Origin of the sequence: Paenibacillus maysiensis, assembly GCF_000520815.1 — a bacterium.
Lineage (GTDB): Bacteria > Bacillota > Bacilli > Paenibacillales > Paenibacillaceae > Paenibacillus > Paenibacillus maysiensis.
On record NZ_ASRY01000078.1, the window covers coordinates 1 to 41,780 of the forward strand.

Annotated in this window: 37 protein-coding genes and 1 riboswitch; of the genes, 8 read left to right on the plus strand and 29 right to left on the minus strand. The window is 46.6% G+C overall.

Annotation, left to right across the window (positions count from 1 at the left end; all coding sequences use genetic code 11):
- The 5 genes from L696_RS0105110 to L696_RS0105130 form a co-directional block, all read right to left on the minus strand.
- On the minus strand, positions 1-749 hold a 749-nt coding region (locus L696_RS0105110), incomplete at its 3' end, for an ABC transporter permease (protein ID WP_025682682.1).
- A 1-nt stretch (position 750) separates the two neighbouring features.
- The gene (locus L696_RS0105115; protein WP_025682683.1) at positions 751-2,232 is read right to left on the minus strand and encodes a sugar ABC transporter ATP-binding protein; all 1,482 of its coding nucleotides are present in this window, start codon (positions 2,230-2,232) and stop codon (positions 751-753) included.
- A 61-nt stretch (positions 2,233-2,293) separates the two neighbouring features.
- Entirely contained in the window at positions 2,294-2,716 is a 423-nt protein-coding gene (gene rbsD, locus L696_RS0105120) for a D-ribose pyranase (RefSeq protein ID WP_025682684.1), read from the minus strand.
- A gap of 1 nt (position 2,717) precedes the next feature.
- On the minus strand, positions 2,718-3,596 hold the full coding sequence (gene rbsK, locus L696_RS0105125) for a ribokinase (protein WP_025682685.1): 879 nt from the start codon (positions 3,594-3,596) through the stop codon (positions 2,718-2,720).
- Positions 3,589-4,617, minus strand: a complete 1,029-nt coding sequence (locus L696_RS0105130; protein ID WP_025682686.1) for a LacI family DNA-binding transcriptional regulator — start codon at positions 4,615-4,617, stop codon at positions 3,589-3,591. The genes rbsK and L696_RS0105130 overlap by 8 nt, the downstream gene beginning before the upstream one ends.
- Before the next feature lie 212 nt (positions 4,618-4,829).
- On the opposite strand from L696_RS0105130, the gene L696_RS0105135 reads away from it, so the two are divergent.
- The gene (locus tag L696_RS0105135) at positions 4,830-5,561 is read left to right on the plus strand and encodes a DsbA family oxidoreductase (RefSeq protein ID WP_025682687.1); all 732 of its coding nucleotides are present in this window, start codon (positions 4,830-4,832) and stop codon (positions 5,559-5,561) included.
- A 94-nt stretch (positions 5,562-5,655) separates the two neighbouring features.
- Here the strand turns inward: L696_RS0105135 and L696_RS0105140 are convergent, their stop codons facing one another.
- Entirely contained in the window at positions 5,656-6,444 is a 789-nt protein-coding gene (locus L696_RS0105140) for an SDR family oxidoreductase (RefSeq protein WP_025682688.1), read from the minus strand.
- A 72-nt stretch (positions 6,445-6,516) separates the two neighbouring features.
- Entirely contained in the window at positions 6,517-7,521 is a 1,005-nt protein-coding gene (locus L696_RS0105145) for a copper amine oxidase N-terminal domain-containing protein (RefSeq protein ID WP_025682689.1), read from the minus strand.
- 251 nt (positions 7,522-7,772) lie between these two features.
- Here L696_RS0105145 and L696_RS0105150 point away from each other — a divergent pair, with 251 nt between their 5' ends.
- Positions 7,773-8,690: an AEC family transporter gene (locus L696_RS0105150; RefSeq protein ID WP_025682690.1), complete on the plus strand. Its 918-nt coding sequence runs from the start codon at positions 7,773-7,775 to the stop codon at positions 8,688-8,690.
- Between the two features lie 350 nt (positions 8,691-9,040).
- Here L696_RS0105150 and L696_RS0105155 read toward each other — a convergent pair whose 3' ends face one another.
- The 3 genes from L696_RS0105155 to L696_RS0105160 all read right to left on the minus strand — a co-directional run bounded on the left by L696_RS0105155 (position 9,041) and on the right by L696_RS0105160 (position 13,381).
- The gene (locus tag L696_RS0105155) at positions 9,041-12,112 is read right to left on the minus strand and encodes a X2-like carbohydrate binding domain-containing protein (RefSeq protein WP_025682691.1); all 3,072 of its coding nucleotides are present in this window, start codon (positions 12,110-12,112) and stop codon (positions 9,041-9,043) included.
- Between the two features lie 401 nt (positions 12,113-12,513).
- Complete coding sequence (locus tag L696_RS31390; RefSeq protein ID WP_209440938.1) at positions 12,514-12,660, minus strand: hypothetical protein; 147 nt, start codon at positions 12,658-12,660, stop codon at positions 12,514-12,516.
- 211 nt (positions 12,661-12,871) lie between these two features.
- Positions 12,872-13,381 (minus strand): GNAT family N-acetyltransferase, encoded by a 510-nt coding sequence (locus L696_RS0105160; protein WP_025682692.1) that lies wholly within the window; start codon positions 13,379-13,381, stop codon positions 12,872-12,874.
- A gap of 125 nt (positions 13,382-13,506) precedes the next feature.
- Between L696_RS0105160 and xerS the strand changes: the two genes are divergently transcribed.
- Positions 13,507-14,607 (plus strand): tyrosine recombinase XerS, encoded by a 1,101-nt coding sequence (gene xerS / locus L696_RS0105165; RefSeq protein WP_025682693.1) that lies wholly within the window; start codon positions 13,507-13,509, stop codon positions 14,605-14,607.
- A 10-nt stretch (positions 14,608-14,617) separates the two neighbouring features.
- Here the strand turns inward: xerS and mobB are convergent, their stop codons facing one another.
- The 7 genes from mobB to L696_RS0105200 all read right to left on the minus strand — a co-directional run bounded on the left by mobB (position 14,618) and on the right by L696_RS0105200 (position 20,267).
- Entirely contained in the window at positions 14,618-15,160 is a 543-nt protein-coding gene (mobB, locus tag L696_RS0105170; RefSeq protein ID WP_025682694.1) for a molybdopterin-guanine dinucleotide biosynthesis protein B, read from the minus strand.
- On the minus strand, positions 15,157-16,434 hold the full coding sequence (locus L696_RS0105175) for a molybdopterin molybdotransferase MoeA (protein ID WP_025682695.1): 1,278 nt from the start codon (positions 16,432-16,434) through the stop codon (positions 15,157-15,159). The genes mobB and L696_RS0105175 overlap by 4 nt, the downstream gene beginning before the upstream one ends.
- A gap of 194 nt (positions 16,435-16,628) precedes the next feature.
- Entirely contained in the window at positions 16,629-17,387 is a 759-nt protein-coding gene (locus tag L696_RS0105180) for a DUF4247 domain-containing protein (RefSeq protein ID WP_025682696.1), read from the minus strand.
- A 13-nt stretch (positions 17,388-17,400) separates the two neighbouring features.
- On the minus strand, positions 17,401-17,907 hold the full coding sequence (locus tag L696_RS0105185) for a DUF4178 domain-containing protein (protein WP_025682697.1): 507 nt from the start codon (positions 17,905-17,907) through the stop codon (positions 17,401-17,403).
- Positions 17,908-17,932: 25 nt separating this feature from the next.
- Positions 17,933-18,340 carry a DUF350 domain-containing protein gene (locus L696_RS0105190; protein ID WP_025682698.1) on the minus strand — a complete coding sequence of 136 codons (408 nt, stop codon included), beginning with the start codon at positions 18,338-18,340 and terminating at the stop codon, positions 17,933-17,935.
- A 130-nt stretch (positions 18,341-18,470) separates the two neighbouring features.
- Complete coding sequence (locus tag L696_RS0105195; RefSeq protein WP_025682699.1) at positions 18,471-19,139, minus strand: PspA/IM30 family protein; 669 nt, start codon at positions 19,137-19,139, stop codon at positions 18,471-18,473.
- A 105-nt stretch (positions 19,140-19,244) separates the two neighbouring features.
- Positions 19,245-20,267: an NADH:flavin oxidoreductase/NADH oxidase gene (locus L696_RS0105200; RefSeq protein ID WP_025682700.1), complete on the minus strand. Its 1,023-nt coding sequence runs from the start codon at positions 20,265-20,267 to the stop codon at positions 19,245-19,247.
- A 302-nt stretch (positions 20,268-20,569) separates the two neighbouring features.
- Here L696_RS0105200 and L696_RS0105205 point away from each other — a divergent pair, with 302 nt between their 5' ends.
- On the plus strand, positions 20,570-21,376 hold the full coding sequence (locus L696_RS0105205; RefSeq protein WP_025682701.1) for a polysaccharide deacetylase family protein: 807 nt from the start codon (positions 20,570-20,572) through the stop codon (positions 21,374-21,376).
- A gap of 151 nt (positions 21,377-21,527) precedes the next feature.
- Here L696_RS0105205 and L696_RS0105210 read toward each other — a convergent pair whose 3' ends face one another.
- The 3 genes from L696_RS0105210 to L696_RS0105220 all read right to left on the minus strand — a co-directional run bounded on the left by L696_RS0105210 (position 21,528) and on the right by L696_RS0105220 (position 24,793).
- Positions 21,528-22,196 carry a 3D domain-containing protein gene (locus L696_RS0105210; protein ID WP_025682702.1) on the minus strand — a complete coding sequence of 223 codons (669 nt, stop codon included), beginning with the start codon at positions 22,194-22,196 and terminating at the stop codon, positions 21,528-21,530.
- A 7-nt stretch (positions 22,197-22,203) separates the two neighbouring features.
- Positions 22,204-22,377: riboswitch (cyclic di-AMP (ydaO/yuaA leader) on the minus strand.
- A 243-nt stretch (positions 22,378-22,620) separates the two neighbouring features.
- The gene (locus L696_RS0105215; protein ID WP_025682703.1) at positions 22,621-23,343 is read right to left on the minus strand and encodes an amino acid ABC transporter ATP-binding protein; all 723 of its coding nucleotides are present in this window, start codon (positions 23,341-23,343) and stop codon (positions 22,621-22,623) included.
- Entirely contained in the window at positions 23,330-24,793 is a 1,464-nt protein-coding gene (locus L696_RS0105220) for an ABC transporter substrate-binding protein/permease (RefSeq protein WP_025682704.1), read from the minus strand. Before L696_RS0105220 ends, L696_RS0105215 begins: the two co-directional genes overlap by 14 nt.
- A gap of 146 nt (positions 24,794-24,939) precedes the next feature.
- Here L696_RS0105220 and L696_RS0105225 point away from each other — a divergent pair, with 146 nt between their 5' ends.
- Positions 24,940-26,016 carry a glycine-rich domain-containing protein gene (locus tag L696_RS0105225; RefSeq protein WP_025682705.1) on the plus strand — a complete coding sequence of 359 codons (1,077 nt, stop codon included), beginning with the start codon at positions 24,940-24,942 and terminating at the stop codon, positions 26,014-26,016.
- A gap of 114 nt (positions 26,017-26,130) precedes the next feature.
- On the opposite strand, the gene glgA is transcribed toward L696_RS0105225, so the two are convergent.
- Entirely contained in the window at positions 26,131-27,573 is a 1,443-nt protein-coding gene (gene glgA / locus L696_RS0105230) for a glycogen synthase GlgA (RefSeq protein ID WP_025682706.1), read from the minus strand.
- Positions 27,574-27,627: 54 nt separating this feature from the next.
- Positions 27,628-29,550, minus strand: a complete 1,923-nt coding sequence (gene glgB / locus L696_RS0105235) for a 1,4-alpha-glucan branching protein GlgB (protein ID WP_025682707.1) — start codon at positions 29,548-29,550, stop codon at positions 27,628-27,630.
- A gap of 237 nt (positions 29,551-29,787) precedes the next feature.
- On the opposite strand from glgB, the gene L696_RS0105240 reads away from it, so the two are divergent.
- Positions 29,788-31,014, plus strand: coding sequence for a glucose-1-phosphate adenylyltransferase (locus L696_RS0105240; RefSeq protein WP_025682708.1), 1,227 nt, complete (start codon positions 29,788-29,790; stop codon positions 31,012-31,014).
- A 62-nt stretch (positions 31,015-31,076) separates the two neighbouring features.
- Here the strand turns inward: L696_RS0105240 and L696_RS0105245 are convergent, their stop codons facing one another.
- The 5 genes from L696_RS0105245 to L696_RS0105265 all read right to left on the minus strand — a co-directional run bounded on the left by L696_RS0105245 (position 31,077) and on the right by L696_RS0105265 (position 36,494).
- Positions 31,077-32,501: a sensor histidine kinase gene (locus L696_RS0105245; protein WP_025682709.1), complete on the minus strand. Its 1,425-nt coding sequence runs from the start codon at positions 32,499-32,501 to the stop codon at positions 31,077-31,079.
- On the minus strand, positions 32,498-33,196 hold the full coding sequence (locus tag L696_RS0105250; RefSeq protein WP_025682710.1) for a response regulator transcription factor: 699 nt from the start codon (positions 33,194-33,196) through the stop codon (positions 32,498-32,500). The genes L696_RS0105245 and L696_RS0105250 overlap by 4 nt, the downstream gene beginning before the upstream one ends.
- A 1-nt stretch (position 33,197) precedes the next feature.
- Positions 33,198-34,532 (minus strand): hypothetical protein, encoded by a 1,335-nt coding sequence (locus L696_RS0105255; protein WP_025682711.1) that lies wholly within the window; start codon positions 34,530-34,532, stop codon positions 33,198-33,200.
- Entirely contained in the window at positions 34,529-35,254 is a 726-nt protein-coding gene (locus L696_RS0105260; RefSeq protein WP_025682712.1) for a phosphonate ABC transporter ATP-binding protein, read from the minus strand. The genes L696_RS0105255 and L696_RS0105260 overlap by 4 nt, the downstream gene beginning before the upstream one ends.
- An 82-nt stretch (positions 35,255-35,336) precedes the next feature.
- On the minus strand, positions 35,337-36,494 hold the full coding sequence (locus L696_RS0105265) for an MFS transporter (RefSeq protein ID WP_025682713.1): 1,158 nt from the start codon (positions 36,492-36,494) through the stop codon (positions 35,337-35,339).
- 440 nt (positions 36,495-36,934) lie between these two features.
- Between L696_RS0105265 and L696_RS0105270 the strand changes: the two genes are divergently transcribed.
- Both L696_RS0105270 and L696_RS0105275 read left to right on the plus strand, forming a co-directional pair.
- A complete protein-coding gene (locus L696_RS0105270) occupies positions 36,935-37,852 on the plus strand; it encodes a hypothetical protein (RefSeq protein WP_025682714.1) in 918 nt (305 codons plus the stop codon).
- Between the two features lie 65 nt (positions 37,853-37,917).
- Complete coding sequence (locus L696_RS0105275; RefSeq protein ID WP_025682715.1) at positions 37,918-38,682, plus strand: HAD family hydrolase; 765 nt, start codon at positions 37,918-37,920, stop codon at positions 38,680-38,682.
- 184 nt (positions 38,683-38,866) lie between these two features.
- Here the strand turns inward: L696_RS0105275 and L696_RS0105280 are convergent, their stop codons facing one another.
- Both L696_RS0105280 and L696_RS0105285 read right to left on the minus strand, forming a co-directional pair.
- Positions 38,867-40,165, minus strand: coding sequence for a hypothetical protein (locus tag L696_RS0105280; protein WP_025682716.1), 1,299 nt, complete (start codon positions 40,163-40,165; stop codon positions 38,867-38,869).
- 27 nt (positions 40,166-40,192) lie between these two features.
- Positions 40,193-41,780, minus strand: a 1,588-nt coding sequence (locus L696_RS0105285) for an SDR family oxidoreductase (RefSeq protein WP_025682717.1), incomplete at its 5' end; no start/stop codon positions are given.

Here is a 41,780-nt window from a genome sequence, read left to right on the forward strand (position 1 = left end):
CCTGCTGTCGGCTGCGCCGAGTTCAAACGTGAGGTCAAAATAGCACCTGCCAACGCGGATAGCATTCCAGCCAGAGAGTAAATCCAAATTTTCACGCGCGGTACTTTAATACCGGATACAATCGAAGCCTTCTCGTTACCACCAATGGCATACGTTTTGCGTCCAAACGGCGTTTTATGCAAAATGATCCACAATACTGCAAAGGTAATGAGCATCGTAATCGCCGGAACCGGAATGCCAAATTGATAACCACGGCCGAACAATTGAAATACCAGGCTGTCTCCGAGTCCCGTAATTGGATTACCGTTAGTATAGACCAGCGTCAATCCTCTAAAAATGGTCATCGTCGCCAATGTAGCAATAAACGGAGCCATTTTACCTTTGGTAATCATCAAGCCATTAATCATCCCCATGACGCCACCCAGCGCACAGCCAATGATAATCGCCAAAATCGGATCGAAGCCGGCCAGCATCATATTCGCGACAAATGCACTGGATAGAGCTAGGATCGAGCCAACAGACAAATCAATCCCGCCTGTGAGAATGACAAAGGTCATACCAAACGCTATCAACGCATTAATAGAAACCTGGCGCAACAGATTGAGAATATTAAGCGGTTCCAAAAAGCTGGGATTCAAGACCGATACGATGATAACCAAAATAATAAGTCCCAGCAACGGACCGAGCTTTTGTGTGATTTGCGACATTTGAAAGCCTTTACTACCTTTTGCTTCATTCATAGTTGTCATATTACTGTCCTCCTGTAGCTAGCGTCATAATGTGTTCTTGTGTGGCTTCTTCCCTGCTCAGTTCCCCGCTGATTTTCCCCTCATGCACCACAACAATACGATCGCTCATGCCGAGTACCTCGGGAAGTTCTGAGGATACCATAATAATCGCGACTCCACGTTCGGTCAGCTCGTTCATCAACTGGTAGATTTCCCGTTTGGCTCCCACATCCACGCCTCTTGTCGGTTCATCAAGAATGAGTACATTGGGACCAATACCTACCCATTTGGCGATAACGACTTTTTGCTGATTGCCACCTGACAGACTGCGTACCGGCGTTTCTCCTGATTGGGTTTTAATCTGTAAGCGCTTAATTAATGTATTAACAAATTCCAGCTCTTTTTTGCCTGAAATAAATCCCTTTGACGTAAAACTGAACAGATTGGGAAGCACCATGTTTTCCCGGATCGAAAAATCCAGCACCAAACCCTCATCCTTGCGGTCCTCTGTAATAAAGCCGATCCCCAGCTTAACCGCGTCATCCGGCTTGCGGATAGCTACCTTTTTTCCCCGCACATGAATTTCACCGCTGTCCAAAGCATCCAATCCAAAAAGCGCTCGCATAATTTCTGTCCGTCCCGAACCCATCAAGCCCGAAAAGCCTACAATTTCCCCGGATCGCACGGTAAAATTCACATTTTTAAATAAACCTTTGTGCGAGGCATTTTTAACCTCCAGCACCACTTCTCCCAAAGCAGGCGTTCTCGCCGGATAGCGCTCAGTTAACTCCCTGCCGACCATTTTCCGGACAACCTCATCAAAATCGGTATCAGGAATCGCTTGGGTATCCACTGTTTTTCCATCACGCATGACGGTAATCCGGTCGCAGATTGCGAATATTTCCTCCATACGGTGTGAAATATACACTATAGAAACGCCTTCTTTTTTCAAGGAAGTAATAACCTCAAACAGCTTTTGAATTTCCCGTTCAGTTAGCGCGGCTGTCGGCTCATCCATTACGATTACTTTGGCATCCGTCATCAATGCTTTGGCTATTTCAATCATCTGCTGTTGACCTACGGAACACTCGCCTGCTTCACCATTCAAAGGCAGATTCACTGCAAGCTTAGCGAATTGTTCATTTGCTAGCGCTTTCATTTTGGTGCTGTCGAGAAATCCCCACTTGGATGTCATTTCCTTCCCAATAAACAGATTTTCCAGCACGGTCATTTCCGGCCACACATTCAGCTCCTGATGGATAAAAGCAATTCCCTTTTGTTCCGCCTCTTTAGGGTTAGCAAAATAGGTTTCCTGACCGTCAATGATGATTGTTCCTTCATCACGGCGATGCAGCCCAATTAAAATATTCATCAGCGTTGATTTACCCGCACCATTTTCACCCATGAGTGCATGAACCTCTCCTTCACGGAGATCAAAATCTACACCACTCAGTACCTGATTGGTTCCAAAGGCTTTGTGAATTCCCTTCATTTGAATCTGCATGCTGCTCCCTCCTTTTTATACAAAATTGATTTAGCCAAAATTGACCTATCCAAAATAAGCTTTATCCAAAATAAACTCCGGCCTGCAAAATACAATTGGCAAACGGTTTATTTTCTCCTGTGCGAATGACCACCTTGGCATGACGGGTCAACTCCTTGAATTGCTCATGCGAACAAAACTCAATGGCGGCGGTCTGCGAATTTTCTGACTGTTCCCCTGCAAATGTACGGCTAATATACTGCAAAGCTTCCTCATTTCCCTGTTTAATTTCTTCAGCCAACGTTACCTTTTCGATCACCATGTCTGCTGCGATTACATCAACGACATCCTGAAAGGACGGTACGCCCAACTTGAGAGCCAAATCAATTTTGGTAACGCCTTCAGGAATGGGTAAGCCAGCATCGGCCACGACAATATAGTCCGTGTGACCGAGATCCGACAGTACCTTGGATATATGACTGTTCAGGATTCCATGCTTTTTCATATTATAATTGTTCCTCCACTTCACGCCGCGTTGGCATACCACCCTGTGCCCCAAATTTGGTAACGGACAGCGATGCAGCACGATTGGCGAATTTCACACTGTCTGCCATCGATTTCCCCTCAGCTAGCGCCACCGCAAATGCAGCGTTAAATGTATCCCCTGCACCTGTCGTATCCACAACTTCTACTTTATAAGTAGGGACAACGACCTCCTGTTCTCCGTCGAAAAACCGTACACCGTTGCTGCCTTCTGTGACAAACAGCTTGTTCGGATATTGACGCAGAGCCTCTTGAAGGCTTTGGCCCTTGAACATAATAGCGGCTTCATGCTCATTTGGCGTAATGTATGTCGCGTTCTCAATCACACTTGCTTCCACTTCACGAGCCGGAGCGGGATTCAGTAACAGCGGCACCTGATACTTCGCACAAATTTTGCTCACGTATACGACCGTTTCCTCCGGTATTTCCTGTTGAATGAGCACCATATCCGAATTTCGGATCACATTAAGTGCTTCCTCCACATAGGCTGGAGTTATTTCATTATTCGCAGCTTTTACAACAACAATACTGTTATCACCCTCAGCCAGTACAATATGTGCTGTGCCGCTTTCCATATGTGTAACCGGTTTCACATAGCCAACTTGAACATGATTTTCTTCAAAATTCCGTAAAATCTGTTGACCAAAATGATCATCCCCTACGCGTCCAATCATCGTGACGTCCGCTCCGAGACGAGCTGCGGCTACTGCCTGATTGGCACCTTTCCCTCCAGGCACGGTTGTAAAGCTTTCACCCAGCACCGTTTCTCCTGCGCCGGGGCGCTTGGATGAAGTCACTACAAGATCCATAGAGCTGCTTCCAATAATCGTGATTTTAGCCATGATAATCCACCTTTCTGGTCGTTTCCCGTTCAATGAATTTGACGGGCAATTGTATGCTTGAATGGGTAAGTATGCTCGAATGAAGATTAGGTACGCTAGACTTCGTTGCTTGTGACTGCTCAATCAATTGAATCAGCAAACCTGCTGCTTCCCAGCCCATTTCATAAGCGGGCTGCCGGATCGTTGACAATGGCGGGAATAACAAGCTACTTAACGGTATATCATCAAACCCGATAATCTGAACATCATCCGGGATTTTCTTTCCTAATCTATGTGCCTCATGCATCACCGCTGTAGCCACAATATCGTTACTCGCAATGACTCCGTCCGTATCCGGATGCTTGCTGAACAGCTCTTTGGCCCACAGCTCGGCTTCCTTGAACGAAAAGGACGTCGTCTTGACGACATGATAGGCAATATTCGATTGCTGAAGCTCTTCAACCGCCCCGCGAAAACGATCCTGTGCCGGCCGAATATGCGCCGGGCCCTGCATGACCGTAATTTGTTTGCTACCACGGGCCACGATTTCCTGCGCTGCAAGTTGACCGCCATGAGTACCATCCGCATATACGGAAGGACTGTCATTGGAAGTTCGATCAAGAAAAACGACAGGGATTTTCAACTTGGCGTAGCAATCAGCATTGGGATCATTTGTAGATGAAATGACGCCAACGACATTATTTTGAATAAAGGTATCCATGTAATCCAGTTCTTTTTGCCGATCCTCATCACTATTGCCAAAAATAATTCGAAAATCATTTTCTTGCATTCGATCCTCCACTCCACGAGCTAACAAAGGAAAGTAAGGATTCGTAATATCCGGTAGAAGCAGGCCGATCAATCTGGATTTCTTTTTGTACAAAGAACGAGCAACTTCGTTGGGTTTGTAATTTAGTTGCTTAACAGCGGCCTCAACCTTGCGACGTGTATCCTCATGCACATATCCGGTTTCATTAATAACTCTGGATACGGTTGCTACGGAAACGCCTGCATAGCTGGCGACCTGTTTAATTGTTGTCATTGTGTAGTTTCAACTCCAATGTGTAACCGGTTACACATATAAAATATCACAGCATTTATTTTTTGACAAGCATTAATTATTTGCATGTTGAATGCTTTAGCTTTATAATTATTTCTGTAACTAATATAGTTTCACCTTTGTGCACATTCTAAAGTGGGCAGGCCCACTCCCAGTAACTCAATAAAATACGTAAACATGGAGGCTTTTTCCTGATGAATATCGAAGTTTGGTCTGATTATATGTGTCCGTTCTGTTATATTGGCAAACGCCGTTTGGAGCAAGTATTACAGCAATTCCCACACCGCGATGAGGTGCAATTGACGTTCAAGAGTTTTGAATTGAACCCGGATGCTGTGAAAGATAGTGGTAAAACGATCAATGAAGAACTATCAACTAAATATGGCGTCAGTCTGCAAGAGGCTCAGGCTATGAATGATCGTATGAACGAAAACGCACGCTCTGCGGGTCTGAAGTACAATATTCATGCCATGGTACCGACAAACTCTCTCGATGCGCACCGCCTAACCCTTTGGGCTCAAACACAAGGCAAAATGCTGGAGCTGAGCGAGCGTTTATTCCAGGCTGTTTTCATCGAAGGAAAGCATACGGGTGATCATGAAGTGCTGGCAGCGTTGGCAGCTGAGGTTGGTTTGGATCAGAAGGAAGCCGCTGCTATATTAGCGAGTGACCGCTTTGCTGATGAAGTTAGAGCCGATGAAGCTGAAGGCGCTGAGTTGGGTGTTCGGGGTGTGCCATTCTTTGTATTTGATCGGAAATTTGCTGTTTCTGGTGCTCAGCCGGAGGACGTATTTTATGATGCGCTTCAAAAAGCATGGGACGAACGCTCACCTTTCACTATGATAAGCGCCAGCTCGTCCAAGCATGATGCAGGTGGTGGTGTATGTACCGACGACGGTTGCGAGATTCCAGGCCGCGAGAGCTGATCGACAATGAATGAAGATGTTTAACTCCCTAAATAATTTTAAAAAAAGCGTGCCAGCACCAATTAAACCTGATGCTGGCACGCTTCTTTATTTTTTATAACGATTTAATCATCCCGCCATCCACAAGAATGGTACTGCCTGTCAAATAGGATGAAGCTGAAGACGCCAGAAAAGCAACGACTTTACCGAACTCTTCAGGCTCTCCATACCGTCCCAATGGAATGCCCTCTTCTGCTTGTTTGCGAACCTGATCCGTCGTTTGGTGGGTTTTCTCAGCTCGATGCTCGTCCAAGCTGCGAACGCGATCGGTTGCTATTCTCCCCGGTGCTACAGTATGTACCAGGATATTATAAGGAGCTAATTCCAGAGACAATGTTTTCGCCAATCCAGCGACCCCAGTACGTAGTGTATTCGAAATGATTAGGCCCGGAATCGGCTGCTTAACTGAGGAGGAAGCAATATTTAAAATCCTGCCGCCTTGTTGTTTTTTCATATATGGTAACACCTCACGGATTAACCGGATATGACTAAGTAAATTTTGCTCAAAGGCCTGCATCCAAACTTCATCTGTAAAATCATCAAAGGTGCCCGCAGGAGGACCACCCGCATTGTTAACCAAAATATCGACGGTGCCAAACAAATCGACTGTACGACGGATGGCCAGGGAAATATGTTCAGGTTTTGTTACATCGCAAACTACATATTCAACGCGGCCACTCGCCGTTTCCTGTAATTCCGCCTGCGTCCGCTGAAGCTCTGCTTCATTCCGTCCGGAAATGACGACATTCGCACCTTCGCGTGCCAGTTCCCGTGCGCTTGCCTTTCCGAGTCCTTTACTGGAACCTGCAACAAAGGCAGATTTTCCTGTTAATCCTAAATCCATTTATGCCACTCCCTTTTCTCAGTGTTATCTATTTAATTGTACACATGACCAGCACGTTTTGTTTACAGCACATTATGTTGTTGATGCAGGTGTTGTTGTTGGCTGCTCGTATACAACAACAGACTGGCTCTCAGGCTCCCATTTAACATTTGTCCCCAAGGCCTCTCCGATTACCCTTACAGGTACCATTGTCGTCCCATCCACTATGGATGCTGGCTGCTCGATAGAATACGGCTGACCGTTAATATATGCTTTCGGACTGTTAACAAATAATTTGACGGACACGCCGTTACGGGTGACAGTAACAGCCTTTTCTTTCGGATCCCAAGAAACCTTTGCATCCAAAGCTTCGGAAGCTGTTCTAAACGGAACAAGTGTGGTCCCATTGCGGTTAATCGGTTTGGCATCGTATTCTTCACCATTCACGAACAGCTTCATACCCGACGGCCGTCCGGCCTTCTTCGAGAATTCACCCAGCTTTTTGTAGCTATCCAGATCGGACACATTAGCCAGTACCGCCTCCTCCTGCATGTAAACGGCATCTGTCACATTTCCGTTTTCAGCCAGTAGCTCAGCTGCCTCAGTCAGTGCTTTACCAGAATTCCGGATCAATTCAAGTTCAGCAACCTGCTCCGGAGTCAAACGGTCCGGGTATTTCGTAAGCAGCAGATTCGCAATAACCGCCCCTGCCGGCTTATCCTTCGTATTTTCTACCGCGTGAAGCAGACCCTTGTAACCGTTGCGTCCCTTGTGACCATTATGGTCTTTGGACTCCCCGTATGTATCATCCGTTACTGCAACAGGTTCAGTTTTTCTGATTTCTGCGTGTTTGTCTTTTTTACTGTTTTCATCCTTTTTATCGGATGCTTTGTCCTTTTGTTTTTTGGACTGATCATTGTCTGAGTCATGGGGATCGATTAGCTCTTCCCCGCTCTTTTCATTCCCGTCTTTTATAGACGTCTTTGCTTCCTGTTTGTTCTCCTGACCATTTCCGTGTCCCTGCTTGGCCTCAGCGGTTCCCGCTGCCAATCCCAAGACCAGTATACACGCTAGTAAAGCTGTCCAAGTGTTTCTCATGATGCGATTCCTCCTTATAGTAAAGACTGGGCTCAAATGTCCCTAGACGTATTAACGGCTTCTCTAAGCTGATTTTTTATCTTTTCTTTAACTAATGTGTGATACACCGCTATAGCTGCAGTCGAGATTGCCAAAACCACTATAAAATTTTATTATACGCCTAACCTATTTGCACAGTATAATGAGAATTACACATGCATTTTTAAGAATCAGTCTTTACATTCGCATAATAGAAAGAAGATGAAACAGACATGTTCGGCACCATTCTTTTGGACGTTGTTTTACCTATTTTTGTACTTATCGGTTTTGGTTGTATCATGCAATATTTTTTCCGACTGGACTTGTACACCTTAGCTAAAATCAATTTTTACTATATCACCCCCGCAGTTGTGTTTACGGGTCTTTATAACTCGGAAATATCCTTAATGCTCATGGGTGAGGTTTCACTTTTTTATGCCTTGTACATAGCTATTCTGTACGTAATCAGCACTACCGTCGCCAGATCTCTGAAATATAGCCCCGGAATGCGTGGAGCTTTTACAAACAGTGTAATGCTAGATAATTCAGGAAATTATGGTCTGCCAATCAATCAGTTGGTGTTCAAAGGTGATCCGCTGGCCATTTCCGTTCAAGCACTGATTATGACCTTTCAAAGCTTTGTCACATTTACATACGGTACTTTTGTTGTGCAAAATGGCAAGGCCAATACTCGAAAAATTTTAATTAATTTTCTGAAAATGCCTGTTCCCTACGCGCTTGCGCTAGGCTTGCTTCTAAATCTGCTGCATAGTCCATTGCCTAATTTACTGGCTGAGCCTTTGAATTATATTAGCCAGTCGATGGTTGCCGTTGCTTTGCTTACTTTGGGAGCACAAATAGTGCAATACCCCTTTCGTTTGCGCCGTACAGCCGTGTACATCAGTATGGTGCTACGTCTGATTGCTGGTCCGATAGTCGGTTTTATGCTAGTGTTGCTGCTAGGTCTTAAGGGGATTCCCGCTCAAGCGCTGCTCATTGCATCGGGTATGCCTACCGGCGTTAACACAAGTATTTTGGCGGAAGAATATAAAAATGAACCCGATTTTGCCGCACAAACAGTATTACTTTCTACGATTGTGAATGTCATTACGATGACACTGTTAATTTCAGCATCCCGGCATCTTGTTTGAGGTGTATGTAAATATAAAAATTGGATTAGAGACGCTTTTTGTCTGAGGGCAGGAACGTTTCTTTTTTGTAGACAAAAGAACGTACGTTCGCATTACTGTTCCTTTTTCTACTTAAAGTGGTGTGTTTGTTTTATGGAGACTGTATGCGAGAAAGAATCTTTTTTCTATTATGAATTTTTCATATAGTGAAATAATTATATAAAATTAATTTGAATCTCTGTTGGTTGTGTTTTCAACTTGTCGTTGCTTTGTTTCCGAAAAAAGATTGACGGGCAACAATGTCATCAAAAATAAAGCCAGCTCGCTCATTAGAGTGGCTGACTTTGACTTAGGATTATTCTTATTAAGGTTTAGGGCTCTATCCCCCATTGCTTGCTTCCAGACAGGTAAGCGGTTATTTTAGTGGAATCTTGTAAACTGTTTGCTGTGGGATTAAAGGAATAATCATCGGTTTGTGTGTAATTGCTCCAGTCCACTTTGGATATCCGGGTTTGCAACTCTACACTTTGACCAGGCTCTAAAGAACCCGCAGCCGACTTAAAACCGATCTCTGCATAAGAATCTGCCCTTGGCTTCGCATTGGATAGTGTTTTGAAGCTAGCAATCACATTCTCTGTACCGATGCTTGACCAATCCGCGAAGAAATTTTGCGCTTTCTCCCCGTTGATGGTGTAATAATAACGCAATGTAACGTCTGCTAGGGAAACGGATGAGGTTCCCGTATTGGTTATTTTAAATTTGGAACTGATTGTATTGCTTGTGGCGGATACATTCCCATTGAAGGTTTGCACCTTCAGAACGCTCTCGCCTGTTCCCGGCTCACTTGGCGTATCCCCTTTCACCGTAATCGTAAACAACGCATCATTGCCTGTACTAAAATGGAAGTTTAGTGCTGTCTCTCCTTTAGAAAGTTTAGACAAATACTTGTTGGTAAGAACGACTGTTTCTTCACTAAGCGTATAATCTTCACCTTTGTTCAGCACCACGTTCCCTTGTTGGATGGCTTCCAGCGTATTACCGTTAAGTGTAAGCTTGACAGTAATATCGGTATTGCTGTTATTCACTCCATAGGTTGCAGTCGTTGGTGTAATACTTGCTTGCCCGGTAGACGGCTGATCACCGCCCACACGATCCGCCACCAGAATACCGCGGCCATTTGTTCCCAAATAAGCACGCCCATAAACTCGGGGATCTCCAATAATTGTGGTCACTCGAGCATATTGATGCTTGTCGTCATTAATACGCGCCCAGTTTGCGCCAGCATCGTCCGAACGGTAAAATCCACGTGTGCCGTCAATTTTACCAACGATAAATACTGCTGCACTGGTGCGATTTGGTGCTGCTTTACCAAAGCCTACAAAATCCGCCTCCTGCACATTATCGAGCTTGGTGAATGTAACGCCGGAATCCTTGGAATGCCACAAGCCGTATGGCCCTCCATCCTCAGAGCCCCCAGCGAACCACACATCCCCTTCTGCTCCACGTACTGCATTAATATCGGCATTACCTTCCGTTGGTAAGCCTGATACCGCCGAAGCCGTGAACGATACGCCTCCATTGGTGCTCACATATATTTTTCCGGCGGCGAACGCATAGTATTTGTTAGGATTCATCCGGTCTGAGGCAATCTTCGCATTCGCTGGAATCCCTGTACTTGCGGTCCATGAGTTGCCGCCTGTTTTGGAGTAAAATACGCCTTTGTCCGAGGTACTCCAGAGTAAGCCATTACCATCGGCCGCAACGGCTATGCTTCCACCTCCTGCTGTGCCGGAAGGCTCGCTGTTCGCTTTATACCAGTTTGCTCCGCCATCATTGGAGAAGCCGATGGATTTGGCATTCGGATCTTTCTTATAATCTGCTTTGCCTACCCGAGCCATAAAAGCTGGATTCAGCTCGGCATAGTCGATACTTTCACTGCTTGTAAAAGTGGGATTATCCAGCATTTTAGCTGGAGCCTTGAACAGATCGTCATGTCTGAAACCGGAGACATCCCCTACTGCGCTCACCAAAGGTGCACCGATTGAGGGGCTTACCAGATCCAAAATCGCAGTTTCCTCTACCCCCTTAGCGGCTACCGAAATGTCCAGCTTACCGCCCTTGTCCCAGTTCGTCAAATTTTTGGAGCCGTAAATCGTAGCTCCTGTGCCGTATAACATATGGTCTGAATTAAATGGATCAATCTCCAGATCCCCGATCATCCAGCCCAGCTTGGGCGACACTTCCGGCGGAGCAGGGTTGGCATTGAAAGTCAGCCAAGGCGCACCTGATATATCCAAATTGTATTTCAGCTTGCGAGTTGGATAACCATCGAATTCCCAAATGGGACTCCAGGTTGCCCCGCTGTCGGTGCTGCGATAAATCGTTGCATCCGGCCACCAGGAATTCAGCGTGGCCACCATAAGAGTACCCGGCTTCTGCGCGTCTACTGTCAGTCCACCATATCCAAAATAATTGTCCGTGCTGCTATTGGCAACAGGACTTATGTTGGTCCATTGACCGCTAGCTGTATTCAATTTCCACACATCACCCTTTGTCCCGTCATATGGACCTGCTCCATCGCTATAAGAGATATACAGGTTGCCGTCCGATGACAACACGCCATGATGTGGCAAATAGCCCGTAGGTTGTCCTGCTACAGCAGACCAGGTTGTCCCGCCATCTGTACTGCAATAGACACTTTGCTTTTTATCTGCTACCCCCACATAAATCGTCTGTGTAGCTTTGCTGGAAGAGCCCGTCTTTTTGTCAAACGTAATCCAGGCCAAACCGACGATATCACTGGTGTACTCATTGGAAGGGTCCTGAACATACGTGCCCGGATTCGGGAAGCTGCTTACCTTGCTCCAGGTTGCCCCGTAATCCGAGCTTTTCCATAGTCCATTACCACTCCGTGCCCCGAAAAATAAAATATTGTTCTTATTGGGATCAATCGTCAGCCTCTCCCCCATCGAGCGGCCTGGCATATTGCCTCCCACCTTAAAAGGAAGCTTCGTTGTCTGCCACGTATTGCCCCGGTCGGTCGACCGCATAATCTGTCCGTTTTGCTTGTCCCATGAATTGGTATACGTACCTGTAGCTATATATACACGGTTCGGATCAACAGGATCGGTAGCCAACGCATCCACGCCATTTTTGTTCCAATCTTCCCAGCCCACAAAATCCGTCAACGGAATCCAGCTCTCGTCAGCGGGATTCCAGCGATAAGCACCTCCAATATCTGTACGGGCATAGATCAGATTTTTTTCCTTCTCGTTAAAAATGATACCGGGCACAAAACCGCCACCTCCACCCGTGACCACACTCTTCCAGGTATACTCATCACTTGGAGCGGCATGTGTCGGCGTTATCAATCCCGTCCAGGAAGCACCCGCTACCACTAACGCCAGACACGCGATCCTAAACCTGCTTTTTGCCCTCGTCATTGAATTCAACCTCCTTCTCCATTTTCATTTGAATATGTGAGTCATTTCTAGATGAAAGAAATCAGCCGATTCCGGATTCGTTCCTATCATTGTATTTCCAACCAACATAGTCTGATTCAATGCTTCTCTCGGCCTCACCTCCAGTCGTTATCAATGAAATGCAACAGGAATTACTTTTTATAAAACGCTTACATTTTGTCTTGCTCAATAGATTCGTCATCTTTTTCTCGGTTCCTTGTGTAAAAAATCAAGATTATGTTAATATCATCACTTGCTCCACGGTTTACAATGTGGGTTTGATCCTTCTCCTGGGCGTTGATACCTTTTATATATTACTATTATGAATTTTTCATATATTGAAATATTTATTGTGAAAATCGACCAATAAATGTTTGCGTAGGTCAGGTTTCTGCGGCTTGCCCGCCTCCCGCTGCATTTGCCCCCGTATTCGTAGAATGGGCTCCTCCATTATCTGAGCATGCCGACAATTCCAGCACCAGCGACAGGGTTAGAGCTAACATTTTTGCGTATCGACTTGTTCGTTTCACTTGTAAAACACTCTCCGTTCTCGTGGGCAATTTTATGAATACATTGCATATTTGAGGCTAATGTCACATTGTTTATAATTCCAATCAGATATATATGAATTGTGCAAATAATTGTATGGATGGATAGAAGACTTAAATTGACAACGCAAAAAAGAGCCGACAGGAGGCTCTCCCCGACTCATTTTTGTTGCTAATCACAGTTTTGAATTTTTCAGGTATTGAAAAACTGACTTACATTCCCTCGTACCGGATGAGTCTGCTCCCTGTACTCCCCATCCGTATAACTGCCAATCACCTTACGCCAAAAGGACTGCGCTGGCCTGTTCGTGCTCATCTGAGTCACCTTCCAACGCCCAGCAAAACGTTCAAACAGCTCATGAGCCGCCCACGTCCCGACCCCATTATGCCGATAAGGACGCAGCACAAAAAACTCAGCCATGTAGTAGTCAGCCTCCCGATTGCTGGACATTCGGTCAACCAGCGCAAAACCTACGGGAACGTCCTGTCTCCAGATCAGAAAAGGCAGCTTCTGTTCACCGCTTGTCCAGTATTGATACAAGTCCGGGTAAGCCGGGAATGTGCCGTTTTCAGTAACATCAATTCGAAGATAGGCTGTAAAATCATATAAATAAAATTGCATGAGCTGCACAATAATGTTCCTCTGGGACTCCGGAACACTTTTGATGGACAGCTTCAATTCCGACTGAATGTCATACCCCATATTTTCACCTCTCTTGATGGATCAGTTCGTTCTTTACTTCGATTCGCATTCCATCTTCCCTTCCATCCGGTGCTGTTCAAAATATGCTAAAATACATATATTATGACTGGACGAGGTGGAACCCAATGAATATACAAAAGATTATCGACCGGCGCAAACTGGACGAAAAAATGCCGGGATTACCATGGTACGTGCAGCAATTTATGGATTACAAGCTGCCCGATCTGTCCCCTTCCACATTGCTGGAATATGTGCGGGATTATGAAGCTTTTTTCACATGGCTTCGCTCGGAAGGCTTGTCTGCCGGAGAGAAGAACGCCCAAGTTACGCTGGGAGAATTGGAGACGCTCCATATGGATAGTATTACAGGCTATCGTTTGTTTCTATCGACTAAGCGTGAAGGCTCCAATTCCCGCATTACGATTTCACGTAAGCTTTCGTCCCTGCGTTCCCTCTTTCATTATTTGAGCCAGATCGCTGAGGATGAAAACTTTTATCCTTTGCTCAAGCGCAACATTATGGCCAAGGTCGAAATCAAGCGTATACATAAACCCAAGGACACGGCCGCCAAGCTCAAAGGAAAAATACTGGAGGAGGAAGAGCTGCTTGAATTCATCGGTTATATTTATGAAGGCTATGGTCAGGATTTGGCCGATAACAAACAGGCGTTATACTCCTATGAACTGAACAAGGAACGGGATGCCTGCATCGCCAGTCTCATTTTGAACTCGGGCCTGCGCGTATCCGAAATCGTCAATCTGAATCTGGATGATTTAGATATAAACAATAAATTACTATATGTGTACCGGAAAGGAAATAACGACGAAACCTTTAAAACGCCGGTGTATTTCCGCGAGCAATCCAAAGATGATCTCGCACTTTATTTGTCCCTGCGGCATACACGTTATCGCACACCCAAAAAGGAAAAGGCGCTCTTTGTCGCGCGTCCTAACGGCAGTACAGAAGGAAAACGGATGACCAAAAGAGCGATTCAGGCGATGATCATCAAGTACGCCAAACGGTTCGGCAAACCTTACCTGACCGTTCACAAGCTCCGTCATTCCTTTGCCACCGACTACTATTTGCAAAACGATATTTACAAAACGAAGGAGCAACTCGGCCATGCTTCCACGGAAACGACGGAAGTCTATGCCCATCTGACCGACAAGACCATGTCCCAAGCGATCGAACGACGAGTGGAGACTCAAACCGACTCAGCCGATTGATGTCTCAGCCCTACTCACCCGGGACTCCTTCTCTCTGCTTCTGAATCTGTCCAAGTAACCAGCGGCCTGCCGGGCCGTTGGCATCGGCGGGAAATATCTGTATCGTTTTATCCGAAAAATGGCTCTGTGCCCAACCCGTTTGATCCTCCCAAACCGCTGCTCCCTGTACATTTGTCAGCTCAGTGGTAAGCTGGGCATCCGATTGTTCCCGCACCATGACCAGCTTCGGATAATTCTCCTGCTTGAAGCCTTCTAGCAACACACAGTCGTATGCCTGAAAATGCCGGATTAGTCCGGTGACAGGCCGACTATGCTCCTCTACAATGGCTGTTCTTCCACCTGAAACAATGGCTATGCCTTCGGCTCCCGCTTGTCGGTGCTTGTACGTATCTGTTCCCTCATGATCCATCTCAAACTCATGTCCATCATGCTTGATCACAGCTACGCGTAGCCCGGACTCCCGCAAATAGCGAATCAACCCTCCGAGAAAGGTCGTTTTCCCCGTATTTTTGAATCCGACGACCTGACATACATACGGATTTATCCTATTCACGTCACATGACCGCCTAGAAGCACCAGCACACATACCTCTTCCCCTGCACGCAAGCCTTCTGTTGTCGGAGGAATCACGATCAGACAGTCGGTGTCCTTAATCGTCACCATGGCGCTGGATTCATCTACTCGCGCAGGAATCGCGTAAACTTGCCCATTGCGTATTTCCAGGGAGCTCCGTACAAAACGGGTAAAATTATTCACCTTCGTATAATCTGCCCCCAACCGCGCCGTCCAGGTTTGCAAATACGGCTGCTCTGAAGACAGCATCATTTGGATGGTGGGTCGCACAAACAACTCACAGCCTACAAAGCACGCGCCAGGATTGCCAGAAAGCGCAAATAACAGCTTACCGTCAATGACCGCGGCTGTAGTCACACTGCCCGGACGCATGGTGACCTTGTTAAACAGCATATCTACATCTTCCTGTCGTACCAGATCGCCCATAATATCAAAATCCCCCACCGATACACCGCCACTCGTGACGACGATATCGTAGGCAGCTATCGCTTCACGTACAGAAGCACGGGCGAGAGCCAAATCATCATGAATGGCTTGCAGGATGAACGGCTCCCCCCCTGCCTCCCTGATTTGTGAAGCCAGCATATATGTATTGCTGTTCCGAATTTTCCCCGGCTGCAACGGCTCATCCACGGCAAGCAATTCCGAACCTGTGGAAAAAACGGCCACCCGTGGCTTCCTGTAGACGGGTACCCGATGCACACCAAAGGTAGCCAGCACCGAGATGTGCCCTGCCCCCAGACAGGTTCCTTTGCTGAGTAGAAGCTGATCTTCCTGAATCTCATGGCCGATTGGTGTCACATTTTTGCCGATTTCCATGCGCTTCTTCAGGCCGACATATACCTGTCCATCTTCCTCACGTAGCTGTGTTGCTTCCAGCATAACAACTGTGTCTGCCCCTTCAGGCAACTGTGCTCCTGTCATGATGCGCGCCGCCAATCCCGTCTCCACCCGCTTGTCCGATACGGTGCCGCATGGAATTTCATCAATCACGCGTAGCCAGATTTCCTGACCGGACGAACAGACTTCAGTGTCCGAACCAAGGATGGCGTATCCATCCATGCCTGAACGACGGAAGCTGGGATATGGGTGTGGTGCGGTCAAATCCATCGCCAAATAACGTCCATGGGCCTGCTCCAGTCCTACATCCTCCCGCTCTCCCTGTTTAACATGAGCAGCTATTCTTCTTTGCGCTTCTTCCACTTGAACCGCTTTGCGCTGAAATTTATCCGAATTTAATTGTACCTGATTCATATCTTCACTCCGTTCTTCTGAAAAATACTCTCTTTCTGTTATAACGCTAAAACCGTTATCTGGCAAATGCGGATAGTATTTATTGGGTCGTGGCCAGTCTCTATGCGCAAAAAAACAGCCCGGAATCTCATACCCAGGCTGTTTTGGCAGGTGCTATTTTAGAATTTTGATCATCATTACACTTCTTGACCCCATCATCGTCGGCTTCGTCGACTGATTTTACCTGAGCCGCTGCGTGTTTTAGGCTTGCTGTAAGATCTCCGCGGCGAATCAAAAATGCTGGAACCGCCGCTGCTGCCCCGGTCACGTGAAATCGAGCCCCTGCTCGGTGAACTGCCGCTGGAGCCTCTGTCGAACAGACTTCCGCTGGAACCGACACTGGAATCAGACCCCTTACCCCTGCGGGTAACGGAACCCTTCCGCTCTACCGTAATCGGCGGGATCGCTTTCTTCTCCTGCACCGTAGGTGCACGATACTGGCCCTGAGAAGGTCGGTATACATCTCTGCTTGAATACCCCCGGTAAGAGCCAGATCCGCGTAACGAATCAAACAGAGCATCCAGTACGGTTGCCGTTAAGTATCCTTTTAGAAAGCTGGAACTGTAATTTTGCTCGACATACTTCTTGCTGTCAATTTCAATTAATGTATCTTCCTTCTTGGCTGGATCTTGCTGTAAATGGTACCATTCATCGCTGTACACCAGAAACATCCGTTCATTGCTCTGCGGCGACATTTGTTCCGGTTCACGCTGTTCTTTCAGTTCCTCCGCCACTACCGGAACCGTTTTGCCTGCGGCGCGATACACGTACGAGGTCGAATTGCCGCTGCCGCTGACCGATTCCAGCGGGTACGTATCTTTCACATTTGGCGCACCGCAGCCGCTTAACACGGATACGAACAAGCTCAGCGCCACAATGACCTTTAATGCATACTGCCAGGTGCGTTTGCCCATGTGTCACCCTCTCCTAGCTTGCCCGAATAACCTTGACGTCTCCGGTAATTACTTCTTCTCCTTCATATAGCATAAAGCGACCGTCCTGCCACTCTACACGCAGCAAATGGTAATCATCTGACTGATACTGCCAAACATGCTGCTCTCCACCCTGTCGAAAAGGAGCACGGCCCATAACCGTAACATGCCCAAAATACTGCTCTTCCAAATGATATGTTATATCATCCAGCTCCAGAATCGTTGGCACTTCCTCCGGGTTATCCAGTCTGCCGTCGATGGCCTGGTACAGTCCAAATTGCAGCGTTTCCCGTTCCTCAATGTGAAGATAGCTGACTTGATTACCATCCTGAAGCGTCAAAACAACAGCATTCCGAGCACGATTATGTACTCGGCCTACCACTTCATATGTGACAAGCGACACTTCACAGATATCGCCCGGATTTAAATGAAGCATACTTTTTTCCGCTTTCGGCGGCTCCGGCTTGGCAAACAGATTCGAAATTCGTTTCCATACACCCATGATGATTCCCCTGCCTTTCTTTAGCCTAGAAACATGCCGCAATGATCAAAGCACCGACCAGATGCAGCGTACCTGAAAACAGACCAAAGCCAATTTTGCCTTCCTGCGTACCTTTATCCAGATCAAGCTGTGCCCAGTACCGAAGCAACAGACGAACGATAACTTCCAAAACAAACAGAATGACAAAGGCGATCACAGAATACACAAGCGCCTCCAGCAAATTGTTAGCTGTAGCAATGGAGCTTGACAAAATATACCCCTGTGCAAACAGCTTCATAATTAACCGGACCGTTACGGCCATATTACCGGCTTTTACTTCTGCAAAATCCTTATACTTCGTAAATAAAGAATCAATGTACATCAATACGAACAACAAAACGGCACCCGCGCCAGTCCATACAAGCATCGCTTTCATCGTTTCTAAAAAATGCATTTCATACCATCCTCCACATCTTCTTGACCTTCATATATGTTGATTCACGCCTCCGGGCAGGGAAAAGCGAAGGAGAAAACGGTTCCCCTTCGCTTCCTTTGCAGCCACGCAGGCGGCCATGCTTATAACCTTATTTATTGTCGTATTGCTTCAACAAAGCAGCAAGCTCATCGTCCACGGCACTTTTCTTATCAAGCTCCTTAAATTCCTCATCCAGCGATTTTTCCTTAGAGGACATTTCGTTGCTTGCTTCAGCACGCGCTTCTGCTTGCAGCATTTTTTCTTCCATACGCTTCAGTCCGGCAGTTGCCGTATCGGAGCTAAAACCGTTCATCGCTTTGTTAATTTCTGTTTGCGCTTTGGCTGCATTATAACGGGCAACCAGTGTTTCACGCTTGTTCTTCATTTCCGTCAGCTGTCTGCGCATTTCATCCAGCTTACCACGCAGGTTATCGGCTGCCGCTTTATTCTGCTCGTAGCCTGTCTTGAACTCGGTCATTTTTTGCTCAGCAGATTTCTTTTCTTCCAACGCGCGGCGAGCCAGATCCACATTTTGCGCTTTTGCTGCCGTATGAGCCTGCTCTTCACGTTTTTTCACCAAAGCGGCCTGCTCTTCATATTGCTGTTTGAATCTCTTCTCAATGGCAATCTGAGCGGCTACGGCTTTCTCTGCATCCTCCAAGTCCTCTTGCATATCACGAATGTATTGATCCGTCATTTTAATTGGATCTTCGGCCTTGTCAATAATGGAGTTGATATTGGACATCGTAAGATCTCTTAAACGTTTGAAAATAGACATGTGAAGTTCCTCCTAGAGTTGAATGCTTAAATTTTAAGCTCTGTACACATGTTTACGCAAGCTTTGCAAATAGAGTTTCAAAAATATTATCTGATAAAGTGCATTTTAGAAACCACGCAAGTATGGCTCCGGGATATCCGCCTGTACTTTCAGATCCCGCGATGCATGCAACGCCCAATACGGATCGCGCAGCATAGCGCGTCCTATCGCTACCAGATCAGCTTCTTTTTGCTGAATCACCCGCCGGGCATCCTCATAATCATCCAGCAGACCGACAGCGATTACAGGAATATTCAGCTTTTCACGTATTTTATGTGCCAAATCCACCTGATATCCCGCTCGCGCAGATGGACCGCCGTTAGAACCAATCGGCCCCTCGCCACCAGAGGAGATGTGAAAAATATCCACACCTGCATCACGATATCGTTCCCCTATGCCCGCTATGTATTCCACATTATATCCGTTTTCGACATACTCTTTGGCGGATATCCGCATCAACACAGGCATATCAGACGGAAGTACCTCTTTAACAGCCTGAATCACTTCAACACCGAACAGCGATAGATCCTGTCCATACTCATCTTCTCTGGTGTTCGTTAAAGGTGAATGAAATTGATGGATCAGATAACCGTGTGCGCCATGAATTTCTACCGTATCAAACCCGGCTTCCACCGCGCGGCGCGCGCCTTCCCTATAAGCCTGAACCAGCTCCCTGGCTTCGACTGTCGTCAAAGCATGCGGCTCCTTGAAACGTTCGCTAAAAGCAATCGAGGACGGTGCAACAGGCAAGTCGGCATCTTCAGCCTTTCGTCCGGCATGACCTAATTGAATTCCGATTTTGGCACCGTACTTGTGGACTTCCTCCACTATTTTACGGTATGCAGGAATATGCTCGTCACTCCAAATGCCCAGATCATGATCTGTAATACGTCCATCCGGGTGGACCGCCGTCATTTCCACAATAATCAGCCCGGTACCACCTACTGCCCGGCTAACATAATGGACATGATGCCAATCATTTGGCTTTCCATCTTTGGCCTCCACACTATATTGGCACATAGGGGGCATTACAATCCGGTTTTTTAAAGAAAGTCCCTTTAATTGATAAGGAGTAAACAAGTCGGTCACTTTTATCCATCCTTCCCTTAATTCCAACTCTGTACAATATGAATTACAACCTCATTATACACCAGCTATCACTGGATACCGAATCCATTAAAAGGCTAAAACTTGCGAAAATGCTGTTGTTTTCGGTCAGGTTTAATGGAATATGTGCGTTTAGCTTCGTGATCTGCACTTACATCCGTTTCGCAGCGCATTTCAACTCAGCCACTCAATAGTCTAACCTGTTCAGCGGCATAATTTCAACATGTCAGGTGCATAATAAATGAAAGCGACAGAAGGTACCACTGCACGGAAAGGGGGATAATATGCCGTACAGGGGAATATGGCCAATCATGGCACTGTTACTAGCATTTTCAAGTTTTCCCGTTCACGCGGATGCGCCTCCCGATATTGGAACGAACCATCCCAAGGAAGCGACTGTTGCTTCTTTAGCACATAAGAGCAGAGAACGAGCCACTCCTACATTAGCCATGCTTCGAAAAAAACATGCGGATATTTTTAAAATGTGCGGCCCGCATACTCAGCAAATTGCCCTAACTTTTGATGACGTGCCCGATTCCCGGTATACGCCGCAGGTTCTGGACATTTTGCACGCGAATGGTATCAAAGCCACCTTCTTTATCGTCGGTCACCGTGCGGAAAAACACCCGGGCATGATTCGCCGTATCATACGTGAAGGCCATGCCATAGGCAACCATTCCTATACCCACCCGGATTTTAGGAAGGCCTCACCGGAGCGCTTTCGCAACCAGATTAAGAAAACAGAACATATTTTGGAGGCCACCGTCGGCTTTCGACCCAAGCTGATTCGCCCGCCCTATGGTGAAATAACGGAGCCTCAGATCCAGTGGGCGCGTCGTCACGGCTACATGATTGTAAATTGGAACGTAGACTCCCTCGACTGGAAGGGACTGAGTAAAACACAAATTCATCGTAATGTGATCCCGGCTACCGGACCAGGCTCCATCATTTTAATGCACGCAGGCGGTGGTCAAAGCTCCAACCTGAAAGGCACTGTTCAATCCCTGCCGGGTCTCATTCAGTCGCTGAAAGCCAAGGGCTACAAATTTGTCACGGTTCCACGGCTACTTCACACCTCGGAGCGGAAATAATAGTAAAAGGGCTGTCTTACCAGCAGATGCATTCTGCTCGTCAAGACAGCCCTTTTTTAATCGACAAAGCCCATATGAATCAGGACCCACGATTAAGTTATTGGTTTACATAATATATATTATGTAAATATAATTTATTAGTTTATACAGACTATTTATCAATGACGTACAGCTTCACATTTTGAAAACCAAAGTCACTCACAAAAGATGGGCTACCCGGAATGAAAATATCAATCCGTTTACCCGTAATGGCGCTGCCCTTATCGCGTGCTACCGCTACAAAAGATTGATCCGGCAGCCCTGGATGGGAATAGCCTGTAACCAGTACTTTCGTACCTAAAGGAATTACGCTTGGGTCTACGGCAATCGTACCGAGCTTAAGCGGATTTCCGAAATAGTCCACCGCTCCCCATTTTCCATTTTCACTGGCTGCTGCGGAATACGCTGTGGCCTTCACGTCAACTACTTTGCTGTAGCTAAATGTTTTGCCCCATGCTTCAACCTGTTGACCGTCACCTGCTGGCTCTTTCTCGGACAAAAGCTGAGGCTTCGAATCCGAAGCGACCTTTACCTTGTTCTCATCCGGAACCTTAATTTGTACTCCTGCATATATATTGCTGGCAGCAACATCCGGGTTCTCCTTTTGCAGATCCTCTACAGATACCCCGTAACGCTGAGCAAGCAAAAAGAAGGTATCACCTTCCCTGGCGGTATGAAGCGAAGCGGCGTCAGCTACCCCTGCTGTCTGTGCCAATCCTGCGAAAGCTGCGGCCAGCACCGCGAATTTCATTGTTTTTCCAATATGTTTCAGATGTTTCAAAAGATATGTACCTCCTCTAATATGCCTGCGAAGTTAGCTGTCGGATTCGGACTCAGGAGAAGCCCTATGCTTAATGCAATTCACCCCTAGGCACCTTCCATCCCTTCGTATGAAGACGGATCAGAAGTGACTGCCGTTGTTACGTCCCCCGCACTTCCCATGGTTTTGGGTCCCGCATTCAGCGTCTGTCTGGCTGTTTGCTGCCCCGGTAAGTTTTGGCTCATTGCATAGTATCACAATTTTGTAACCTAATCTGCATGAAAATGTTGGGAACCTTGAACATCATACTATATCCGTTACAATTTTGTCATCAAAAAATCGAAAAAGGTAACAAAAATCTAAAAGGAGATGACAAAAAAAGAAAAAGCCCTCCCGTCAACTTCCGTCGTGGAGGGCTTGCTTCATAGCTTTAAAAGCTCATTTCTTATAAAACCTTGGCAAGAAAATCCCGAGTACGATCATGGCTTGGAGTACCAAAAACCTGCTCCGGTGTACCTTGCTCCACAATTTGACCGTTATCCATAAAGATAATCCGGTCTCCTACCTCGCGGGCAAAGCCCATCTCATGCGTTACGATGACCATCGTCATGCCACCCTCAGCCAGCTTCTTCATCACGTCCAGCACCTCTCCGACCATTTCAGGGTCCAAGGCGGAGGTCGGCTCATCGAATAGCATCACATGCGGCTGCATCGCTAAGGCGCGTGCAATTGCAATCCGCTGTTTCTGTCCACCGGACAACTGGTTTGGAAAGGTGTCCTTTTTGTCTTCAAGTCCAACGGTGCGCAGCAGCCCTAACGCAATTTTCTCCGCTTCCTTCTCTGACTGGCCTCTAACCTGAGTCGGCGCAAGCGTCAGATTTTGCAGCACCGTTTTGTGCGGGAACAGATTGAAATGCTGGAACACCATCCCCATTTTCTCACGAGTCGCATTAATGTTGTGACCGCGTGCCGTAATCGGCTCACCCTCAAACAGAATCTCCCCGTCAGTCGGCTGCTCCAGCAGATTCATACAACGCAAAAATGTACTTTTTCCCGAGCCACTCGGTCCAATGACGACGACAACCTCGCCTTTGGCAATATCTACATTAATGCCCTTTAAAATTTCATTTTTGCCGAACGATTTACGCAGTTGTTTAACGGTGATCACTGGCTCTCAACTTCCTTTCCCATAAACCCAACAGCTTCGATAAGCTGAATGTCATTACAAAATAAATAGCGGCCGCGATTAAGAATGGACTTAGTCCTTCGTAGGTAATGTTCTTAATGACTTGGGCCTGATACATAATATCCACCATACCGATGGTAGAAATGATGGATGATTCTTTAATAATCGTAATAAATTCATTACCGATGGCAGGCAGTACAGACTTAAACGCTTGCGGTAAAATGACGTGACGCATAGCTTTGCCTCGTCCCATACCGAGTGAACGGGCTGCTTCCATCTGACCACGGTCTACTCCCTGAATACCTGCACGGAAAATTTCAGCCAGATATGCCGAGCTATTCAGTGACAATGTAAGTATACCGGACTGGAGTGGCGAAAAATTGACGCCCAGCGTCAAAGCAACGCCGTAGTGGATGATCATGAGCTGTACCAGCATAGGTGTGCCACGCAGTACCTCCACGTACGCTGTACTCAACCACTCAATGATGCGTACACCGCTCATCCGCAACAGAGAAATGATCAGACCAATGATAAATCCGAATAGTACCCCGAGGGCAGACAGCAACAACGTGTAGCCGATACCCGTAGCGTATAAACTGCGATATTCCCAGAAAATATCCACAATATTATGGGAAGAAGCCTGTCGATCCGCAGAGAGCGCACTCGCTTCTGTGGAAAACTTTTCAATAGACCCGTCTGCTTTCAGCCGAGCCAACGTTTTATTTACAGATGCCAGCAGTTCAGTATTTCCCTTACGAATACCTACAGCTGTATCTGCCCCTGCATCCTCAGGCACCGCCTTGGCAAGCGTTACAGTGCCATCCAATGTGTACCCTTTAGCGACAGTGTCTTCAATCACTACAGCATTCACACGTTGGGTCCGAAGCTGGAGCACCAGATCGGATATTTTGTCCAGTGAGGTTACTGAGGCATTGGGCACTTTCTGAGCAATTGCCTCTTGAATACTCCCCTTTTGTGCACCGATCTTCTCGCCCTTCAAAGCAGCCATCGTCAAATATTTGTCCTTATCCTCCGGGCGTACCATAATCACTTGCTTGGAGTGATAGTACACATCCGAAAAATCAATACTCTTTTTGCGTTCATCCGTCGGTGTCATATCTGACAGAACCAAGTCTACGCGGCCACTTTGCAGAGCAGGCAGCAACGAGTCAAAGCCCATGTCCTCAATAACCAGCTCCGCGCCAAGATCTTTGGCAATTTCCTTGGCGATATCAACATCAAAGCCAACAATGGTATCCTTCCCGTTAATTACTTTATGAAACTCATACGGCGCAAAGTCTGCGCTTGTGCCAAGTACAAGCTTCTGTTTAGTCTTTGCTTCCGTTCCGTATGCAGTAAGCATGGGAAGACCAGCCAACAGCAAGATAACCGCCGTCAAAACCAGGGCGGTAAAACGATATAGCTTTTTCAATCTTTTCTTCTCTCCTTAAATTCTTTATAATAAATAAGATTGTGTCATTATAAATGAATATGCATGAATATGCAATGAATGTTATAGCACTATTTTATGATTTTTCACAGCATGTAAATTACAGTTCCCACAAAGGAGCAGTCATTATGAATAATATGAGTAGCTTTTGGGCGTGGTTTATTGTGGTCCACATCATCATTTTTTGGTTTTTATTCCGCGCATTATACCGAAGGAACCGAGGAAATCGACGGACACGTCGCCGTAATGCATTTTTCCTAAGCTCCCCGTCTCCCTCTTCCCTTGAACAGGGACGACATAAGGAGATTATAGAGCTAATGCAGCTTCTGGAACGATCTATTCCAGCCTCCTACGCTCATAGTGTAAGGCGGCGTGTGGTGGAAGCCCATCCTCACCTGACGGAGCAGGAATACGATTGGCGCTGGAATGAGCTAAAACGGTATTTTATGCTATGCGCGATTATGAATCGGGTGCCGATGTTTAGTCCAGATGTGGATGAACTGTGGCATGAAATGCTGATGTTTACGCGGGAATACCAGCAATTCTCGGAAGCCTTCTTTGGTCGTATGCTGCACCACGCCCCTCATTCCGGATCACAGCCGATGCCGGATGAACGGGCATGGTTTGACTGGCTGTATGTGGAATGCTTTGGCTGGAACCGCTATAGCGCGAGCTTGTGGGGGGCTTTTTTTAATCATCCATTACCGAATAACGAGCTTGCACACTATTACAAGCTGGCAGCTTCCGGGCAGCCAGCAGGCGACCGTTGGAATACGCAAGAGGGCATGGGCATCTCTCAACAGGCACAGCAAGCGGTTCAGAGAATTGTGGACCATCTGCGTAATCGGGTGAATGAAGCAGTGGATGATCCAGATGGCAAGCGGCTGCCGAAGGTCAACTATTTGCAAATCGATTATCTGCTGCTGGCCGTTGTATGGTATTCCTGGTATCAACCTCATCAGTTTGCCTTGCACATGCACCCGTATGCTACGGGCAGTGCCGCATTAGCCAGCTCCTCAGGCTGTAGTTCTGCAAGCGGTTGCTCGAACTGGGATACGCATCACTCGCACCAGCACTCTTCCCACGGTAGCTCCCATGATGGAGGCTCATCTCACCACGATTCAGGTGATTCCGGCGGCAGCCATTCCTCGTGCAGCAGTAGCTCCTCATGCGGAAGCAGCTGTGGTGGAGGTGGAGGCGACTGATCACATCAAAAAAAGGGCATCCCCAGCCACTATTGGCTTCATGAGGAATGCCCTTTTTCCATTGTACATTGTCAATTCTGCATCATTTGAACACTTTTATCCAGTACACTCAGTTCATTCGTTCCCAATCAGTGAACGGTAAATATCCAGATACGCTCCCGCCGACACATCCCAGCTGTATTCTCCTGCAAAAGCGGTATTCGTAAGCTTGGACCAATGCTCAGGCTGGCGATAAAAATCAACCGCACGACGAATCGTATGCAGCATATCATGTGCATTGTAGTTTTTAAAGCTAAAACCGTTTCCTTCGCCTGTAGACTCGTTGTAAGCATGTACGGTATCGTTTAGACCGCCCGTTTCCCGTACAATGGGAATGCTACCATAGCGAAGCGCCAGCAACTGGCTGATCCCGCAAGGCTCAAACCTCGACGGCATAAGGTACATATCGCTTGCAGCATAAATTTTACGGGACAAAGGTTCACTGAATGCCAGCTGCGCCGACATTTTCAAGGGATAACGTCCGGCAGCTTCCCGGAACCAGTGCTCAAAGGCCGGATCTCCCGTGCCTAGCACGACAAACTGAATATCATCATAGTACATGATCTCATCAAGTATCCTTGTTACCAGATCCAGTCCCTTCATATCCACAAGTCGGGTTACCATCGCAATTAAAGGCACATCCGGTCGTACCGGCAAACCCAGTTCCTTTTGCAGACCGATCTTGTTTTCCTTTTTCTTGACCAGACTGGTGCGGTACTTCATATAAATACGATTGTCCGTAGCAGGATTGTAGCTTTTGGTATCAATTCCGTTCACTATACCCGATAAACGCTCCTGCTCTCCCAGCTTACGCAGCAGCCCTTCCAGCCCATACCCGTAAAATTCTGTCTGAATCTCCTCTGCATAGGTAGGACTTACTGTGGTGACATGATCCGAGTAGGTCAGCCCGCCCTTCATAAAATTCAGTCTGCCATGATACTCCACACCCTCAGGGGTAAAATAGCTACTGTCGAGATTCAGCAGTTCCGTTAAGACCTCATATGGAAAGTCCCCCTGATACAGCAGGTTATGTATCGTAAACACGGTGCGAATATCACTGTAAAAGGTCAAATGACGGTAATTAGCGTTCAATAGTAACGGTACCATCGCGGTATGCCAATCATGACAATGCAAAATATCCGGTTGGAAATTCAAATCAGGCAATACTTCCAAAATCGCCCGGTTGAAAAAGGAGAAGCGTTCGCCATCATCCATATAACCGTAAATCCCTTCACGACCGAAGTAATATTCATTATCTATAAAATAAACCTTAATTCCGTCCAGCGTCAGTTCCTCTACTCCACAATACTGATCACGCCAGCCTACAGCGACATGCTTGACCGTTACCGGACGCAGTAACTTCTTATAAGTATCAGGAATCCCCGCATATTTAGGCAAAATGATTCGGACGTCGCACCCTGTCTGAAGAAGGGCCTTCGGCAGTGCACCAATGACATCAGCCAACCCGCCTGTTTTAATAAATGGATGTGCTTCTGCTGCTGCAAATAGAATCTTCATATATGCTTCCTCCTTAATGACCTCAATCCTATTTTAAACCATTTGTAACATGGATTAATCCGCCTTTTTAGCCCTCCGGGATGCTTTCTTCAATATAACGACGCTCAGCGGCGGAATGGTCACCTCCAGGCTGTGCAGTTGTCCATGCCAAGGGATCTTGGTCGTGCGCAACACTTCGGTGTTCAACTGGCCACTACCACCGAAGTCCGAATGATCACTGTTCAGCAGCTCGATATATCTGCCTGATTTTTCCAGACCAATTCGGTAGTGCTCTCTTGCCACAGGCTGAAAATTGATGAGAATGACCAGTGTATCTCCCGGTTTTTTACCTTTACGTAGATACGTAATTACGCTCTGCCCACGGTCCTCTGCCTCAATCCACTGATAACCATCCCACGAATGATCCAGCTCCCATAATGCTTTTTCCTGTATATACAAATGATTCAGCGCTTTCGTAAAAGCGTGCAGCGTACGGTGGCTGCCATAATCCAGCAGAAACCAGTCAAGCTGCTCCTCATCTTTCCATTCGATAAATTGGCCGAATTCCCCTCCCATAAATAACAGCTTTTTACCCGGTGAGGTGATTTGGTAACCGAGAAGCGCTCGAAGCCCGGCAAATTTTTGTTCATAGCTACCCGGCATTTTATCAAGCAGCGACTTTTTACCATGAACGACCTCATCGTGCGACAACGGCAGTGTAAAATTCTCGCTGTATGCATAGGCTATGGGGAACGTCAGTAAATTATGGCGCTCGGATCTCTGATCGAAATCCGTTTCGATATAATCAAGCGTGTCGTTCATCCAGCCCATATTCCATTTGTAATTAAAGCCGAGTCCTCCATCGCTTACTGGGGAAGTCACCATCGGCCAGGCACTGGACTCCTCTGCCATCATCAGCGCATACGGATAATAGCGGAATACTGTTTCATTCAGTTGTTGAAGGAAGGCAATAGCCTCCTCATTTTCAATACCTCCCTTGGAGTTAAAACGATATTGACCATCCGGCTTTTCAAAATCCAGCCGCAGCATACTCGTCACAGCATCTACGCGCAGGCCGTCAATATGGTACACATCCATCCAGAACAGCGCATTGGATATCAGGAAAGAACGCACCTCCGGCTTGCTGTAATCAAACGTCAGCGTCCCCCAGCCGGGCTTTTCTGCAATTAGCGGGTCCGCGTATTCGAACAGCGGCGATCCATCAAACAGTCTCAAACCATGAGCATCCTTGGCGAAATGAGCCGGAACCCAATCCATAAGCACCCCAATGCCCGCCTGATGACAACGATCCACCAAGTACATAAAATCATGTGGTTCCCCATAACGGCTTGTCAGCGCAAAATATCCGGTAAGCTGGTATCCCCAGGAAAGATCATACGGATGCTCACTGAGCGGCATAAGCTCGATATGCGTATAACCCATTTCCGTTACATAGGGCACAAGAAGCTCAGCCATTTCCCTGTATGTATAAAACGTACCGTCTTCTTTTTGTCTCCAAGTGCCCAAATGCAGCTCGTATATATGAAGGGGTTTTCCATAAGGCTCTCTCCGTTTACGCCGCCAAGCCGCGTCGTTCCAAACATAGCCCTCCAGTGAAGCGACCAAGGAAGCCGTTGCCGGCCTCAATTCTGCGCGTACCGCGTAAGGGTCTGCTTTTAGAAAACGTTCACCATTTGCACCCGTAATATGATATTTGTAAAAAGTTCCTTGGGATATACCCGAAAAAAAACGACTCCAAAAGCCGGATTCGGGAACTCTATATAAGGAATCCTGTTCCCCATTCCAGTTGTTACGATCTGTAGCAAGCCCGACATGGAGAGCATGAGGAGCCCAGACCGTAAAACGGACGCCCTGTTCTCCGTTCTCCACAGTAAGGCGGGAACCCAAAGATCGGTAGCTGTGATAAAGCGTTCCTTCGTGAAACAAATAAATATCTTCCGGGGATACAGCCTGTTGCGGGAGAGTTTGGTCTGTCATCACGCCACCACCTTTATATGTTTGTTTCGTACAAAATGTATGATTCGGAAATACATTACTTTCCGGTCAAAGCTGACTTGAGTTATTACCCCATTCTAGCCACAATGAACAGAAAAATGACTATGAAAGAAATAAACCTTAAATTTTGGGGGATCTTACACACCTGATGGTTTCAAGAGCACCCCATACCGTTTATGTATGTACTACAACAGACAACTAAACCGGGAGGGAAACGAAATGTTTAATAAAGAATGCATTGCCATGCTGCTGGCAGGCGGAGAAGGACGCCGTCTTGCTCCCCTTACTTCAACGATTGCAAAACCCGCCGTACCCTTTGGCGGTCATTACCGAATTATCGATTTTCCTCTCAGCAACTGTGTTAATTCAGACATCGATACTGTAGGTGTGCTGACGCAATATGAGGCGGAATCCTTGCACGAGCATATTGGGGATGGAACTCCTTGGGGTCTTACCAAAACAAACGACAAGGGAGTTACCTTACTTCCATCTTATAATACAGACAACGCTGAATATTTGGGAACGGCAGACGCCATTCATAAAAATATCGAATATATTGACAGCCAAAACCCGGAGCACGTGCTTATTTTATCCGGTGATCATATTTACTATATGAATTATCGTGAAATGCTGAACTATCATAAAGAAAAAGGTACAGTGGCTACGATTTCCGTTATGGAAGTGCCTTGGGATGAAGCGCATCGTTTTGGCGTCATGAGTGCCGATGAGGAACTGCGTATCACCGAATTTGCCGAGAAGCCAGAAAAACCGGAAAGTAACCTGGCGTCTATGGGGATTTACCTGTTTAAGTGGGATTATTTGAGAAAGTATCTGGTGGAGGACGCCGAGGATGAGCAATCCAGTCATGATTTTGGTAAAGACATCATTCCTAAAATGCTGGCGGATCAAGAGTCCTTGTATGTTTACGAATTTCAAGGCTACTGGAAGGATGTAGGTACCGTTAAAAGCCTGTGGGATTCACATATGGATCTGTTGCAAGAGGATTGCGCTATTGACCTGCAACGGACAGACTGGCCTATGTATACGCGTGAACGCCGTACAAGGTTGAGCGCACACAAGCTATCTAACCGCAAAACGGATTCATTAGACAGCCTCCTGCATGATTCTTGCCAAGTAGAAGGTCAAATCGAACGTTCCGTCGTATTTAGCGGCGTCGAGGTAGGTAAAGGATCAGCTATTAAGGAAAGTATCGTTATGCCTAACACTCGTATCGGACGTAATGTGCATATTGAGCACGCGATTATCGGGGAAGGTGCTGTAATTCGTGACGGTGCAGTCATCAAGGGTAACCCGAGTGAGATTATGGTTATCGGACCGAATGAAACAGTGTTCGGGAAAATGGCGGTACGCCCACAAACGGCCCGCATGCTGAAAGAAGCTTATGAGCGCAACACACGCTTGCGCGCTGAAGGTTTTACTTCATAATGGAACGAAAAACGTCAAACAGCCAGCACCCCGCTATAGTGAGGTGCTGGCTGTTTACATAACTAGCCTTGAGTGAGTTGCGGTGACTCTACGGGTTGCTCAGCTTGTAATGCAGGCAATGAAACTGTAATGGTGGTGCCTGCTCCCAATTCACTCTTGATGAGCATTTGCCCTTGATGGCGCTCCACAAACTGCTGTGAGATTGCCAATCCCAATCCCGTACCACCATTCTGATGGTCTACCTGGAAAAAGCGGTCTCTTACTCTGGCAAGATTCTCCGCGCTAATCCCGATTCCTGTGTCTTGCACAGATACCTCGATGTTGTCTGCGATCCGTTGCAGACACAGAAAAATAATAGAGCTTTCATGGGAAAACTTGATGGCATTGTCCACAATGTTTAAAAACACCTGTTTCAGACGGTTGCCGTCGCCATGAACCAGATATGCTGCTTTCTCCGAGTCCAGTTGGAGTTTAATATGCTTCATTTCCGCTTTTGCCCATACGTTCAGCATAACTTCCTGTAGAAGCTCCCGTAGATCCACTGTTCCCATGACAAGCTTCATTGCGTTTTGCTCCAGCTTGGAAAAATCGAGAATTTCCTCCACCAGACCGATCAACCTGTCTGTTTCTTTGGAAATAATTTGCATCCCAATCTTCGTCTCCTCTGGGTCAAAGGTGCCGGAATCTAACGTTTCACTCCAGCCTTTAATGGAAGTCAACGGTGTGCGCAGTTCATGAGATATGGATGAAATAAAATCATCTTTGATTTGATTCGTTCTGACAATTTCTTGCGCCATGTAGTTTAGTGTCGAAGCCAGCTCACCCAACTCATAACGATAATCGCCTTTAATACGTGTATCGAATCGTCCTTGCGCCATTTGAGCTGATACATCGCGAATATTGTTAATTGGCCTAACGATGGAATTAGCGAGACCTGTACTGACCACAAATACAATAACTAGTACAACTGCCATGATGCCAAGGGAAAACAGCGTAATCGTAAACAGCTTGTCGTTGACCTTTTCCAGAGAGGTGGTAAACCGTACAATGTAGACCTGATCTCCGACAATATTGTCCAGTTTTTTGGATACCGCCATCACCTGTTGCCCCGTACCCGGTTGCTTCCCGATCCAGCTACCCGTATCCCCCGCTAACGCTTGTGGCACATCGCTCGTTTGCACACTTATATCTGCCGCAAAGTTCGTCGAGTTATCAATTACATTTCCCTGTTCATCGAGTAATTGAAATTCCGTGTTGGGCAAAGAAAATGTATTCAACAAATACGATTGCAAAGACTGTTCTGGGTCTTTGAATTTAGGTGCAAACTCACCTACTGATTCAATACGGCTTTCCATGTGTTTATAAATCGTGTCGTAGTAGTACCCCCGGATTGCAAACATGAAAATGGTTTCTACCAACAGAAGCGCCAAGAACACCACAAAAAAATAGTGAAGCACAATCTGTCTGCGAATTCCTTTTTTAATCATTGAGCCTGACCTTTCCATTTATATCCATGTCCCCAAACCGTTTGTAAAAAGGCGGGCTCAGAAGGATTGTTTTCAATTTTTTGACGCAACCGCCGGATGTTCACATCCACGATTTTTGGATCGCCCATATATTCCTTGCCCCACACGTGGTCAAGCAAAACATCCCGGCTGAGCGGTGTATTTTCTTTTTCAAGAAAAAATTGAATCAGGGAAAACTCTGTTGGCGTCAGCTCAATCAGCTGCCCGTTTTTCTTAAATTGCTTGGCAATCAGATCCAGCGTGAACGGACCGGACTGAAAGGATACTTTGGCTGCCGTCTCGCGGTGTACATTTACCCTCCGCAGCAGCGATTGAATACGGGCAATGAGCTCCGTCGGGCTGAAGGGCTTGCTGACATGATCATCAGCCCCTACCGACAGGGCATATACTTTATCTTGCTCCTGAACCTTCGCCGTTAGAAAAATAATACCAATTCGCTCATTCGTTTCCCTAATTCTTCGACAGACCTCGAAACCATCCATGCCCGGCACCATTACATCGAGCAATGCGATATCAATATCCCGTACCGTGTTCAAAATATTAAGAGCCTCATGCCCATCCGACGCCTCCAACACCTCGAAACCGTTTCGTTTCAAATTTATAACGATAAAGCTGCGAATGGATTCCTCGTCTTCCATGATTAAAACTTTACTCACTCTATTCTACCTGCCTTTCCCCCAATTTGTTTTTAATGGTTTTACGCGGCTCCAGCTCACTGGATCGCTTGATTCCAATCACCTGTGCATTGGTTCGCCATAACTGGCTATATCCTTCATTGTTTCGCTCCCATTGCGACAACGAGAAATATTTAATTTCTGCAATCGTTTTGTCTGTATTGTCCAGAATGAACCGCAAATAGCTGTCCTTCTTTGATACTTTCGGATCAATGGTTACCTTGCCGTGCAGTTCCTTCGGCAGTCTGAAATAGATCTGATCATTGGAGTCGCGATACTGTTGCTGTTTGAAAATCGTTCCCTTTGCACCATCCCACTGATAGAACGAGACAAAATACGGGACTTCATCCAGCGGCCTGTTGGACCATCCTTTCGGCTTCTCCAGATTGCCAAATTCCAGAATGCCATCACCATCCACATCACCGCTAGTAATGGTAGCATCCTTAAAGGTTACATCCATGAGATCAAGTTTTTTGAGCTTGCTATGGTCCATCACAATGACGTTGGACACCGTAGTTGTCTGGGCAATCTTGGTATCTATAATGATACCCTGCCTGCCCTCGGCTACCTTACCAGCGACGACATTGTAGATACTAAGCGTCTGACTGTCCAAATCCAGCGATCCGATTTCCTTAAACGTTCCCCCGCTGAATTGAAATGTTTTGACCGTGAAAAATTCATTACGTCGCAGCGTGATAATCGTCAAGTCATTCAAATTGTCCCCGTTCAAGTCCATCTTGTTATGATTAAAATCGTCTACGACGAAGTCCGTATAACCAGTAGCATATATTTTCTCCAAAGTTCCTCCGGTATAAGAATACACGATGAGTCCCTTCTGATCGTTACCATCACCGCTATCCCCGCTGGAAAAGCCTGCTACAATATCTAGCGTGCCATCATTCGTTACATCAACCAGTTTGAACGACTCCAGTACAGTACCTTCTCCGTCAAACGTCAGCTTCTTTACCCACGTTCCGTTCTGATCCTCGAACAACGCTCCGTGTATTTTTACACTTTCATCTGGCGTTTCGTAAAAAAGTACCGCTTCGTCTGTACCATCATTGTTCAGATCCCCCGTACGAATCGGCGTCGGGTCATCGGGGTCATTCGGGCGCAGAGGCTGCACCATTCCGAGCTGCGTAACCACTGCACCATTCAACTGCTGTTTCTCGTCAGACATCATCGGTGACTGCATCAGCGAAATCGGGTCACTAATGACATTACAGCCGCTTAAAAATCCAACAAGGAGCAGCGATGCACAGCAACCGGTTAATATTCTCAACAACATCATTTTCACTTCACTTGCCGTCCCCTTCACAATTTGTTCTTTTCCACCTGTGTCAGTCGTCTGCCCTGAATATCAAATACGAGTTCGCCGCCGTTCAATCCCCATATGCGTGAAGCAAAGCGTTCAGCCATTTCCAGCGGCAGTACGGTGATTACGGTCACCCGTTCGTCTGAGCACAGCTTTCGGAAGGTATCCATCACATGAGCTGCTGAAGTCGGGTCAAGTCCATTTACAGGCTCATCAGCCAAAATAACCTTGGCTCCGTGAACGAGCGCTCGTGCAGTCGCTACCCGTTGCCGCTCACCGCCGCTAAGCTTGTCGCATTTGTCATGGGCCTTATCCAGCAAGCCCAGATCCTCCAACACGTCCATTGCTCCCATATAATCGTCAGAACGCACCATTCCGGTCACCATTCTCCATAATGGAGTCTGACCCGATCTGCCGATCAGCACATTTTTGAGAGCGGTCCGATTCATATTTAAATGCGGATTTTGCTCCAGGTATGCCCATTCCCGCTTTATTTTCATTTTGACCGTCCATCCGGATTTCAGCACATCATGGCCGTCCACCATCAGACTGCCCTCCTCCCATGGCTCTTGCAAAGCAAGACAGCGCAGCAGTGTGGTTTTTCCACTTCCGCTCGGTCCCACTACGGCTATCAGTTCGCCCGGGTGAATTTCAGCATTAATCCCGCGAAGTAACGGGGTCCGTTCAGGCCCCACTTGCTTGGTCAGCTTCTGTATTCTGATCATCTTTGTGATTCCCCTTTGTCCGCCATCAATACTGTCTATAGTTTATAGTAAATGTGAAACAAATACCATGCAAACCGCAGTTTTATGCCGTCGATATTCTTTTTCGGAATAACAATCCCAACAACCCAAAAACCACGTAGCTGCCCCCGAGAACCAGAAACATGCTGCCTTGGGTTCCATAGTCCAGTAGCGTCCCGCTAATGTTAGGTCCAATCACACTTCCCAGATTAAAATGAAAGGATGCCAGCACATTGGCGGCGGCTAATAACGATTTGGGTAGCAGGTCAGCGGCATAGGCCAGCCCCAGGGAGAAAAAGGAGCCGACCAAACCGCCTGCCACTGCCAACAATACTAATGTCAGCATAAAATGATTGCCGCTCCACGGTATCAACATAAAGATCAATCCACCCGCTATCCCTACGCTTATAAGCACCTTTTTACGGCCCCAACGATCACTCCATATACCTAGCGGCAGTTGAAGTACTAATCCACCTAAGCTGACAAAGGGCAGCAACGCGGCAATCTCATCGGTATGAAAGCCAATGCGAAGACCATATACCGGAAAGTTGCTGTTCAGGCTGGCTTCCATATAACCGTACAAAAATGCAGGCAGCAGCGCGTACCATGCCCAGCTATAGCTGCGCCGGAATCTTTGTGCTGGACGCGCCTCGGTTTCCAGCTTTTCCGGTCTGGAATCCGGTAGCTTAATGAGCACCAGCAGCAGAACGAGCAAGCACAGTAAGGCCAGCACTGCAAATGGAACCAGCATCCCGTAATCAAGTAACCACAATCCAAGCGGCCCCAATGCAAACCCCAGACCGTAGGACATGCCATAAAAAGAAATGTTGCGCCCACGATTCTCTGCCGGAGTCACCAGCAGTATCCACAGTTGGGCAGAATAATGCAATGCACTGTCCCCGATTCCGACTAGCAATCGCAGTATGAACCACACCCGGATATCGGGGATTAGCGGGAATAGCAGTAGCGTAAAACACACAAGCACGAGCCCTCCAGCCATCAGCTTTTTGAAGCCCAACCATCCCAATGTCCGTTCAGCTACCAGCGTCATAACAAATGAACCAATATACAACGCTGCGGCATTCATTCCGTTCAGCGAAGAAGAAACTCCCATCTGTTCCAAAGATATAGACAAAATCGGCAGCAGTAGCCCTTGACACAGTCCGGCCACAACAATAACCGCAATTAAGATAAAGTAATGCACCCGCATGGACGACGACATTATGCTTCCTCCAGATATAACATAATAAAATATCAATAAGTAAAACGAATGTTAAGGAATGATTTGGATTTCATTCCATAATAAATAGATATTCTTATTACTATGTATAGCAGTCACGCACACACAACCAAACTACATGCAAATTCCGGTATTTTTAGTGCATAAAAGAAAGGATAAAAAAAATCGCCATCTAAGATGACGATTTTACGGAAAGCTTGTCTGATAAGTAACCGACTCCGCATCGTTAGGGAGCCTTGTATGTTCAATCCGAACCGATTCACGTCACAGCGCACTATTTTATATTATAGTGGACAATGCCCAGCAGAACAAGCCATAATAAATAAGTGAGCAATTTCAAAATGCTCATGTTGTGCTTATGGACGGGCTTAATTACGTTCACCGCTCTGGGCTCGAAGACAGAATAGGAGGCATTTGATTCCATGAGTTATCAAATTAAAATAGACACTTCTCCAATTTACGAATTACTCGGCAGCTTTATGGCCTATGTAACCAAAAAGTGGGTACACGACATGGACTTGGGCCACGAGTGGATCGACAAGGTGGATGCACGGCTGCAAAACGAAGTGCGCTCCGAGCTTACTTCGGCGCAGGATTGCCCTTTTAGCGATTATGACGCGCTTTATGTTTGGGCTTTGCTTCGACCGGAATCGGATGAAATATCCGATTATATCGCTTATTTGGACAACGGCCCGGATGAAGACATGTTCAAGCTGATTGTACCGCATGTTCCTTTTTTAACCTTTGAAGAATCTTTGCGCATTCGCAAGGTATACGCCCCTCTCCTCAAATTATGGGACCGGGACTATTTCCGGGCCATGGAAAGCGAACTGCGTGTGCTGGCAGAGGAAGATGCTGCTGAGAAACGCATGCTGCTGAGCAAAATGGAGCCGGAAGCACTGGTTGAATACGCTACAGCCGGACTGATCGTGCCTCATATGGAAGATTTGGATACCGTTGTTCTGTTTCCAGTCGTCCATAATCGTCCGATTAATTCGTACTGTTTTTATACCCGTATGCTGCTGATCCAGTATCCGGTAGACGTTCCCGAAGAAAGTGAGGAAGAACCTCCTACACTCCTGCTTCGGCTGACCCGGGCGGTAAATGATCCACAACGTCTGCGGATTCTGCGTTATGTGGCTCAAGGCCCTAAATCCCTCGAAGATATGCGTCATGATTTGAGCCGATTGGAAGACACACTCATGTCTGATATGATGATTTTACGAGTAGCTGGTCTGCTCCGTATCCACATTGGACGTTATCACAAGGAAAAATTCAGCATTCGCCCCGACGGAGCGGCTGATTTACAGGTATTTTTGGAATCCTATATCAGACTGTAATTTGAACTGTATCCTCAGTTATAATCGAACATCGTTAAAGCGTTGGCTTGGAAGGAGTATGCAACATGTCGTATCCGAAGCAGCATATTTTATTTGATCTTGATGACACTCTGGTCCACTGTAATAAGTATTTCGATCTTATTCTCAACCACTTTTTCGAGTTGCTTCAGGAATGGTTTGCAGCCCATAACCTGACGAAAAATACAATTCGTGAAAAGCAAATCGAAATTGATATAGCTGGAGTGCATCAGGTAGGCTTTGCCAGCGAGCATTTTCCACAGTCTTTGATTGATACGTACCACTTTTTTTCGGAACAGTTTGGACGCCGTACCGATCCGCGGGAAGAGCAGGAGCTTCGCTCACTTGGGCGAAGTGTGTACGAGCAGGAAATCGAACCGTATCCTGGGATGGTCGAAACGTTAAATTCGCTCCAAAAAGCTGGACATTCCCTGCATCTGTACACCGGCGGTGAGCAGGTCATTCAGGAAAAGAAGATTGAACAGATGAAGCTGGCTAACTATTTTGATGATCGCATCTACATTCGTCAGCATAAAAATGTCGAGGCTCTGGAGGAAATTATCCAGATGAATAGCTTTGATCGAAGCATCACCTGGATGATTGGTAACTCTCTGCGCACCGATGTATCACCCGCCCTTGCGGCAGGCATTCATGCTGTATACCTCAAGCAGGCCAAGGAGTGGGTTTACAATATGGTAGAGCTGCAAAAAAACGTTAACTCCGTGATGTATACGATACAGAAGTTAACAGAAGTACCCCGAGTGATACACGAAAGCATTCAATTGCATCAACAAAAAAGGACTCTCGGCTAGATAGCACCGCTAATATCCCCCCAAGTAGACACTCAAAAAAGTCCACATGGTATCATGAGGCTAGAGAGAACTTGGAGGGGATATTTTTTTACTTTTAAAGCTGCCAACGATTTCAGTCAAATTCAAACAGCGCGTGCCGATTAAGGATCGGCACGCGCTGGCTGCTTAGTCTTTTTTTATTTATCTACTTGGCAGGGGGATAACCATTCAACAAATGTTCCACGGATAAAATCCGGTCAAAAAGACCAAAGACTTCTTCCGAATCGTAAAGATTCTCCAATACGCTGAGCTCCATCATTAAACATCCCGAAAGCGTAGCCGTTGTGAGCAATAACGACTGGTTTTTGATGGAAAAATAGATGGTATCCACCCATTCCTCCATAATCGGATACGATATGACTCCCAGATTGGACAAGGTGATGGTAAAATTCCACAGGGGGAATCTTTCAGGCATTGTTTTCATAACCAAATCAAGACACTGTTGTTTATATTTCCGATATGAATTGGAAAACGAAGCAAAAAAGAGCGACAACGCATAAGGAACCCCCCTTTTGAACCATTTGAACGCGGATTTCACCTGTTTTTCCAAATTTCCAGCCCGGAAAAATTGCATTGGAAGGCTTGCGACGTAATTGCCGTGCATAGTTTCCGGCGAGTAGTTATGCAGAAACTTCAAATCCATAGGCATGGAGACAAACACGCGTTGCTTGCCGGGAGCATGCTGTAGTAGTCCATCAGTCATTCGATAACAGATGTATTCGGTTAATGTCATTTTTAGGCTCCGGCATCGCCGTAAAATCTCACCAGTCTCCTCTTTGCTGAATCTATACGATTTTTTGACATAACCGCCGCCTTGCTCCGGCCTTCTGCCGTAACTCAAATCAACGGTTTCGCCAGCGCCTGTCCCTTTTCCCCTAACCCTGGTCATAAAACCTGCAACAAAAACCGGCATCCACATAAAAGCGGAAAATCTTCTTTTCATACGCAACAGCCTGTCTTTGGAGACGTCGCCCTTTGCCGCCTTATTTTCCGGCTCGGAATCTGGTTCGCCTGAGTAATATTCCAGCCATCTCTTGATCCAGAAAACCAAGCTCAGCCCATTAGCCACTGCATGGTTCATCGCAAATATCATTGTATATTCATTTATAGGGTAAATACGAAACGGAAGTCTGGCATTGGTCGGGCTGTACCGAGCCAGTACCTCCTCCTCCGTAAAATATTGGGAAAGCTTCACCTTTTCAGCCTCCAGAAAATGTTCCAGCTCTTCCTGAGAAAAACGCCCCCATACAAACGTGTCTTTTTCGAATTGTTCCACCCTTTTGGCTTGCAGCAAAGGATTGTCCATGATGAGTGAGCTGTAGCTAAAAAACAATTTTTCAGCGTCGATTCTTCTTTTAAAAGTAACCGTTGCGATTATGCTATTGGATAAAATATAATCTTCAGTTCCGAAAAAGTAGGTGCTCGCCAGTTTAATCGCATCCATTTTTCTCCCTCCCTCCCTTCTATTCTTTTACATAAACCCTACTTTTTTGACATGATCCATCATCAGCTTCACTTTTTGACCGTCCAGCCTGGACCACTCAAACCCCATCGCCTGCAAAATACCATCAGTCTTTTTGTTCATCGTCATGAACAACGTTTTGCTTGCTCCCTCAAAGAAGACGTTGGAATGAACAAGAATCCGGGCAACCTCCTGCTCCGTCTCTGGTTCATCGTATTTTTCAAACATGTATTCGGTAAAATCCTCCACTGGCATTGGCTTTACATTTATATCCGCTTGCTTCAAAAGCTTGGAAAAAGATATCATGCTAACCTGATGGCTGTTAAACAGATGATAGGTTTCGTTGATTAAATTTTTCCGGTCGAACAGGAGTACAACTGCCTTGGCCACCTCATCCACAAAGGAGAAGTTCATGGTTTTATCTTGAATTGCGGGGACCCGGCCAAGTGTGATCATCGATTTTACCAATGAATAAAATGCATTATCCGAGATATTTTCCTGGAAGATCCCCGAATTGGAATCAAACACGAGATTCCCGACTCTGAACACATTGGAATCAAGCCCTTGTTGCCTTGCTTTAACAATCTCTTTCTCGGCTTCGAGCTTTGTCATAACGTAATAGTTATCAGAGCTTTGTTCGACATTGCAATCATATTCAGTGAACATGATGCTGCTCTGGTCTTCTATCCAGCCACTACCTACGCTGGTGGTGGAAACGAAATTGTAGGTTTTTTTCTTCCCTGTACCAGCAAATTCGATCAGTCTTTTGTTCCCTTCCACATTGACCGCCTGAAATTCCGAGTAATGCCCAAAATGCTTCACATTTGCCGCCGAGTTAATGATCGCATCAATGCTTCCGGCCAAATCCTCATAGCGCTCCTGGCTCAGTCCAAAGTAGTCCTGGGTTAAGTCTCCGCAAAACACGCACACTCTGTCTTCCCAGGCATTCTCCCCAAGCTCAAGACCAAAATGGAACTTCAGCTTCGCCCACAGTCTTTCCAGCGCCTCATCGTCACTCGTTCCCCGAACAGGTACATACACCTTATATTCCGTATTTTGCAGCAGTTGAAACAAAATATGGATTCCCAGATACCCTGTTCCTCCTACCAGCAGAACATTACGGTAGCCAGCCCGTTCAGAAAGATCGATATTTTCATAACCCTGATTTTTCTTTTGGTATTCTTTGAGACTCTCGCGCATTTTCCAGACAACACCAGGTACGCCGTTTTCCCCAGAAGCTGCCGCTTCCCGTAAGGCGTACACGAATTGTTTTAATCTGTCTTTGGAATACTTAATGTTATCCGCCAAGGCCCGAATCGTCGGATATTGAAAGATGTCGTTAATGCCCACTTCAAAATCCAGCGCCAGCCTCGAAACCACCTGAATCGCCTTGATCGAATTGCCACCCAGTCTAAAGAAATGCTCATCAATTCCGATCGAATCCATGCCGAGAATCTCCTGCCATACCTTCTGGATTTTCAAATCAACGTCATTTCTTGGGCTGCTGACTGTGTGATCGCTTCCCTGCCATTCAGGCTCGGGCAATGCCTTTCGGTCAATCTTTCCGCTCGGAGTCATCGGCATGTCATCCAGCTGC

Excerpts from the sequence above, each read along its gene's own strand:
- L696_RS0105270 (WP_025682714.1), top strand. The coding sequence starts at position 36,935 with ATGAGTTATCAAATTAAAATAGACACTTCTCCAATTTACGAATTACTC.
- L696_RS0105135 (WP_025682687.1), top strand. The coding sequence starts at position 4,830 with ATGAATATCGAAGTTTGGTCTGATTATATGTGTCCGTTCTGTTATATT.
- L696_RS0105190 (WP_025682698.1), bottom strand. The coding sequence starts at position 18,340 with ATGCATTTTTTAGAAACGATGAAAGCGATGCTTGTATGGACTGGCGCG.
- L696_RS0105260 (WP_025682712.1), bottom strand. The coding sequence starts at position 35,254 with ATGATCAGAATACAGAAGCTGACCAAGCAAGTGGGGCCTGAACGGACC.
- L696_RS0105180 (WP_025682696.1), bottom strand. The coding sequence starts at position 17,387 with ATGGGCAAACGCACCTGGCAGTATGCATTAAAGGTCATTGTGGCGCTG.
- L696_RS0105265 (WP_025682713.1), bottom strand. The coding sequence starts at position 36,494 with ATGTCGTCGTCCATGCGGGTGCATTACTTTATCTTAATTGCGGTTATT.
- L696_RS0105155 (WP_025682691.1), bottom strand. The coding sequence starts at position 12,112 with ATGACGAGGGCAAAAAGCAGGTTTAGGATCGCGTGTCTGGCGTTAGTG.
- L696_RS0105280 (WP_025682716.1), bottom strand. The coding sequence starts at position 40,165 with ATGGATGCGATTAAACTGGCGAGCACCTACTTTTTCGGAACTGAAGAT.
- L696_RS0105115 (WP_025682683.1), bottom strand. The coding sequence starts at position 2,232 with ATGCAGATTCAAATGAAGGGAATTCACAAAGCCTTTGGAACCAATCAG.
- L696_RS0105225 (WP_025682705.1), top strand. The coding sequence starts at position 24,940 with ATGAATAATATGAGTAGCTTTTGGGCGTGGTTTATTGTGGTCCACATC.
- L696_RS0105145 (WP_025682689.1), bottom strand. The coding sequence starts at position 7,521 with ATGAGAAACACTTGGACAGCTTTACTAGCGTGTATACTGGTCTTGGGA.
- L696_RS0105130 (WP_025682686.1), bottom strand. The coding sequence starts at position 4,617 with ATGACAACAATTAAACAGGTCGCCAGCTATGCAGGCGTTTCCGTAGCA.
- L696_RS0105150 (WP_025682690.1), top strand. The coding sequence starts at position 7,773 with ATGTTCGGCACCATTCTTTTGGACGTTGTTTTACCTATTTTTGTACTT.
- glgA (WP_025682706.1), bottom strand. The coding sequence starts at position 27,573 with ATGAAGATTCTATTTGCAGCAGCAGAAGCACATCCATTTATTAAAACA.
- rbsK (WP_025682685.1), bottom strand. The coding sequence starts at position 3,596 with ATGGCTAAAATCACGATTATTGGAAGCAGCTCTATGGATCTTGTAGTG.
- L696_RS0105275 (WP_025682715.1), top strand. The coding sequence starts at position 37,918 with ATGTCGTATCCGAAGCAGCATATTTTATTTGATCTTGATGACACTCTG.
- L696_RS0105240 (WP_025682708.1), top strand. The coding sequence starts at position 29,788 with ATGTTTAATAAAGAATGCATTGCCATGCTGCTGGCAGGCGGAGAAGGA.
- rbsD (WP_025682684.1), bottom strand. The coding sequence starts at position 2,716 with ATGAAAAAGCATGGAATCCTGAACAGTCATATATCCAAGGTACTGTCG.
- L696_RS0105245 (WP_025682709.1), bottom strand. The coding sequence starts at position 32,501 with ATGATTAAAAAAGGAATTCGCAGACAGATTGTGCTTCACTATTTTTTT.
- xerS (WP_025682693.1), top strand. The coding sequence starts at position 13,507 with ATGAATATACAAAAGATTATCGACCGGCGCAAACTGGACGAAAAAATG.
- L696_RS0105160 (WP_025682692.1), bottom strand. The coding sequence starts at position 13,381 with ATGGGGTATGACATTCAGTCGGAATTGAAGCTGTCCATCAAAAGTGTT.
- glgB (WP_025682707.1), bottom strand. The coding sequence starts at position 29,550 with ATGACAGACCAAACTCTCCCGCAACAGGCTGTATCCCCGGAAGATATT.
- L696_RS0105140 (WP_025682688.1), bottom strand. The coding sequence starts at position 6,444 with ATGGATTTAGGATTAACAGGAAAATCTGCCTTTGTTGCAGGTTCCAGT.
- L696_RS0105175 (WP_025682695.1), bottom strand. The coding sequence starts at position 16,434 with ATGAATCAGGTACAATTAAATTCGGATAAATTTCAGCGCAAAGCGGTT.
- L696_RS0105205 (WP_025682701.1), top strand. The coding sequence starts at position 20,570 with ATGCCGTACAGGGGAATATGGCCAATCATGGCACTGTTACTAGCATTT.
- L696_RS0105195 (WP_025682699.1), bottom strand. The coding sequence starts at position 19,139 with ATGTCTATTTTCAAACGTTTAAGAGATCTTACGATGTCCAATATCAAC.
- L696_RS0105185 (WP_025682697.1), bottom strand. The coding sequence starts at position 17,907 with ATGGGTGTATGGAAACGAATTTCGAATCTGTTTGCCAAGCCGGAGCCG.